This is a genomic window from Eubacterium sp. 1001713B170207_170306_E7 (assembly GCF_015547515.1).
Lineage (GTDB): Bacteria > Bacillota > Clostridia > Eubacteriales > Eubacteriaceae > Eubacterium.
In genome coordinates this window covers 930-58,600 of the sequence record NZ_JADMVE010000009.1, presented here as the reverse complement: position 1 = coordinate 58,600, position 57,671 = coordinate 930, and the positions used below count along the sequence as shown (strand labels likewise).

Here is a 57,671-nt window from a genome sequence, read left to right as displayed (position 1 = left end):
GCCTGTTCACCATGCAGACCATGATCCCGTCAATTTTATATCATATGGGGCCAGTCAGTCCGGTAACCCATACAGCGGGTAAGGCCATGATTATGGCCCGTGGAGTCCTTGGAAATATGTGGCCGCTGATGCCGGGACTGCTGCCTGTTAAAACTATGTACCTGATGCCCCACTGTAAAGCCATTGAGCTTGCCACAGGCATACGCATGACGACTGGTGAGTTTCTCCAGGCCGGGGAGCGGGGATTTACCATTGAGCGCCTGTTTAATCTGCGGGAAGGCCTGACAGCGGAGGATGACAGTCTGCCGGGACGTTTGACCGACGAACTCCAGGAGCCGGAGGACGCCAGCACCAGAGTGGATCTGGAAACCATGCTGCCGGTGTATTATAAAGTAAGAGGTTGGGATGAACACGGTGTGCCGAAAGCTTCGACACTCAGGCGTCTGGGGCTTGAAAGCCTATGATCACAGTAAAATATTTCGGGGCGCTGAGAGCGTCGACGGGTACAGCGCAGGAAAGTATCGAGGCCAAAAATGTTAAAGCGGTGCTTACAAAAATAAAAGCCGCCCACGGAAAAGAGGCGGCGGCAAAAGCCAGGCGGTGCCTGATCCTGCTGAACGGCGATAATGTGAATCTGCACAGGGGAATGCGCACAGCGCTGGGAGCCGGCGATGTTGTCAGTTTTGTTCCGGTATGTGCAGGTGGGTGAAACGGGGCGGCTTTGCAGAAAAATGTACGTGAGAAAATAACGTCACGTCATTTTTTCAGCATTTCCTCGACGGCTTTTCGTTTCTGTTCCTGCTCAGGGAGGCGGAGCGGAGCACAGCTGCTGAGATTGGCTTCGTTTTTGGACAGCTTGTCGGCAAAGGCCATGCAGTTATCCTCACCGCAGCGCTTGCAGTTGCTGTGGGGCAGATATTCATAAATATCGGTAGCGTAGATGGGTTCCATGTTTATCCTCACTTGTCATCAGAATGGGTTCATTGTACGCCTGCCCGGGCAGCCTGTCAAGACAGGATGAAAAGACTGAGTTTTGCAGAAAGGGGTGAATGACAAAAATGAAAAGATGGACGACTTCAGGCGGAATGGCCATTGAGCGTTTAAATACATTAAGATGCAATTGTTATGTGGTTCAATGCGGCAGCGCTGTCTATCTGGTGGATACCAGTGTGACGATGGAGCGACAGAGCATTGAGCGCCAGCTTAAAAAGCTGGGGATCGGCGGGCTTGACGGCATTATTTTAACCCACGTCCATACCGACCATGTGGGGAATGCCGCCTGTTTGCAGAAGAAATTCAACTGTCTGGTCTACGTACACGCCCATGAACGGACAGCCCTTCGGGACAGCTGCTGCCCGCTGCCGCGTGGAACCCTTCCTCTTACCAGAAAAGTTGTCAGCGCGGCGGGGGCTCTTGGCCTTTGGACCTGCTTTGAGCCCTGCAGAAATGTGATGGCGGTTGAAAATGGGCAGTACATTGCGCCGGGAATGCGTGTGCTGCACACACCGGGCCACACAAAAGGATCCATGAGCCTGATTTTGAATGAGGATATTGCGTTGGTAGGCGACGCGATTATCCATCGGAACGGGCAGGTCTATCCGCCCTTTGCCAACGATGAGGCGCAGCTGAGAAATTCCTTACAGAAGCTGCTTGAAACAAACTGTCAGCAGTTTTTGCCGGGGCATGGCAGTGTGGCGGGCAGAGAGGATATTCTGGGAGCACTGCTTTAAAGGAATTAAAACAGCCCTGCTAATGATAGCAGGGCTGTTTTTTTGCAGTCTTCACATTTATATATTTACTTTTAACTGAATTTATTAAGATTTCAGTGTTACAATGGAAGTATCATATAATGGGAGGATTCGAATGAAAGTATTAGAGCTTTTCGAGCCGGCGGCCATCGACGTGTCGGATGAAGACGCGCGTATGGACGCGGTGATTCAGGCACTTGTTAACGCCGGGGAAACGGTGAAGCGCTATGATATAATTGGAATGAAAAAAGATTTTGCCGAAAACGAAATGGTTGAGAATCTGCTGGATGCGGAAGGACCGGAGGTTTTGCCGATTACCCTGATCGACGGCGTGCTGGTAAAGCAGGGGGGCTATCCATCCAACACTGAGATTGCCAATTGGTTCGGCATAACAGAAGATACAATCGCTGCGTGCTGCAGAGCATCCGGGAAGGGCTGTGGCAGCTGCGGTGGCTGTGGAGGGCGTCATGAAAGTTAAAAACAGGCTGTTTGCGTCTACTCTGGCGGTGCTTGTAACCTCCTTGATCCTTACCGGCTGCGGCAGCAAGGACGGACCAGCGGGAAAGGCTGAGTATCTTGGTTTTCTGGGCGGACAGTTTACTTCCATGACCAGCACGGTACAGAGCATTCAGGATAAGCTTTCTGATTTTACCGAGGCTTCTCTGTCAGACGCATCATGGGTGTCGGACATGGAAAAGCAGCTCGACCAGGTTGACAAGGCCTGTGACGCCATTGTCAGCTACGATAAGGTGCCTCAGGATTATACCGATCTTCACAGCAAGCTGACCAGCGTGGCGAATCAGCTTAAACCAGCAGTAGCAGCCTATAAAACCGGCATCGAGAACAAGGATTATGACGCGCTGTCCTCGGCCAACGAACAGATAAAGAGTACGGCTGCTTCACTTCAGTCATACATACCTGAGCTTAAAAATCTGCTGGGCAGTCAAAATTAGAAAACGAAAAACAGGCAAATTGCCTGTTTTTTTTATTGACAAAATAGAAAGTTCAATTTAAAATAGTTTATACGTAAACTGTTTAAAAAGAAACTGTTTACGGCCAAACGATATGGAGGAAACGATGTTTTTTAAAAATATCTCAATCATTTACCGCCACAGCGCCATTTTATTTCAAAAACGCCTGAGCGGTCTGCGGCTCAATAATACAGAGCAGTCTATTCTTTTGTATTTAAAGCGCAAGGATGGTGTCAACCAGCATGCCATTGTACGTTTTTTTCAGTTTAATAAAGCCACGGTGGCCAAAACCCTGTCTGTACTGGAGGAAATGGGATTTATTAAACGGGAAACCAGCTGTGAAAGCAAGCGCGAAAAGTGTGTTTACCTGACCGAGGCCGGTACCAGAGCAGCGGTGGCGATTAAGGAAAGCCGGCGGCAGCTGGAAGAAGAGGTGATGGCAGAGTTTACAGAGGAGGAAAGAGCCCTGTTTGCTGAGCTGTCAGAGAGAATCGCGGTAAAAGTTTGGAAGCTTAATCAGGAAAGCGAAGGTTGAGGCGGACCGTCCTGAAAATATGAACCTTGGAGGAGAGTGAAAATTTATGGTTAATGATATGACCCAGGGAAAGCCGGCAAAAATTCTAATGATCTTTATGCTGCCCATGCTGCTCGGCAACATTTTTCAGCAGCTTTACAATATTGTGGATACCGTTATCGTTGGGAATTATGTGGGCGCAGATGCGCTGGCGGCGGTCGGCTCGACAGCGGCGATGGTATTTTTGCTGGTCGCGATCGCCATGGGATTGAGCATGGGCTGCTCAGTACTTATTTCCCAGTATTTCGGCGCGGGAGACAAGAAAAACATGCGCCGGGCGGTATTCACCAGCATGGTTTTCATCCTGGCTGTCGGGGCTGTGGTCTGTGTGCTGGGGCTTGCCATCTCGGACTGGCTTCTGCATTTAATCCAGACGCCGGCCAACATTTATGAGGGGGCATCCACCTATATAAATATCTATTATATGGGCTGCATTTTTCTGTTTACCTACAACGGCCTGGCCGCGATATGCCGTGCTGTGGGGGATTCAAAAACGCCCCTGTATTTTTTGATTGTCGCGGCTCTTTTAAATATTGTACTGGATTTATTGTTTGTGATTTATTTTAACATGGGTGTGGCCGGCGTGGCCTGGGCCACGCTGATCGCACAGGGTGTATCGGCAGTTACCTGTCTGATTTATGTTTATTTTAAGGTGCCGGTGCTCAAGCTTCAAAAAGAAGACTGTGTTTTCGATTTTAAAATGCTGAAAGACCTGCTGGCCTATGCGATCCCTTCAACGGTACAGCAGTGTATTGTATCCTTCTCGATGATGGCGATTCAGGGGCTGGTCAACAGCTTTGGATCGGTATTTATCGCGGGGTATACCGCAGCGACCAAGATCGACTCCATCGCGATCCAGCCACTGCTCAGCACGACCATGTCCTTATCGACCTTTACGGCGCAGAACATTGGCGCCGGCCGCACAGAACGGGTTTATGAAGGCTTTAAAGTAACGATTCTGATCGTCGTGATCATGTGCCTCGCGATCTCTGGCCTGATCTTTTTATTCGGGGATGCCTTTATTGGCGCGTTTGTAGATTCTGTGGCAGACGCGGGGGTGATCCAGGTCGGCGTGGAGTATATCCGCATCGTTTCGGTATTTTATGTGGTCATGGGGCTGATGTTCTCGGCTGGCAGCGTGCTGCGCGGCGCGGGAGACGCCACAGCCTTTATGATGGGCTCGCTGTCAAACTTTGTTGTCCGTATCGCGGCAGCCTATATTCTGGCAGGTATGATTGGCTCCAGCGCGATCTGGTGGTCCATCCCCATGGGATGGGGTGTTGGCCTGGTGGTCAATTATATCCGTTACCGCAGTAAAAAGTGGGAAACTAAAGCCGTCATCAGCAAAAAACAGGTAGAAGCTTAAAGGATGCCTCCGGGCATCTTTTTTTAATGCAACCAAAGCAAACATATTTTGTTAATGTCGGTTGGTGGACAATCCGAAGGATTCTGTTAAAATGAGTATCAGGAGGTATGTAAAATATGAAAAATCAGTTAAGTATGAATCTGACAGCACTCCGGAAAATGAACCAGTATACCCAGGAGGAAGTCGCGTCTGGAATCGGCGTCAGCCGTCAGGCCGTGGCAAAATGGGAAAGCGGCGAAAGTACGCCGGATATTATCAACTGTAACGCTCTGGCTGAGCTGTACAATGTGAGTCTGGATGACCTGGTAAATTATAATGAAAAAGAAAAGGATGGCTTGGCGATTCCGCCAAAGGATAAGCATATGTTTGGCTGTGTAAGCGTAGGAGAACGCGGGCAGATTGTTATCCCCAAAAAGGCGCGCGAAATTTTTGATATAAAACCTGGCGACCGGCTCATGGTTCTCGGTGACGAAGACCCCGAAAGGGCAGGCATTGCCATTGTAAAGGAAGATGTCTTTATGGAACTTGCCGCCCAGATCATGGACGCGGTGAAAAGGGGCGAGGAATAGATGAATCTGTTATCTGTAAAAAATCTGAACAAAAAATACCCGGCTTTTGAGCTGAAAAATGTTTCCTTTGACGTAAAGCAGGGAAGTATTATGGGCTTTATTGGAAAAAACGGGGCGGGAAAAAGTACGACGCTCAAATCCATGCTCAATATGGTTCACCCCAACAGCGGAACCATTGAGATGCTGGGAAAAAACTTTTGTCAAAATGAGGCCTGGTGCAAGCAGAATATCGGGGTAGTGCTGGGAGGGATTGATTATTATCCCAAAAAGAAGCTAAGAACCATCACTAAGGTGACCAGCCGGTTTTATGAAAAGTGGGATGATGAAAAGTATCAGCAGGCCTTAACGCTCTTTGAGCTTGACGAAAATAAAACCGTTGATCAGCTGTCCGCGGGCATGCGGGTTAAATACCTCATCGCTCTGGCCCTGTCCCACCATGCCAGACTTTTGATCTTTGATGAGCCGACCAGTGGTCTGGATCCTGTATCGAGGGACGACCTGCTGGTTTTGTTTGAAAAGCTGGTGCAGACAGGTGACCGCAGTATTCTCTTTTCAACCCATATCACCTCAGACCTGGAAAAATCTGCGGATGACATCACTTATATTAAGGACGGCGCCATTATTGCCAGCGAAGATAAAAATGCCTTCATCCGCCATTTCCAATATCTAAAAGATAAAGAAGCGGATCCCGCGCTCTCACTGGAGGAGATTATGGTTCATATGGAAAGGAAAAAATATGATGAAAGCATTACTTTATAAGGAACTGTTTTTAACCAGTCTGCCGCCCACATTTATCTTTATGTTTTTCGGCGCCATGCTGATGATCCCCGGGTATCCCTACTATGTTCCTTTTTTCTTTGGCTGTCTGGGGCTCTTTTTTACCTTCCAGAACGGGCGTGAAAACAAGGACACCTTTTATACCGCGGCGCTGCCCATCTCAAAGGGCGATGTGGTCAGGGCAAGATGCCTGCTGGTGGTGCTGGTAGAGCTTGGAGAGGTGTTCATCTCCATCCCCTTTGCTGTTCTGCGGGCATATGTGCTGCCGCCAAACCCGGTAGGCATTGAGGCGAATCCTGCATTTTACGGCTTTGTATTGGTCATGTTCACCATCTTTAACGTGATTTTCCTGACGCAGTTTTATAAAAATGCCTACAATGTGGGCAAAGCTTTTGTAATAGCACAGATTCCCCTGTGGCTGTACATCATTGTGATGGAAGCACTGGTGCATTTTCCAAGGTTCAGCGCTTATCTGGACACGACCGACCCGTCAATAATGCTGAGACAGCTCCCGATTCTGGCGGCCGGGATCGTGATCTACGTGTTGGGAATGCTGACAGCCTGCCGTGTTTCCATCAAGCGGTTTGAAAAAGTTGATTTATAAAACAGACAGAAAACGAAGGGCGGTCAGTGTCCTTCGTTTTTTTATATTGTGCCGGGGGATTGACAGAAGCCTTTAATTCCGTTATGCTGAATTTAAAGAAGTCGCTGGTTTCATTAATCTTTAAGGAGGGAATACCATGAAAAAAATTATCAGCTGCTGTGGTGTTGTCTGTACAGAATGCGAGTATTACCCCGAAATCTGCGCAGGTTGTCCGTCCATTGAGGGGAAAGCCTTCTGGCTAAAGTATACCGGCGGGATAATTTGTGATATTTATAAATGCTGTGTTCTCGAAAAGAAGCTGCCTCATTGTGGAAATTGTGAAGCGCTGCCCTGCCCCCACTATTTTAACACGCCGGACCCTACCAAGACGCCGGCGGAAAACGAAGCGGACTTTAAAAAACAGATGAATCAGCTCAGGAGGATGAAACCGTCATGAAGATAAGACAAATGCAGCTGTCGGATATGCCGGAGCTTGCCCGGCTTTATTACCAGTTTTGGAGAGAGGCCTCAGATGTTGAAGCGATGGAACGCCAGTTCAGGCGTCTTGAAAAAGCAGACACCCATATTTTCCTGTGTGCGGAAGAAAACAACCAGCTCATCGGCTCAGTCATGGGCATAATCTGCGGGGAGCTTTACGGAGACTGCCGCCCTTTTATGGTGCTGGAAAATATGATTGTGGATAAAGGCAGCCGTGAAAACGGGGTAGGAAAAGCGCTGCTGCAGGAGCTTGAAAAACAGGCAAAAGAGCGGCAGTGCACCCAGATCATTTTGGTAACGGAAAAGAACCGGAAAGCCGCCTGCTGCTTTTACGAAGCGAATGGCTTTCAGATAAATAATACAGGGTATAAGAAGAAATTGTAGGAGACAGCAGATACCGTCTTGGAATAAAGATTAATTTAGGGGATTCCCTGAAAATAGAATTGAGTTACAGTCAAAAAATGCGTATAATAGTAGTGTTATCACCTTTTGGAGGAAAATCCATGATTGATGTGTACACGCTGGATACGCATTTTTTTTCGCTTACAGGAAAAACAGTGCATGTCGAGGTGCTCTTAAATAAAATTTTTGAGAAAAAGAAACTGCCAACACCAGTAAAGATCGAAAAGAACCGTTATGGAAAGCCTTTTTTAAAGCAATATCCCGGTCTGCATTTTAACGGCTCCCACTCAGGCGATTATCTGGTGTGCGCGGTGTCCGAAAAGCCAGTGGGCGTCGATGTGCAGCGGATCGACAAGACTAAACAGATGATGCCCCTTGCGCGGCGCTTTATGGCGCCTGAGGAGATTCGCAGTCTGGAAAGCCTGGAGAATGATGCCCGGACGAGAGCTTTTTACAGGCTGTGGGCGCAGAAGGAAAGCTATATGAAATACCGGGGGCTGGGTTTTGCCCTGCCGCTGAGCGCTTTTGAAATACAGGAAAAATCAGGGGAATATCTGATACTCGATGCGAACTGCCAAGCCGGCGGTGTTTTTTTAAGACGTCTGGAATTGTCTCCGGATTATGAGCTTTGGGTATGCGGCGAGGAGCCTGCGGTACAGAAAATTGAATTTGGAGTTTTATGAGGAGTAGGAATGGAAAAGACAGAAGAGACGATCATCATTAACAACAGCTTCGTAAAGGGATTACAGGATGGGATTCCCATTGGACTGGGCTATTTGTCGGTGGCTTTTACCTTTGGGATGATGGCTGTTACCCAGGGCCTGCCTGCCTGGTCTGCGGTACTCATATCCATGACCAATCTGACCTCTGCCGGGCAGTTTGCCGGATTGGATTTGATTGTGCTCGGTGCGCCTTTTGTGGAGATGGCACTGACCCAGCTGATCATCAATCTGCGCTATGCGCTTATGTCCCTGTCATTGTCCCAGAAGCTGGAGGACTCTGTTAACACACTGGAGCGCTGTCTGATCGCCTTTGGCAACACCGATGAGATCTTTGCCGTGAGCAGCGGACAGCCTGGAAAGCTGGGGAAATGGTATATGTTTGGCCTGATGGTGATGCCGTATATCGGCTGGTCCGGCGGTACTCTGATCGGCGCGGCGGCCAGCACCATTCTGCCGGAATTCATACGCTCTGCTCTGGGAATCGCCATTTACGGGATGTTTATCGCCATTATCATACCGCCGGCCAGAAAGAAAAAATCGGTCAGAACGGTATTGGTCTTTGCGGTGGTATTGAGCTGCATTTTTACTTTTGCCCCTGTTCTGAACCAGGTATCAACAGGCTTTACCATCATCATCTGCACCATTGCGGCGTCGGCCTTTGGCGCCTGGCTCTTTCCCATCAGCGAGGAGGAAGAAATATGACCACCACTACGTTGTTAATCTATATTCTGGTTATGGCGGGCGTCACCTATTTAATCCGTGTGCTGCCGCTGGCCCTGTTTAAAAAGAAAATAGAAAGTAAATTTGTAAAATCCTTTCTTTATTATGTGCCCTACGCGGTGCTTGGAACCATGACTTTTCCGGCGATTTTTTATTCTACCGGAAGCCTGTACTCGGCCACTGCGGGGCTGATCGCCGCCATTTTACTGGCCATGAAGGAAAAAGGCCTGGTCACCGTGGCTGTGTTTGCCTGTGTTGCGGTGCTGGTCGTGGAGGCAGTGCTGGGATATCTGTAAAAAGGAATTGACTTTCCTTTGCGGGGAAGGCCGCAGGATAAATATGAGGTGAGAATTATGTACAGAATCAGTGAATTTTCTAAAATAACCAATTTAACGGTTAAGGCGCTGCGCTATTATGACGAGCAGGGAATCCTGGTGCCGTCCAATCGGGACAGCCAGAATGGATACCGTTATTACAGCGAGGAGGATTTCAAACGGGCACAGCTGGTTGCGCTGCTCCGTTCCTTTGACTTTTCTATCTCGGAGCTTCGGGACGTTATGGAAAATTTTGATGAGGATACCGATCTGGCCTATTTTCTGGAAGAAAAAAAGGCCATGATCGAGAATAAAATTGAAAAGGAAAAAGCGCTGCTGAAAAAAATATCCCTCTATATCGAGCCGGCCGGTCAGGAGGAAAGCCATATGCAGCACAAAATTAAAATAAAACGTCTGGAGCCTGTAATGGTCGCATCCATCCGTTATCAAGGGCTTTACAGCGAGGTCGGAAAATATATTGCCAGAATTTACAAGGCGGCAAAGGGCAGCGCTGATGGTATTCCCTTTAACCTGTATTACAACGAGGCTTATCAGGAAAAAGCGGATATAGAAATCTGCGTGCCGGTTAAACGCTATGTCGAAGCTGCGGGGATTGAGTGTAAAACCCTTCCGGCGCTAGAGCGGGCTGTTTCAACCATACACCAGGGAAGCTACAGCCAGTTTAATCACGCCTACAAGGCGCTGCTGGATTATTCCAAGGCGCAGGATTTAAAGCTGTTGACGCCATCCCGGGAAATATACATAAAAGGGCCGGGCGCTATTTTTAAGGGAAATGAAAACAAATACGTGACGGAGATCATCATCCCTTTTGAGTAAGCTGCTTATTTTATATTGACATTCTAAAAGCCTTTTGCTAAAATAAAGGCGTTCATCGGAGGGGGTACAATCTGTGAGATTGAGACGCTGGATAAGATGGTTGATACCATTTTATCCGGCTTTTTTTCGTTTCCGGGAATATTAGAGATTAGAGGAGCAGTATAATGGATTTACTAAAAGGGAATCTGAAAAAGATATACTTTAAATACCTGTTCGCGTCCTTTGGCAGCGCGCTGATTGTATCGGTCTACTCGCTGGTGGACTGCGTAATGGTAGGGCAGTATGAGGGGCCAAACGGCGTGGCTGCACTGGCGACGGTTGCACCTGTCTGGAATATTATTTACAGCCTGGGCCTGCTGTTTGGTATCGGCGGCTCTGTTTTGATGAGCGCGGCCAAGGGGGCGGGAGACGAGCGCCGGGGAAACAGCTTTTATACAATGGCTTTTATCGGTGTCACCGCCGCCGCCATTCTTTCCTGGCTGGGCATCATTTTCTTTCAGGATGCACTGCTGCGCCTGTTCGGCGCGGATGATCTGCTTCTGGGACTGGCGGGGCAGTATCTTTTCTGGATAAAATTTGTGGCGCCGCTGTTTGTGCTCGGACAGTTTTTTGCTGCCTTCATACGAAACGATAATGCGCCGGCAACCGCCACGATGGCTGTTATGGCCGGAGGCATTTTTAACATTATCGGCGATTATGTTTTTGTGTTTGTTTGTGATATGGGCATCAGCGGTGCGGGACTGGCGACGGCTCTGGGACAGGTGCTGTCAATTTTTATTTTGTGCAGTCACTTTTTCAGTAAGAACTGCCGGCTCAGGTTTGAGCGGCCCGAAGGCTTCAGTCAAATGACGCAGCAGATTGTGGTCACAGGGTTTTCCACCTTTTTCATTGACATTGCCATGGGGATTTTGTCCATGATGTTCAACAACCAGATTATGAAATACAGCGGCAGCCCGGCGCTGGCGGTTTATGGGGTTATTATCAATGTCAACACCCTGGTGCAGGCCTGTGCCTACGGCGTGGGACAGGCAGCCCAGCCCATTGTCTCCATGAACTACGGCGCAGGGCAGGGCGAACGTATCCGGAAGACGCTGCGGCTGAGCCTGGCCACGGTCACAGTGTTGAGTATTCTCTGGACAACCCTGACCATGGCCCTGCCAGAGCCGCTCATCCGTCTTTTTATGAGCCCGACGCCGGAGGTGCTGGCCATTGCGCCGGATATCATGCGGAAGTATTTTATTTCCTTCCTGCTGCTGACCTATAATATTTATTCGACCTATTATTTCCAGGCCATCATGAAGCCGAAGGCGTCCTTTGCTGTGTCGGTCCTGCGCGGAATGGTGGTGAGCGGGCTGCTGATTTACACACTGCCGGCTCTGTTTGGCGCGGAAGCGCTGTGGCTTGCGATGCCCATTACAGAGATGATCATCGCGGTTATGGTCGCAGTTTTGATGCGGCGTTATAACAAAAGCCTTTGAGCCACCTGGCCCAAGCAAAAAATTAAAAAGAACCTGAAACTAAAAATTCAGGTTCTTTTTAGCAGGATTTATTTATGACGTTTCGTCAATTCTACAAATAAATCGTCAAAGGTTACGCCCTGATTGTTTAATAAAACCGTCAGGTGGTAAAGCAAGTCTGAGGCTTCATAGGTGAGCTCTTCCTTTGAATTGTTTTTGGCGGCGATGATGGTCTCAGCAGATTCTTCACCGATCTTTTTACAGATTTTGTCAACGCCTTCCCGGAAGAGGTAGTTGGTGTAGGAGCCTTCCACCGGGTTTTCCCGGCGGTCCTGCACCTGGTCGGCCAGTTTATGGATAATATCCATGTTTCCTGTGACTTTTTCTTCGTTGGTGTATAAGTTACGGTAGAAGCAGGAAGTCTCGCCTGTGTGGCAGGCAGGACCCTTTGGAAGTACCTGTACGAGCAGTGTGTCGGCATCACAGTCATAGTCGATGGCAACGACCTCCTGATAATTGCCGGAGGTTTCGCCTTTTGTCCACAGTTCCTTGCGGCTGCGGCTCCAGAAGGTGGCTTTTCCGGTTTCCAGAGTTTTGTCCAGGGCTTCCTTGTTCATATAAGCCACCATGAGTACCTGACGGGTGTAATAGTCCTGAAGGACTGCCGGGATCAGGCCATGGTGGTTAAATTTCAGTTCGATATCAGTATTCATTTTTTTCTCCTCGATTTTATTTTCTTACCGCAATGCCTTCGCCGGCCAGGTAGGCCTTGAGCTCAGGGATGGGTATCTCTTTATAATGGAAAACAGAAGCGGCTAAGGCAGCGTCGGCACCAGCCTTCAAGACTTCTGAAAAATGGGCCTTTTCACCTGCGCCGCCGGAGGCGATGACGGGAATGGTCAGAATTTCAGACAGTCTGCGGTTGAGCTCAAGGTCATACCCGTGCTTTACGCCGTCGGTGTCAATGGAGTTAATGCAGATTTCGCCCGCGCCCAGCTCCTGGCCGCGTTTTGCCCATTCGATGGCGTCAATACCGGTGTTTTCACGGCCGCCCTTCACATAAACATCCCAGGAGCCCTTTTCGTTGCGTTTTGCGTCGATGGAGAGCACTACGCACTGGTTGCCGAATTTAAGCGCCGCGTCGCGGATCAGCTGCGGATTTTTAACGGCGCTGGAATTGACAGAGACCTTATCTGCTCCGGCCATGAGCACCTTGCGGAAGTCTTCTACCCGGCTGATGCCCCCGCCGATGGTAAAGGGAATGCGGACCGCTTCGGCCACCTTCTCCACAGTATGGATAAAAATATCCCGCTCCTCGTAGGAAGCGGTAATATCGTAGAATACCAGCTCGTCCGCTCCCTGTTCGGAGTAATAGCGGCCCAGCTCTACGGGATCGGCCACGTCCTGTATATCCTTGAATTTTTTCCCCTTGACCACCCGTCCGTGATCCACGTCCAGGCAGGGGATAATACGTTTAGTCAGCATTTCAGCATTCTCCTTTTAGATAGGCGGCCAGGTCGATGGTGCCCTCATACAGGGCTTTGCCGGTAATAGCGCCGTAAAGGTTCATTTCCTCCAGTTTTTTGAGATGCTCGGCAGTCGCGATGCCGCCGGAGGCGATGATGTCCATGTTCAGATGTAGATTGAGGACATTCAGCATGTCGAAGTTGGGGCCGCTCATCATACCGTCCTTGGAAATATCGGTGTACACGAGAGTGGACAGGCCAAGGCGTTCCAGCTTTGCGGCCAGCTCCAGGGCTTCGATGTTGCTGCTTTCCACCCAGCCCTCAGTGCAGACAATACCGTCCTTGGCGTCGATGGAAACACAGACCTTTTCGTCGTACAGGGCCAGAAGCTTTTCGATAAAGCCAAGATCCTTGACGGCCTGTGTCCCGATGATAATGCGGCTGACGCCAATGTCCATGTACATTTTCGCGATTTCTTCGTCGCGGATACCGCCGCCGAGTTCAACCGGGATGTTAAGGGCTTTGACGATATCCTTGACGACCTCCAGATTCTGGGGCTTGCCGTCAAAAGCACCGTCAAGGTCTACCAGGTGCAGGTATTCTGCGCCTTCGGCCTCCCAGCGCCTGGCGACCTCCACAGGATTGTCGAAATAAATGGTTTCGTCGTCCTTAACGCCCTGTTTCAGGCGGACGCATTTTCCGTTTTTAATATCAATGGCGGGGAAGATGATCATTTGAGATTCTCCTTAAAATTCATGAGTAGTTGCGTTCCGACCTTTGAGCTCTTTTCAGGGTGAAACTGCATGCCGATGACGTTCTCTTTTCGTACAATGCCAGGCACCTTAACAGAATAGCTGGCATAGGCGACCACGTCGTCAAAGTTTTTGGGCTGTGCGTAGTAAGAATGGACAAAGTAGACGTAATCCTCGCCGCCGATGCCCCGGACCAGCGGATCGTCGCGGTGGATAATGAGATTGTTCCAGCCCATGTGCGGGATTTTGAGCTCCGGCGCGTCAAATTTGACGATCTCTCCAGGAATGTAGCCAAGGCCTGTCCATTCACCGTCCTCGTAGCTTTTGTCAAACAGAATCTGCATGCCCAGGCAGATCCCCATGAGGGTCTTGCCGGACCGCACATTTTTGTCCAGACAGTCGATGAGGTCAAACTGCCTGAGGTGATCCATGGCATCGCTGAAAGCACCAACCCCTGGAAGGATAATGGCCTCGGCGTTGTCCAGGACCTTTGGGTCACGGGTGATTACGCCCTCCAGCTCCACATCCTTTAATGCGGTGTAGACATTTTTTAAATTGCCCACGTCATAATCAATGATTGCGATCATTCCAAAACTCCTTTTGTGCTCGGCACACCCTTAACATTGGGGTCGATGGTTACTGCCTGTTTCAGGGTTCGGCCAAAGCATTTGAAAATCCCTTCCACAATATGGTGGTTGTTGCGGCCATAAAGAGAGGCCACGTGGATGGTCATTTTGCTGTTGTTTGTAAAGGCGATGAAAAATTCTTCCAGCATCTCGGTTTCAAATTCACCGATGTACTCTCTGGTGAGCGGCACGTCGTAAACCAGATAAGGCCGGCCGCTGATGTCAATACAGATACGGCACAGAGCCTCATCCATTGGGGTGAACTGGAAGGCGTAGCGGGTGATGCCGGCTTTGTCTCCAAGGGCCTCGGCAAAGGCTTTGCCAAGCAGAATGCCGATATCCTCCAGCACATGGTGGTTATCTACTGCGTCGCCGGCTGCCTTCAGGGTTAAGTCGAAGCGGCCGTGCTTGGTAAACAGGGTCAGCATATGGTCAAAGAAGCCAACGCCTGTGGAGACGTCACACTGCCCGGTACCATCGAGGTTTAAGGTCAGCTCAATGTCGGTTTCAAAGGTTTTTCTTGTTAATGTGATTATTCTTTCCATCTTATAATACCTGCTTCAATATTTCAAGTACTTTCCGGTTTTCCTCCGGGGTGCCGATCGACAGCCGGATGCTGGCCGGCATATCTGGGCGGCCCTTAAAGAATTTGATGAGGATACCGTTTTTTTTCATGGCTTCATAAATCGCCTCGCCTTTTCCGGTTTCAAAGTAAATGAAGTTGGAGGCGGTGGGGCAAAGCGAATCCAGCGGCATATCCCGCAGTGCCTTATACATTTTATGGCGTTCTGCGTTCAGGGTTTTCAGCCGGTCGAGAAGCTTTTCTCTGTTTTTGAGGGCGATAACGGCCGCCTTCTGGGTGAGCACGTTGAGATTATAAGGCGATTTCACCTTATACATCACATCGATAAGCGCTTTGCTTCCAAGGCAGTAGCCGCAGCGGATGCCCGCCAGGCCAAAGGCCTTGGAAAGTGTCCTTAAGACCAGAAGATTCGGATAATTTTCGACCAGGTCTGCATGGGTGCTGCCCTTAAATTCCATATAGGCTTCATCCAGAATGACTAAGGCGTTGGTCTCCTCAAGAATCTGGACAATGTCGTAGCGCGGGAACAGGTAGCCGGTGGGATTGTTGGGGTTACAGAGGTAGACCAGCTTGGCGTCATTTTCCTTGGCGGCGGAGATTATGCCCTCCACATCAGGGATGTGGCCATCTTTATCCGGCACGCCCACAAACGTTCCGTCAGCGATGGCTGTCCAGATCTGGTACATGGCAAAGGATGGGGTATGGGTGATGACGGTATCTCCGGGATTCACGAAAGACTGGTTGATCATGGCGATGAGCTCGTCTGAGCCCGAGCCGCAGATGATCTGGTCAGCCGGCGCGCCGGTATAGTCTGAAAGCTCAGCCAGAAGTTCTGGAAAGCAGGCCTCCGGATAGCGGTTCAGCGGTGTTTTCATAATCTCGTCACAGAGCTCTTTTTTCAGCGCTTCAGGAAAATCCCAGGGGTTTTCATTGGCGTTGAGAATAATGTCATACTGCGGGGCTTCGACCTTGTAGGCTTCAAGATCCTTAACACATTTACGGGCAAAGTTTTTCATGGCGGACTCCTTTACTTGTTTTCATAGCGGCGCTCAACGGATTTTGCATGGGCGTCAAGCCCTTCGGAGCGGGCAAAGGCAGCGATTTTTGTATAAACCTTTTCCAAGGCTTCCTCGGAATAGGAGAGTATACTGGATTTTTTCATGAAATCATAGACGCCAAGGGGTGATGAGAATTTAGCGGTACCGGAGGTGGGCAGTGTGTGGTTTGGCCCTGCAAAGTAATCTCCAAGCGGCTCAGGGGTATAACTTCCCAGAAAGATGGCGCCTGCGTTGCGGACACGTTCCAGATACTGCATGGGCTCAGGCAGAAGTATTTCCATATGCTCCGGCGCGATGGCGTTGGAGAGCTCAAAGGCCTGGTCCAGATTTTCTGCCACAAAAACAAAGCCGTAGTTGTCCACCGATTTGCGGGCGATTTCCTTACGCCCCAGGTCAGCCTCAATCTGGTGGTAAACCTCGCTGACAACTTTTTCGCCAAAAGCGGCGTCGGTGGTGACCAGAATCGGCATGGCCATTTCATCATGCTCGGCCTGCGAGAGCAGGTCAGCGGCAGCGTAAACGGGATTGGCCGTTCCATCAGCCAGGATCAATACCTCGCTGGGGCCTGCGATCATATCGATGGCGACTTTGCCAAAAACTTCTTTCTTGGCGGTAGCCACATAAATATTTCCAGGGCCTACAATTTTATTCACAGGCGTTATGCTTTCAGTTCCATAGGCCAGCGCGGCGATGGCCTGCGCGCCGCCCACCTTGTAGATTTCATGAACACCGGCAATTCTGGCAGCAGCCAGAATGTTCGGATTGATCTTTCCATCCCTGCCGGGCGGGGTTACCATGACCAGGGAATCGACACCGGCGACAATGGCCGGGATGCTGTCCATCAGCACGGTGGAGGGATAGGCGGCTTTACCGCCGGGCACATAAAGACCGACCCTCTCCAGCGGTGTGATGTGCTGCCCGAGGGTAATGCCCGGACCGGGATTGTACATCCAGGTTTCTTCCTTTTGTTTTTCATGAAAAGCGCGGATATTTCCTGCCGCTTCTTCAATAATAGCGGCCATTTCCGGTCCCACCAGCTCAAAGGCTTCCTGGATTTCAGTGTCGGTAACGCGCAGGGCTTCCAGGCGGCAGCCGTCAAATTTTTCAGTGTAGTCTATGAGCGCCGCGTCGCCCCGGGCTTTGACAGTATCAATGATTTCCAGAACCCGGCTGCGGATTTCCTGGTTTTCGCCCTCGTCACGCTTGAGCAGTGTGTCGAGATTATCAATGCTTTCATTATAGGTGTAAGTTTTCATGGGGATTCTCCTTAATTGATCGAAAGGTTGGCTTCAAACCTTTCAATAATCGGGTCAATCATGGCGCCCTTGGTTTTCAGGCTGACTTTGTTGACAATGAGCCGTGAGCTGATGTCGCAGATTTCCTCCAGCACCACCAGGCCGTTTTCACGCAGGGTGCTGCCGCTTTCCACAATATCGACAATGCAGTCTGACAGGCCTAAAAGCGGGGCCAGCTCCACAGAACCGTTGATTTTGATCAGATCGACAGGCTCGTCCTTGCCGTTAAAATAATTTTTGGCAATGGCCGGGTACTTTGTTCCCACCACCAGCTTTTTGCCAAACTGGGGCTTGGAGTCCTTAAAGCCGGCAACGCACATTTTGCACTGGCCGATGTCCAGATTCAAGAGCTCGTAGACGTTGGCCGGATGCTCCATTAAAACGTCCCGGCCCACAATGCCGATATCCGCCGCGCCTTTTTCCACATAGGTGGGGACGTCAGGGGATTTTACCAGGAAAAACTCGATGGCGCCGGTGGTGTCCTGAAAAATGAGCTTTCGGCTTTTTTCGTCATAGTCCTCAAAAATATATCCGATTTTTTGTAAAAGGTCGATGGCCTTTCTGGCCACTCGGCCCTTGGCTAAAGCTAAACGTATCTGCATCTTAGTTCACCTCTGCTTCAATAATACTGTCAATGGCGTCAAAACTCTGTCCTGTAAAGCGGTAGGCCCTATGGCCGCGGACCAGATAATAGCGTGCATCCTGGTAGAGCACATTCTGGGCGAGGGCAGCGACGCATTCCTCAGGGGTCGTCTTGACCATAAACAGCTCGGTTGGCTGCCCCTTCTGGCGTAGGGTATCTGCGTTTTTGTACCCTTCACATTTGTCCGCCGGATCATAGAGGATGACGGTTTTGCGTTTTTCGGTTTGGGGCAGCAGATGGTACTGCTCCATATATTCCATCATTTTAAGCAAATCAACGCCAAAGCCGCAGGCGGGACGGGAAATGCCGAATTTTTCGGACAAATGGTTGTAACGGCCGCCGTTGATCACTGGCTCACCCCAGTTGTTGATATAACCCTTAAAGATAAGATCCGAATAGTAGTTCATCTGATTAGTAAAACCTAAATCAAAGGAAATGTACCTGGCGTAGCCTGTCACCTCGAGATGATGATAAATGGCCTTTAGTTTATCCACCACACATTTCATAGCGTCATTTATGCAGAGCGCCTCCATTTTTTCAAAAACCTGCTGTGGTTCTCCATAAAGTTTGGGTAATTTTAAAATAATCGCTGCGATTTTATCATCAAGATTTTTTCGGTTTAGAAATTCACCGAGATCGCCAATGTTTTTATTTTCGATGTATTTAAACAACTGGGCTTTTTCCTTAGCGCTGAGAGCCAGCTCATCCATCAGGTGGTTGATAAAGCCAACATGCCCGAGGTCAATATGGACGTCTTCAATACCGTTTGACAGAAGGGATTCAATGGCCAGCGCGATGATTTCGCCGTCGCACTCAGGGCTGTTGTTTCCAAAATATTCAACGCCCATCTGAGTCATTTCTTTTTTGACGCTTTCCGGTGAGGCGAAGCCGCGGTAAATATTGGTCAAATATGAGAACTTGATAATCTCGTCGGGGTCGTGATGATTGATGGCCGCCATACGGGTAACAGCCAGAGTGGCGTCGGGTTTAAGGGCGAGCACCTTTCCCTGGTGGTTGACCAGCTTGAATAAATCGTCGCTGGCAATGGAATCCTCGGCAGCGTACAGGTCATAGGCCTCAAAAGTCGGTGTTGATATAGGATGATAGCCGTACAGCTCAAAAAGCCGTCCCAGGTTATTCTCTATTTTCTGCAGCGCGGGATAGCCCTGATACTGGATGTTCTCAAAGCCATCGATCGTGTAATTTTCTAGCATTGCTTTCCTCCGGTGATTTATTGCGGTAGTGCAATAAAGTAATGTGCTGATATAATAACATTTATTTTATAAAAGGTCAATATTCTTAGGAAAATTTAATCTTTTTTGAGTATGGTATACTCAGGTTATTATTATTTTATCATAAAATCCCTAAGGCAACTCAGTTTTATATTGAAAAATAGTGAATGATGGTGCAAAATAGATAAAGAGAGTTTGGATTGGTGCATGAGTACAGAAAATCGAGGAAGATTTTATGGATACATTTTTAATATTCAACCTGATCGGCAATATCAGCCTCTGGCTGTTGATCATAGCTGTAATTGTAACGGGCTTTTTCTACTATAACTATCGTTTGAAGAAAGAAAACCTTGAGCAGAAGGAACGCTACCGTCTGGATGTGGATCTGATCCGGACCATGCTCAACATGGTGTCGGATTGCGTGATTCTTCTGGACGAAAAGGGCACGATCCTGCGCGTCAATAAAAAGCTTGAGGAATACTACGGACGCTCGGCTGATAAGATTGTCGGCAAAAATTATCAGCGGTTTCATACAGACTTCAATTATGAAGACCATAAAACGAATATGCGGCTTAACTTTGATTTGGGCAGCACCTATACGCTTTCTGTAAAATATTATATGGCGGACCGGTCTGTCACTCCCTTTTCAGTAGAAATTCACCGTTTTGTTTTCAGCGAAAGGGTATACTATGGCATTGTGGCCAGAGATGAAAAGAACCTTCAGGAACGCGAAACCTATATTGAAGAGCAGGCGAGCAAGCTTTTGGAAATCGAGCATATCGCCCGCATGGGCTATTGGGAGTTAAACCACCAGAATAAGGAGATCGTCTGGTCCAGAGAGCTTTACCATATTCTGGGCTATGAAATTAACACGGTTAAGCCAAATCTGGATATTATGTTTAAAATGGTTTATCCGGCTGACCAGGAACGCGTCACCAAGGCTTTTCTGGATGCGTTCCAGAATCAGGAAACAGTGGATATCCATCACCGCATTATAAATACGAAAAATGAAATCATAGACGTGATCATCCGTATCCGGCACACCTTTTCCAGCAAAAATGAGCATCTCTCCACCATTGGCATTGTCCAGAATATTTCGGAAGAAAAGGAACTCAGAGATAATCTGGATTTTCAGAGTCAGTTTTCTAAGGCCATAATGGATAACTCGGACATGCTGGTATTGACAACGGATGAAGACAATAAAATTCTTGAAGTCAATCCCTTTATTGAGGAGCTGACCGGCCAATCGAGAGAAGCTCTTATCGGCCGGCCGGCGGAAGAAATCTTCGGCCGCCTTGGTCAGCGCCGCACCAGCATCGACAAAAATTACCGGAAGCCCCTTGATCTCCGTGATAAGGAAGGCAGAACGCGATGGATTTACTGGAACACGAGGGAGCTGCCCTATTTTGATAACCGGCGGGTCTGTGTCAGTGTGGGGCTGGATGTATCTGAAGGTGTGGAATACCGCAATAAGTTTGAATACCTGGCCTACCATGAACCCATTACCGGTCTGGCAAGCCGTCTGAAGCTGCGTCAGGTACTCAGCCGCTATTTTGCCAAAAATGCCGGAAAGCCTGGAAAGCATATGGCTCTGCTTAACATATCACTGACGAATTATTATGAAATCAATGATCTGTACGGCTATGAGGTTGGAGATCAGGTAGTTAAACAGGTGTGCGACCAGCTGAGTGACCGCGTAGGGCATTATGGTCTGCTGGCCCGTCATAATGATGATTTGCTGGTGCTTTTTCTGCCAAACCGAAACGCCAGAGAAAAGATTGAACCGATTTGTATTGAGATTATCGAATGTCTCAACGAGCCCTGCGTTGTAGAGGGAATGACCTTTATAATAGGCGGCCAGATCGGCGTGGCAAAATATCCGGAAAATGCGCAGAATAAAGAAGATCTGCAGCGCTTTGCCGACGCCGCCATGAACCGCGCCCGGCAGGATACCTCCATCGACTACTACTTTTTTGATGACAAGCTTAAAAAGAAAATGCTTGACGACAAGTCGATGTATCGTGAGACCTATAAAAAATGAGGTAAAGAAGGCCGGATAAACATAAGGAGAACAGGATGGCTTATAAATGTGTGGTTTTTGATTTTGACGGTACTTTGGCCGATACAGAGGAAAAAACCTTTAATATATACAACGATATGGCTGAAAAGTACAAATATCGAAAAATCACAAAAGAAGAGCTGCAGCATATAAAAAATCTGCATATTAAGGAAATTATGGAAATTGTGGATATCCCTTTCTATAAACTGCCCAGAGTGCTCAGCGAGGGACAGAAGCGGATGCGGGCCACCATGGAGGATATCCGGGCCTTTTATCCCGAAATAAAAACCTTTATGGATGATCTCTCCCAGATGACCGAGTACCGGGGTATACTGACCTCCAATATCGAAAAAACCGTTCAGTCCTTTTTAAGGCATTACCGGCTGGAGAATGATATTGACTTTATTATGTGCTCAGCGCTTTTATCAAAGGAAAAGAAAATAAAAAAAGTTCTTAAGAAATATGATCTTAAGAAGGAGGAACTGCTTTACGTAGGCGACGAAACCAGAGATATCGAGTCCTGTCACCGGGCCGGAGTGGATGTGGTGGCAGTAAAATGGGGCTACAACACGCCCAAAGCCCTGGAGCGCTGCAATCCCACCTATATGGTGGATCATACCACTGATATTCTGACCATCGTAAAGAATAAAATGTAATGGAAAAAGCAATTGAAGCCCTGTTTCAAGTTTTCAGGGAACACCATAAACAGCTTTATATTGTAGGGGGAGCCGTCCGGGATATGCTCCTCGGGCAAACTCCGAGTGACTATGATTTTACGACCGATGCCCTGCCGGACGAGGTGGAGAGCTGGTTTGAGCATACGGTTATCGTCGGTAAGCACTTTGGGACCATCGGCGTCATTATCGACGAGAAAATTTATGAGATTACCACTTTTCGCCAAGAGGCCAGCTATGCGGATGGCCGTCATCCCGACGAGGTGCTGTTTACCGATGATGTAAAGGAAGATGTCAGCCGCCGTGACTTCACCATTAATGGATTGCTAATGGATGAGCACGGCTGTATTTTTGATTATGTTGGCGGCCTCGGGGATATCAAAAAAGGTATGGTGCGCTGTATCGGCAATCCCCGACAGCGATTTGAAGAAGACCGCCTGAGGAAGTGGCGCTGTATCCGTCTAGCAGCTGAGAAGCGTATGGAGCTGGATGAGCAGACCCGCAGTGCGATTCGCGATGATCCGGATACTACCGGTGTGAGCATTGAGAGAATACGTGAGGAGCTCAGCCGGATCATGCTGTGTGAGAAGGTGGCCTGGGGAGGATATCTGCTCATAAAAACCGAACTTTTGGGCGACTTGCTGAACCGTATGGTTCCGGATTACTGGAATCGGTGTGAGGACTACCTTATCGACGGATTTGAAATTATGGGCTACCTGCCCAAAAAGCTGCCCCTCAGACTGGCGGCGCTTCTCCTGAATATGTTGCCGGAGGAGCGGAAAGTTTTTCTCAGAGAAATGCGTTATTCCAATAAAGAAAAGCAGCTGGCCTACCGCTATTGCCATCATGTGCTGGCCGATAGCCAGGATATTGCCGCCTTTAAGGAGGCACTGGCCGATATCGGTATGGAAAACGCCGGAGATTTTCTGGATTTTCAGGATGGACTGGCTTATTGGGATGGCGACGCTTCAATTAAAAAGACAGCGGAACAGAATCAGCGTGTATACCGGCGTATCGTCGCAAACCACGAGCCCATGTCTTTAAGGGAGCTGGCCGTTAACGGAAAAGATCTGACCGAGATCGGCTATCAGGGCGGGGCCATTAAAGCGGGTCTTGAGCAGCTCTTAAAAAGAGTTTATAAATACCCCGAAGAAAATAAGAAAGACAGGCTTCTGGCCTGGCTGGAAAGAGAAACACATGGAGAAACTGACCTCCCCAAGGGTAATTGAGGGGATCTTAAATAAATATGACCTGCATTTCAACAAACGCTATGGACAAAACTTTCTGATTGATGAGAATATTGTTCGGAAAATTGTCGAAGCCGGCAATGTACACAAAACCGATACCGTATTGGAAGTAGGGCCGGGGATCGGCACCATGACTCAGGTATTGGCCGAAGCGGCCGATAAGGTCTATTCTGTCGAAATAGATAAAAAATTAATACCGGTTCTGGCTGAAACCCTGGAAGACTGCGACAATGTGGAGATTATCCAGGGCGATATTTTAAAAACGGATATCGCTGGACTGCTTCAGACCAATTTGCAGGAAAAACCTTTAAAAATCGTCGCAAACCTGCCATATTACGTGACCACCCCCATTATTATGGGATTTCTGGAATCCGATCTGCCCATTGAGCAGATGACCTTTATGATCCAGAAGGAAGTGGGGGAGCGGCTTTGTGCAGAGCCAGGAACAAAGGCCTACGGTTCGTTGACCATTGCGGCACAGTTTTACGCCGAAACAGAGGTCAGCTTTTATGTGCCGGCAGCAGTGTTTATGCCAAGACCAAAGGTAGATTCCATTGTCGTGACACTTAAAAAGAGGACAGCGCCGGTGATTCAAGTGACGGATAAAAAGCTTTTTTTCCAGATCGTAAAGGCTTCGTTTTTAAACAGAAGAAAGACATTGATCAACGGCCTGCAAATGAATACCGACTACCCAAAGAAACAATTGCTGGCAGCATTGGAAAAATGCGGCATAGCCCCGGGTGTGCGTGGAGAAACCCTGACAGGAGAAGATTTTGCCCGTCTGGCAAATACTCTATCAGGCGAGTAGATAAATACCCTCTGTGAATAAAAGCAATCATTTTGGATATATACATTAATGATTGAAAGGGGGGCATTTTAATGGAAACAAAACCCGTAAAGAAAACACGTCCGTTTTATGCAACACTGGCTTTGGTGGCCATTATCATGTTTAGTCTTTTTGGTTTCCTGTTCTTCAGAGAGATGGGAAGGCTCAGCAGCCTGACCAGTGTCAGTACGCTGCCTGAACAGACACTGACAATATCCAAATTTGACAAGCAGGAACTAAGAGAAAAACAACTTGAAAACCAGTATACACAAACACTGGTCATCACCACAGATGCAGTAGCGTCCTATATTATGGATAATAAGGCCATAAACTGATTTTATAAAAGTCCCGGAGTCTCCGGGGCTTTTTTGATGCAGCGGACCTTTACAAAAATTTGAAAATGGCGTATACTCATATTAACAAGCATAAGACTTAATCCAATAATGGGGGAATCGAATGAAAAGTATTAAAAGAGTGTGTGCCTGTAAAGGAGGTACCCTGACCCGTTTTATACAGCCTGTGATCCTGACCGTTTTGTCAGAACAAGACGATCATGGCTACAGCATTTTATCAAAACTTTCCGGAACTTATCTGTGGAAGGATAAGAAGCCAGATGCTTCGGGTCTTTACAGAACCCTTAAAAATATGGAACAGCAGGGGCTCATCGTTTCACATATCGACATTGCCGATAATGAAAATATGGGAAAACGCGTTTTTTCCATTACGCCTGCAGGCGTAGAGTGTATGATGCACTGGAAGGAAACACTGGAGGATTACCAAAAAGGAATCGATGAAATCATTGCCGGGATCTCGGAAGCGGCTGAAAAGAGAAAACCGAACTAAAATAAAAAGACAAAGCTAAGCGTGCTTCGTCTTTTTTTAGATGAAGCTAAATCATCACGTTATCCCCAAACATGGTGTTCATCATATAGGTATCGACAAATTTTGGATCGGTGGCCAGCTCGATATGGGTGGTAATGGTGGGAATAGCATTGCAGATATCCGCTTCTTCCTCCGAGAGTAAGTATAGCTGTGCGCCGGTACCTGCGCCGTTGCCGATAGAGCGCACCGGAACACCCTCGATTTTAGGCAGTAATCCGATAAACTGAGCATTGTGGACATCAATATAATTTCCGAAGGCGCCGGCAATGACGATCTCTTCAAGGTCACTGCCCTTAATGCCGTAATTTTCCGAGAGCAGGCAGCAGCCAGTGTAGATAGCGGCCTTTGCGAGCTGGACCGCACGGACGTCTTTTTGTGTAATAATAATGTCTTTGCCCTCTGGATTCTCACTGGCAGTGACAATTTTAAAATGCCGCTGGTTATTTTCATCCACGCCAAAACGGTTTTTCATGGGATGGGCGTCTAAAGCATCACCTTTGATGAAATTACCCCGTTTGGCAATGAGCCCTTCGCGGAACAGCATGGCGATGGCATCGACAATACCGGAGCCGCAGAAGCCCTGAGGGGCAGTTTTACCGATGACAGAATAAGTGATTCTGCCGTTTTCACAGCCGACCTTTTCGATAGCGCCGGTGGTGCCGCGCATTCCCATGGTCAGACCTGCTCCTTCCAGAGCCGGGCCGCAGGCGGTGGAGGCGACATAATATTTGTCACAGTTTCCGACAGCAATCTCGCCATTTGTACCGAGGTCAATCATAAGCCGCATTTTTTTATCGCGTGGCAGGCCTAAAAGAACCGCTGTGGTATCTGCTCCCACAAAACCGCCGAGTAAAGGCATAAAGGTAACCGTGCCCTTGGGGTTGACCGGAAGCGGTGTGTCCATACCCTTGAGAGACACAGCGTCTTTACAAAAACCAAGGAAAGGTGCCAGACCGAGATGCTTTGGATTGAGTTCCAGGAATAGATGGGCCATGGTACTGTTTCCACAGTAAACGGTCTGGTAAACATCGTTTGTATCGACGGATGCTTTTTTGCATACCTGAGTGACGATTTCAGCCAGAGTGTCCATGATGGCTTCATGAATTTTGTGCAGGCTTTCCGGCCCTTCGCCGGCATAGTCAATACGGCTGATAACATCGCCACCAAACGCGATCTGCTTGTTGAGCATGGAGTGCTGGTTCAGCAGGCAGCCGCTGGTGATATCATAGAGATAGCCGACGACAGAGGTGGTGCCAATGTCAAAGGCAATGCCATAAATTGGCTTTTCTGCTTCATTGGAAGGAATGAAATCAATTATTTTGTTACCCGAGACGATTACGTGAAGTTTTTCATAACCCTTTAAAAAATAGACTTCTGAAAAATGTTTTAAAACAGAATAGTCTGGTGTATCAAGAGTCTGAGGTATGAGCTTACGCAGAACGTCCAGATCATAAGTACACATGGGTGTAACAAGTTCAGAATAGTTTAGTGAATAGCATTTTACAATGGGATTAAAGGGCAGATCGCTGTTGGATGAGGTCTCAAGGATCTGACTGGCCGCCTGTTCGCGGGATGCATAGATTTCCATTCCGTCAGAGACAGAGTACTGACAGGCCAGCACCTCTTTCATTTCACCCTTTTCCTTCACATTAACCAGGCATTTTTTACAGCGTCCCTTTCCGCCGCAGACAAGGTTTAAGGGCAGTCCGATGGAAGCACAAACATCAGAAACCAAACTGTCCTGGTTCACTTCTATTTCTTCCTCAAGTAATGGGAACAATACGCGCATGATAAATCTCCTTTGTTTTATATTGAAAATTATGTATATACAGGTAAACATCGTCTTTAATCGTTTTAATTATACGCTTTCATAGCTGATTTTACAATACAGATTCCTTAAATTTGCAATAAGAAAAATCAGGGGTTCAGGAAGAAAGGGTAAAATTTTAAACAATTTGTGAAAAAATATTGACAACGGTTTCTGAACGTGGTACTCTATGTATATGATATATCTGTATATACAGGTAAGACTTGTATGTACATTTATTTGAGTAGCGGCGAAGTAAACGCTGTCAGAGGAGGATTATGATGATTATTATTGGAGAAAAACTGAACGGTGCGATTCCAGTGGTTAAAAAAGCCATTGAAGAAAAAGACGAAGCATTCATTAGAGACAGAGCGATTGCTCAGGCAGAAGCTGGTGCTACCTACATCGACGTATGTGCTGGTACAGCTCCAGAAATTGAACTGGAATCTTTAAAATGGATGATGGACATTGTGCAGGAAGCCGTTGAAACACCACTGTGTATCGACAGCCCGGACCCTGAAATTTTAAAAGCTGTTTTTCCATTATGTAAAAAACCAGGTCTGGTAAACTCTGTTTCCGGCGAAGGCAACAAAATGGACGTTCTTTTACCATTATTTGACGATGCAGACCCAACATGGGAACTGGTTGCGATGACCTGTGACAATGCAGGTATTCCAAACACCGTTGAAAAGAAAGTTGAATTGACAAAAATGATGGTTGAAGAAGCTAAAAAGCATAATCTGACACCAAACAGAATTCATATTGACCCATGCGTAATGGCTTTATCAACAGAAAACCATTCTTTCTTAAACTTCAAAGCAGAAATCGAAGGAATCAGAGAGATTTATCCGGACATTCATATTACCTCAGGCTTAAGTAATATTTCTTTCGGCTTACCAGCCAGAAAATTAATGAACCAGAATTTCATGACCTTATCTATGTTTGTTGGTATGGATTCAGCAGTTATGGATCCAACGAGCCGCGATATGATGGGCGCTATCTATTCAACTGAAGCTTTATTAGGCAACGACAGACTTTGCAGAAAATACAGCAAGGCTTTCAGACAGGGTAAGATTGGTCCAGTTCAGGCTAAATAATCTTTCAACCCAACCTACTTTTTAATTGTGCTGATACTTGATGAATTTTAAGTATATAACATTTCTTAGTTAAGAGAGACAACATTGGCGGGCTGTGATTTGTCGATTTGTCTCTTTTAATTTTTTTCTGCAAGAATCGTTTTCATGAAAAATTTACGATAAGTTTGTTTGATATTTATCTATCAATCTAATGGCAATTTATTTTAAAATATTGACATAAAAGCATTGACAAGCCTTTTTTTACATGGTATCATTTAACCATAAACAGGAAGTGGCATATTATTATAATAATACCCAGACATAATCGGCGGGCAGATTGTAAACGTCAAGTCTTAATACTAGGGGAAATGGTAGAGGCGCTGACGGGAATGTGAATATGGAAATGAGATTAAGCGTATTTAAAAATATGGTTGGTCGAAGAATTCTTTTTTTAGCCAAATCTGTATATACAACTATTTACATATAAATACATGAATATACAATTAAAAATTTTATGTAAATAATTGTAAAATCATATATTTCATTGTGAATTTGTATATATATGAATATACAGGTAATACAGGAATATACAAGTGTAAACGCTAAACAGCCTTAAAAAAAACAAAATTTATCTTACTTTATGTTTGATTTTTTTCGTAAAATGCTTTAGAATATGAAGTAAGAAATGTTAAAAATTTATCAAAGTATTGGAGGATTTAAAAATGGGTTTCAAATCAGACATCGAAATTGCACAGGAAGCTAAACCACAAGACATTCGTGAGATTGCTGCCAAGTTGGGTTTAACAGAGGATGACTTAGAATTATATGGTAAATATAAAGCTAAAGTCGATTATAATTTGTTAAAACGGGAAACCGGAAAGAAAGCAAGATTAATCTTAACAACTGCAATCAATCCGACTCCTGCTGGTGAAGGGAAAACGACAACAACGATCGGTGTTGCAGATGCTCTTTCTAAATTGGGCAAAAACACACTCGTTGCTTTAAGAGAACCTTCCTTAGGACCAGTTTTTGGTGTTAAGGGCGGCGCTGCCGGCGGCGGTTACGCTCAGGTTGTTCCAATGGAAGATATTAACCTCCATTTCACAGGTGACTTCCATGCAATCGGTGCAGCAAACAACCTTTTAGCTGCAATGCTTGATAATCACATTCAACAGGGAAATGAATTAAACATTGATCCTAAGAGAATTACCTGGAGACGCTGTGTTGACATGAACGACCGTCAGTTGCGTAACATCGTCGATGGTCTAGGTAAAAAAGGTGATGGTGCAGTCCGTCAGGATGGTTTTGACATTACAGTTGCTTCTGAAATTATGGCAGCCTTCTGTCTGGCAAGCGACATCGTTGACTTGAAAGATAGAATGGGCCGTATCATTGTCGGCTATACTTACGATGATGAACCAGTAACCGCTGGCCAGTTAAAAGCCAACGGAGCTATGGCTGCTCTATTAAAGGATGCTTTGAAACCAAATCTGGTACAGACACTGGAAGGAACTCCTTCTTTTGTACACGGCGGACCATTTGCAAACATCGCTCATGGCTGCAACTCTGTAATCGCTACAAAGATGGCAATGCATTTCGCTTCAGACTATGTTGTAACTGAAGCTGGCTTCGGCGCAGACTTAGGCGCAGAAAAATTCCTGGATATTAAATGCCGTATGGCTGGTTTGAAACCAGACGCTGTTATTATCGTAGCAACGGTAAGAGCACTGAAATATAACGGTGGTGTTCCAAAGGATGAATTGAATAACGAAAATCTGGAAGCTCTGGAAGCTGGTCTTCCAAACCTGTTAAAACATGTTGAAAACATTACTCAGGTATACAAATTACCTGCAGTTGTTGCGATCAACCGCTTCCCGTTAGATACTGAAGCAGAATTACAATTAGTAGAAGATAAATGTAGAGCGCTTGGCGTTAACGTTGCACTGTCCGAAGTATGGGCAAAAGGCGGCGAAGGCGGTGTGGCGGTTGCCAACGAAGTTATCCGTCTCTGTGAAGAAGGCGAAAACAGCTTCCAGTTCTCTTATGAAGATGACATGAGCATCAAGGATAAGATCAATGCCATCGCTACTAAGATTTACGGCGCTGACGGTGTAGACTACACTCCGGAAGCGGACGCTGAAATTGCAAAATTAACCAAACTGGGCTTTGATAAAGTACCAGTATGTATGGCTAAGACACAGTACTCCTTAACGGATGACCAGACAAAACTGGGCCGCCCGACTGGCTTCAGAATCACTGTTCGTCAGGCGAGTATCTCCGCTGGGGCAGGCTTTATCGTATGCTTAACCGGTGAAATCATGAAGATGCCTGGTTTGCCAAAAGAACCAGCGGCTGAACGTATCGACGTTGATGAAAACGGCGTAATTTCTGGCTTATTCTAAGAAAACGGAAAGAAATAATTAAATAGTTGATTTGACTGCTTTTGCATCATGGCAGTCTGGGGGAGGGGTTCGACTCCTCCCCATTCGCATTTTCAGGTAAAATATTCTTGGAAAATGCGAGCCTTAATGAAGATCAAAAATTTTGAGAGGAAACACTATGGGAATCGCAGACAAAAAATGTACAGAATTTGTCGAAGTACTTTACAGTAAAAGCGCTGTTCCTGGCGGCGGCGGTGCAGCGGCACTGGTTGGCGCCATTGGCACGGCACTCGCAGGAATGGTCGGCAATCTGACCACCGGTAAGAAAAAATATGCTGAATATGAAGAAGATATCCAGAGAATTCTTGGCGAAGCACAGGCGCTGCAGGATCAGCTGATGGCGATGATTGATCAGGATGCCGAAAATTTCGCGCCTCTGGCCAAGGCCTACAGCCTTCCAACAGAAACGGAAGAACAGAAGGCACATAAGGCAGAAGTAATGGAAGAATGTACAAAGGTAGCCTGCGGCGTACCCATTGAGATTGTTCGTGTATGCTATAAGAGCATTAAGCTTCACGAAGAACTTGTTCACAAGGGGTCTGCTTTGGCTATTTCTGACGTTGGTGTTGGCGTACAATGCCTGCGCGCAGCGATGATCAGCGGCTGGCTGAATGTTTTAATCAATATTAAAACCATGCAGGACAGAGACTATGTGGCTTCCGTTGAAAATGAGCTGAAGCCAATGCTTGAAGATGGTATTGCGATTTGCGACACTGTTTATGCTGAAGTGGAAAAACAGTTGTCCTAAAACTTAAATTAAAAAAATAAATTCAGGAGAAAATTATGGCAGCAAAATTATTAAGTGGTAAAGAAGTAAGTGAGTCCATGTTAGCTAAGGTTCTGGAGGATGCAAAATCCCTGATTGCCGGAGGCGTTCAGCCGAAGCTGGCAATTATGCGTGTTGGAGCAGATCCGGGTTCCATTTCTTATGAAAAGAGCATCATCACCAGAATGGGAAAATCGAGCATTGAAGTCGAATCTGTGGAATTTCCTGAAGATGTAACACAGGCTGATTTTGTATCAAAATTAAAAACGCTTAATGATGATAAAAACATTCATGCAGTTTTAATCTTCAAACCGCTTCCGGAACAGCTGGACGAAGAAGAAATCAAATATATCTTAAGCCCGGAAAAAGATCCGGATGCCTTAAATCCGACAAACCTTGGTAAATTAATGATCGCAGATGAAAGAGGCTTCTTCCCATGTACAGCAGAAGGCGTTATGGAACTCCTGAAGCACTACGAAATTGATGTTAAGGGCAAAGATGTCGTCATCATCAATAACTCAAATGTTCTTGGAAAACCGCTGGCCATTATGCTGACCAATGAGTTCGCAACGGTTACCATGTGTCACGTGTTTACAAAAGACACACCGTCTTACACAAAGAAAGCCGATATTGTTGTTACCGCTGCCGGCATCTATGGCCTGGTTAAGCCGGATATGCTAAGCGAAAACTGTATCCTGGTTGACGTTGCAATGTCTCAGATGAAAGACGAAAACGGCGAATTTGTATTGAATGAAGAAGGCAAAAAAATCCGTACAGGTGATGCCCACGTCGACTGCCTGGATAAGGTTGCGATGATCACCTCTGCCACACCTGGCTGTGGCGGCGGAACTGGCCCAATCACCACGGCTCTGCTGGCACAGCATGTCATCAAAGCCTGCAAGCAGCAGAATAATTTATAGGAATGTAAAATAAGCCCGGGAGAAACATCTCTCCGGGCGGATTAAATATAGACGGAGGAAGTAAAAATGATTATTTCTCAAAAGAAATCTTTTGAAGATGTATTAGAATATTTAAAGGACGCAAAGAAAGTGGTCATCACCGGTTGCTCTGAATGTGCAACAGTTTGTAAAACCGGTGGAGAAGAAGAAGTTGAAGCCATGAAAGCTGCATTGGAAGCCGAAGGCAAAGAAGTTCTGGCAACCAAGGTTTTAACAACTTCCTGTAATGTGCTTTTAAACAAAAAAGAATTAAAGGAAATCAAAGGCGAACTGGGCGATGCCGACGCTGTTCTGTGTATGGCATGTGGCGATGGTGTCCAGACGGTTGCCAAGGGCGTTAAAAAGGAAACCTACCCGGCCAATGACACCATGTTTGTCGGCGAAACCGTCCGCAATGGTATCTTTGAAGAAATGTGTAAGACCTGCGGGGACTGTGTACTTGGCAGAACCGCGGCAATCTGCCCGATTACCCGCTGTGGCAAGTCTTTATTAAACGGCGCCTGTGGTGGCTCCAGAGACGGTAAATGCGAAGTTATTCCTGAAAATGACTGCGCATGGATTGAAATCTATAAAAAATTAAAAGAACAGGGTAAAGAAGAATTACTCGAAGAAATTCAGCCATTACGCGGCTATAAAAAGGTTGCATACCCAAGAACCATTAATTTAAGAGATCAGGAAAAGGATGGTGAATAAGATGAGCAGTTTATTACAACAGACATTAGAAGCCGGTAAATTTGCGATTACTGCAGAAATGGCACCACCAAAAGGGACTGATTTCAGCCATATTTTAGAGATTGCTGACCTGTTAAAGGGCCGTGTACAGGGCGTTAACGTAACAGACTTCCAGTCTGCGGCTGTTAAGGCTTCTTCACTGGCCATGTGTGTTGAACTGGAAAGAAAGGGTCTTGAACCCATCTTACAGATGACCGGCCGTGACCGTAACCGTATCGCCATCCAGGGTGAAATGTTATCCGCAGGCCATTTCGGCATTAAAAACATGCTGGCCTTAACCGGTGACCACACCACTACTGGTGATAACCCTGAAGCTAAGCCGGTATTTGAAATGGACTCTGTATCCATTCTTCAGACGGCTGAAGTGCTGATGAGCGGCCAGGATTTGGCAGGCAACGAATTACAGGGCTCTCCGGATTTTTATCTGGGCGCCTGTGTGACCCCTGTCTTTGATCCGGTTGAAGTACAGCTGATTAAAATGCGCAATAAAATCAAAGCCGGCGCTAAGTTCTTCCAGACACAGGGCGTATTCGATATCGAAGTAATGCGTGAATTTAAAGAACTGACCAAGGACATGGACTGCTATGTTCTGGCAGGGATCATTCCGCTTAAATCTGCCGGTATGGCAAAATTCATGAACCGCAGCGTACCGGGTATCTCTGTACCGGATGCTTTAATCGAACGTTTGACCGAAGCTGAAGACAAAGCGGCTGAAGGCATCAAGATTGCCGGCGAATTTGTGGCTCAGCTGAAGGAAGAAGGCGTATGCGACGGCGCGCATATTATGGCCATCGGCGCAGAAGAAAACGTACCGAAAATTCTGGATGTAGCTGGTTTATAGGAGTAGTAGACAAATGAGAATTACTGTAATAGGTGCAGGCCCTGGCGGTTATGAAGCTGCCATCATGGCTGCAAAACTGGGTGCGGAAGTCACCTGTATTGAAAAAGACGAAGTCGGCGGTACCTGTTTAAACCGCGGCTGTATTCCAACAAAGGCTTTTCTGGCCGCTTCCGATGTTCTGGAAACTGTTGAAAGCGCCAAGGATTTTGGTATTAACATTGATGGTACGGTCACGGTTGATTACAAAGCCGTTGTAGACCGTAAAAATAAAGTAAAAGACGGCCTGATCAAGGGCATTCATTTCCTGTTTGAAGAAAATAAGGTCAACCTGATCAAGGGGACGGGTAAAATCGTCGATAAAAATACCGTTGAGGTTACCAAGGAAGACGGATCCACCGAAACCGTCAAAACCGACAAAATTATTCTGGCCACCGGTTCTGTTCCGGTGAGCCCGGGAATGTTCAAATATGACGGCAAAAAAGTCATTACTTCCGACGAAGTGCTGGATCTGGAAAAAGCGCCGGAATCCATGATCATCGTCGGCGGCGGGGTTATCGGCTGCGAAATCGGCCAGTTCCTGAGCCGTATGGGGACAAAGGTAACCATTGTAGAAGCGCTGGAACAGATTCTTCCAAACGAAGATAAGGATGTTTCCAAGCAGCTCCTGCGCCAGTTTAAAAAAGACAAGATCAAGGTACACACCGGTGTCGGTGTGGCTGAGGTTGAAGTTTCTGACAATGGCGTAAAGGCTTCCTTAGCCAACGGCAAGTCCGTTGAAGCTGAGATTATGCTGGTGGCCATTGGACGCCGAAGCTTTGTGGACAATTTAGGCGCACAGGATGCCGGTGTTGAAGTGGACGAACGCGGCCGCATTGCGGTTAACGATAAGATGGAAACCTCTGCCCCTGGCGTCTATGCCATCGGCGATATCGTAGCCACTGCCCAGCTGGCCCACGTTGCCTCCAAGGAAGGCATCGTCGCTGTTGAAAACGCCATGGGCGCAGACAAGCATGTCGCCTATGCCGCGGTACCGCGCTGTGTATACACCGAACCAGAGGTTGCCGGCGTTGGTTTAACGGAAAAAGACTGTGAAAAGAAGGGCATTGAGTACAAGCTTGGAACCTTTGATTTCAGAGCTTTAGGCAAGGCGCAGGCCATCGGCAAGATCCAGGGCTTTGTAAAAGTTATTGTGGATAACAACGACGTGATTGTCGGTGCGTCCATTGTCGGACCGCACGCAACCGACCTGCTGGCTGAGCTGAGCCTGGCTGTGCATTTAGGCTTGACCGCTGAACAGGTTGGCGATGTTATTCATCCGCATCCATCACTGTCTGAAGCATTGATGGAAGCACTGCACGACGTGCACGGAAAATCCGTTCATAAATAATTGAATGAGGCTCTCTCAAAAAGAGAGCCTTTTTTAAAAGAGAGTTCTTTTTTAACTTGAACTCACGGCGTTATCGTGATATATTAAAACCAAAATATACATTATTTAAGGAGAAAAAACCATGAACGTACCACAGGAATTAAAATACGACAAAGAACAACACCTTTGGATTGCAATCGATGATAACGTAGCAACCATCGGTATTACCGATTTTGCACAGGACAAAATGGGCGATATTTTATTCGTAGAGCTGGCTGATGAAGATGACGAATTTGAACGCGGGGATGAATTCTCAGTTGTAGAATCCGGCAAGAAGGCTTCTCCGCTGGAAGCGCCGTTTGCTTTTAAGGTTCTGGAATCCAATGAAGATTTAGACGATGAACCAGAAGCCATTAACGAAGACGCTTATGCAAACTGGATCGTTAAAGTTCAGATCACAGACGACGAAGGCGTTGAAGATTTAGTGGACGCAGCTGCGTACGAAGCAGCGATTGCTGAGTAAGGTTTTTCTTTAAATGGTCATTGATTGTCATATCCATTGCGCTTTAAGCGGTTTTGGCAAGCTTAAAAAAGAATTGATGGCTGAGGATACGCCGGAGCGAGAAGGCTGGTTTCTGTCATTGGCGACGCGGTACTGTAAGTACAATGTCAAAGCGCTGCGCGACGGGGGCGACGCCTACGGCGCGGGAAGCGCTTTTAAGCCGATCGCTGAGGATGCCGGTATTATCTTCAGGACGCCGCTGGTAGCCCTGTACAAGTCGGGCCATTACGGTGATTTTCTGGGTGAGGCCATTACCGATCTAAATTCCTGCCGCGAAAAAATGGATCAGCTGCTCAAGCGCAGACCTGATTTCATTAAAATTATCCAGTCGGGAATTATGAGCTTTGATCATTTTGGGGAGGCCGGCAGTCTGGAATTTACAGACGAGGAGCTTCGCTACCTGATTAACCGGGCCCATGACGCCGGACTGCGGACCATGGTGCATGTCAATACGCCGAAAGGCATTATGATGGCCATTGAAGCCGGAGCGGATACCATTGAGCATGGATATTGCATAGATGCGGACTGCATTGCAGCCATGAGGGAAAAAGACATTGTCTGGATACCGACCCTGGCGCCCTTTGCCAACATCGCAGGCTGTGATGAAAGCCACCCGCTTTCCCGCTACCGGGAGGTTTCGCAGCGCTATTTTACCGAGCATAAGCTGCAGGTAAGAAAGGCCCATGAGGCCGGCGTGACCATCGCTCTGGGCAGCGACGCCGGCGCCTCACTTGTGATACACGGCCAGGCATCCAGAGAAGAGCTGAGCTATCTGACGGCATGCGGCCTGACAAAGGCCGAGGTGTTCGCCAATGGCTGCAGGGTTCTGGAGCTGGATGAAGCGCAATATAAAAAATGATCACAAATTCAGGAGTCCACCAGGGCTCCTTTTTAATGCATGGGATAAAAAAGAGAAATAGAATCACCAGAGACAAGAGAGGAACCCCCTTTTCAAAAAGCCGGATATCGGGTACAATTAAACGATGTGGGATGTGTGGTCAAAGCACGAAATTTCTGAAAAATAAGGAATTGATTATGTATGAACTCGTAACAATACGTCCGGACAATTTTGTGGATATCGCGGAGTATATACCAACCATTGAAACAGACGTAAAGTATTATTCTGGGGATAATTTTGTAGGCGAACGCATCGAAGGCTACAACGCCCCGATTATTCTGGTAACCAGGGAGACAGCGCAGGCCCTGAAAACGGCTCAGAGCAAGCTGATGACCAAGGGATATTGCCTGCGGATATATGACGGATACCGCCCTCAAAGGGCTGTGGAGCATTTTTTGAGGTGGAAGGACAGACCGGAAACCGGTGAGACCAAGGCCCGCCATTACCCGGATTTAACCAGAGCAGAGGTCTTTGACGAAGGCTTTATCGCCGCCCGATCGACCCATACACGGGGCAGCACCGTGGATTTGACCGTGGTGGATATGCGGGATGGGCAGGCGCTGGACATGGGCGGCTTTTTCGACTATTTTGAGGAAAGCTCCTACAGCAGCTATACAGACCTTTCGGCTGTTCAGAGCCGTAACCGGATGATGCTGAAATATCTGATGCTGTCCTGCGGTTTTGAGCCGTTTTTTCAGGAGTGGTGGCACTTTACTCTGAGTAACGAGCCCTATCCCAATACGTATTTTGACTTTGAAATTCAATAGTAAGAGGTAAAAAATTAAATTATGGACAATGAAAGAAGTACAGAGCTTGGAACCATGCCGGTCGGCCGGCTGATGTTTAAGCTGGCCCTGCCGGCCATTGTGGCCCAGGTGATCAATGCCCTTTACAACATTGTGGACCGTATGTACATCGGCCATATAGAAGGGGTTGGTCCCATGGCCCTGACTGGGGTGGGCATTACCTTTCCCATTATTATGCTGATCACCGCCTTTGCGGCGATGGTGGGTATGGGGGGCGCGCCGCTGGCCGCCATCCATCTTGGAGAAAAGAACCGGGACAGCGCAGAAGGGATTCTGGGAAACGCGGCGACACTGCTGCTGATTCTGTCTGTGGCGCTCACCGCCTTTTTTCTGATCTTTCAGCGGCCGCTGCTCATGGCCTTTGGCGCCAGTGAGAACACCATCGGGCACGCGCTGCAGTACATGACGATTTACCTGTGCGGGACAATTTTTGTAATGGTCACCCTGGGGTTAAATTCCTTTATCAATACACAGGGCTTTGCGAAAACCGGTATGCTGACCGTGCTGATCGGCGCGGTGCTGAACATTATTCTGGATCCGGTTTTTATTTTTGTGTTTGGAATGGGCGTGCGGGGCGCGGCGCTGGCCACCATTCTTTCCCAGGCCGTGTCGGCCATCTGGGTTTTCCACTTTTTAACCGGGAAGAAAACAATCATTAAAATAAAGCCGTCAAGGATGCGCCTGAAAAAAGAATATGTCGTAGGCATTATCTCATTGGGAATTTCCCCCTTTATCATGCAGTCCACCGAGAGCCTGCTCAACATTACCTTGAACGCATCGCTTCAGTTTTATGGCGGAGACCTGGCAGTGGGCGCCATGACCATCATCGGCAGTATCTCCCAGCTGGGGCTCATGCCGCTCATGGGCCTGACCCAGGGCGGGCAGCCCATTATTTCCTACAATTACGGGGCCAAAAACTATGACCGGGTGCGCAAGGCCTATCACCTGATGATCGCAGCCAGCTTTACCCTGTCCATGCTGATCTGGGCGATCGTGGAATTTTTTCCGGAGTTGGTCATCGCTATATTTACAACAGATCCGCAGCTTTCCAGCCTGACCGCCTGGGCGATCCGGATCTTTATGATGTGCATTGGCATTATGGGGCTGCAGACCGGGTGCCAGCAGACCTTTCTCTCATTGGGACAGGCCAAGGTCTCGGTCTTTCTGGCCATGCTGCGCAAGCTGATCCTGCTGATTCCGCTGATTCTGATCATCCCCCGGGTGACCGGCCTGGGAATGACCGGGGTCTTTCTGGCACAGCCCATCGCGGATTTTATCGCAGTGGTGACCACCGTGGCCGTGTTTGCCGTGAAGATCCGGAAGATTATCCCGAGGCCGGCCAAAACAGCTTAAATCCATTAAGCCTAGCATAAAGATTTCGTTAAGATGGCCGTGGATGAACGCAATCTGTGGTATAATATCCTACAACTTCTATATTTAAAGGAAAAGGAAAATGAAAAAAGGAAAAAAAGCCTTCTGGACAGTCGTGGTGGCCGTGGTGGCCATTCTCGCGATACTTTTGTCCCTCAACCATTTTTACGTAGACTATCTCTGGTTTAGTGAAATGGGTTATCTCAACGTCTTTTTTAAGGAGCTGATCACCAAGGCGCAGATCGGCGTGCCCGTGTTTGTGGTGCTGCTGGTGCTGCTCTTCTTCTACCTGAGGTTCTTAAAAAAGATTTCGGAACGTTATCTGGGTATTACCCACGCCGTGCGAACAAAGCGGGAGAAAACCATCGGTGCGGTGGTCTCCGTGGTCGCGGCGGCTGTGATCACCGGCTTTATTGCCAACAGCCTGTGGTCTGAGATACTCCAGTTTACCAACGCCACAGATTTTGGGTCAACAGACCCGCTGTTTGGAAAGGACCTGTCCTTTTACTTCTTTGCGCTGCCGTTATTAAAGGGCGCTTACGGAGTGGTGATGACCTGCTTCTTCGGCATGGTTATTCTGACGCTTTTATACACGGTTTTTGTCATGTACCGGGAAAAGGATTTCCGGATTCAGACAGCCCAGAACATGGACGATTTTAAAAGCGGGGCCAAGGATATTTTTACCACCTTCCTGACCCTGGCGTCCAAGCAGATCGGGGTATTTTTGGGAATCTTCTTCCTGCTTCTGGCTTTCAGCAGCTTTATCAGCCGCTATGAAATGCTCTATGGCGGGACCGGGATGGTCTACGGCGCAGGCGCCTCGGATATTACCATTGGCATGAAGGTGCTCTATGTGAAGATCGCCCTGTGCCTGGTACTGGCAGTGACCTCTGTGATAGCAGGCTTCCGCAAGAATTACAAGTTGATGGTGGCCGGCCCGGTACTGCTGATCGTAGTGGCTCTGCTGGGCGGCGTGGGACAGGCGGCTTACGAGTACCTGTCCGTGGTGCCGAACCAGTATACCAAGGAAGCGCCCTACATTGAAAAGAATATCGCCAGCACGCAGAAAGCCTATGGGCTGGATAAGGTGACCATCAAGGATTTTTCACCGACCCAGGACATTACAGCCCAGGATATTCAGGAAAATGAGGCGACCATCAGCAATATCCCCATCAATGACCAGAAGCCGACCAAGGATATGTACAACTCCCTCCAGGGGATCCGAAACTATTACAAGTTCTATGACGTGGATGTGGACCGTTACTTTGTGGACGGAAAATACACCCAGGTGTTTCTGGGAACCCGCGAAATGGAAAACTCAGCCCTGCCGGAGGACGCAAAAACCTGGGTCAACCAGCATCTGAAATATACCCACGGCTTCGGCGTTGCCATGTCGCCGGTGAATAAAACCAATTCAGTGGGGCAGCCGGAGCTCATTGTCAAGGATATTCCGCCAGTAACCGATACCCAGAGTCTTGAGATTGAACAGCCGAGGGTTTACTTTGGCGAGGGCGACTACAAATATGTGGTGACCAACGCGGCCAATCCGGAATTTGACTATCCGGAAGGGGACGATAACAAGGAAACCTACTACGAAGGCACCGGCGGCATTAAGCTGTCACTGCTCAACCGGATCTCCTTTGCCCTGTACTACGGATCGCCTGAAATGCTGCTGACCAGTGAGATCACCTCAGACAGCAAGATTCTGATCAACCGGAATGTGATGGACCGCGTGTCCAAGATCGCGCCGTTTTTAGAGTATGACAACAAGCCGTATATGGTGCTGGCCGACGGCAAGCAGTACTGGATTGTGGACGGGTTTACCACGAGCAGCAAGTACCCCTACTCCCAGCCCTATGACCAGACCACTGGAAAGAACTACATCAAAAATCCGGTGAAGGTGGTTGTGGATGCCTACAACGGTGATGTGAGTTTCTACAAGGTAGATGACGAGCCAGTGCTGGAAACCTACAGCAAGATTTTCCCGGGGCTGGTCAAGGATGTCTCCGAAATGCCAACAGGGCTGAAGGAGCATATCCGCTATTCCAAGACCCTGTTTGACATTCAGTCCGACATTTATAAAACCTACCATATGAGCAATCCGCAGGTGTTCTACAACCGTGAGGACCAGTGGGAAACCGCCAAGCAGTTCTTTGGCGCGTCCAAGGAAGAAGTGCCCATTGACTCGTCCTATACGATCATGAAGCTGCCGGACCGCCAGACCGAGTTTATGCTGACCACCACCTTTACCCCCAGAAATAAGGACAACATGATTGCCTGGCTGGCCGGGGTATCGGACGGAGAGGACTACGGACAGCTTCTGCTGTACCAGTTCCCCAAACAGCAGCTGGTTTACGGCCCCATGCAGATCGAGCAGCGGATCGATCAGAATACCACCATATCACCGCAGCTGACACTGCTGAGCCAGCAGGGCTCCACCGTGCTGCGCGGCAACCTGATGACCATCCCCATTGAGGATGCCATCATCTACGTGGAACCGATCTATATCCAGGCCAGCGCAGGCGAGAATAACCTGCCAGAGGTCAAAAAGGTGATTGTGAGCTACCAGAATGAGATTGTCATGGCAGACTCGCTGAACCAGGCCCTCGGCCAGATTTTCAACTACGACGCGGGTGAGGCGCCGGCTTCGGCCAATACCGCCGTCTCCACCGCTACGCCGAACAACAACGCAGCGACCAGCGCGGCGGATCTGTCGATCCGGGCGAACCAGCTGTTCCAGGACGCACAGAACGCGCAGAAATCCGGCGACTGGGCAGGCTACGGCAGCAAGCTGAACGAGCTTCAGGATGTGCTGAACCAGCTTCAGCAGGTGACCGGAGCGTCACAGACACAATAAAAGCGCAGGGCCCCTTCCGAATGGAGGGGGTCTTTTGTTTGTCTTAAAATTAACATTAAGTTAGCTAAATTTAACTGTATTTTTGCCTAAAAGTATGTTATAATGATTCTAAAGTATAATTATTTTAGAAGGGAGTTGAATTTTTATGCCATCTTTTGGAGATCCATTTGCAGCAAATGTGGAACGAAAAATGACTAAGAAGGAACTGGCTCAGGCGATTCGCCTCGATTTAGCAGGTGAGCTTGAAGCAATTTATTTATATGATGCCCATGCGCAGGCGACAGATGATCCTGTCGCCAAAAAGGTGCTCGAGGACATCCGCGACGAGGAAAAGGCGCATATGGGTGAGCTGACAACGCTGCTGCGTTATCTGGACCCGGTAGAAGCAGAGCTCTTTGAAGAAGGGGCTGAGGAAGTCCACGAAATGCTCGAGGAGCTGGGAATTGAATCCGGCAGCAGTGAAGCCCAGACCGCAGAAGGCCCGACCGTCGGCAGCCTGATTGAGGACTAGGAGGAACATTATGGACTATTTATCAAGAGAAGCCGCGCCTTTTGGCGACGCGCTTTGGGAACAGATTGACAATACCATTGTTGAAACCCTGAAAAAGTATCTGGTAGGCCGCCGTTTCCTGCCGCTGTACGGACCGCTGGGCCCGGGCGCACAGTCCGTGGTGGTCGACAGCAGCGACAAGGATGAAAGTTTTGAGGACGGCGTGGTACAGACCACAGGCCGCAAGTTCGCAGAGCTGGCGCAGCTGTATGAAGACTTCCCGCTGTTCTGGCGTGATCTGGAAGCCAGTGACCGCACCGGCGTGCCAGTAGATCTTTCCGCTGCCGCCCGTGCCGCCCAGGCCAGTGCCAGGGCAGAGGACGAGCTGATTTTCTTTGGCAATAAAACCCTGGGCGTGGATGGCCTGCTGACCGTGCCGGGCAGCACCACCATCAAAATGGACGACTGGGCAGAGGGGCAGAACGCCTTTGCCAACATCGCCGCTGGCGCTTCGCTGCTGGTGGAAAAGGATATGATCGGCCGCATGGCGCTGGTCATGGGCCCAGACCTTTACTTTAAGCTTCAGCGGATCCAGCCGGGTACCGGTATGATGGAAATCGACCGGATCAAGAGCCTACTGGACGGACACATCTACCGCTCCAACGCGCTGGCCGGAAAGGCCGTGCTGGTGTGTGCGGAGGCACAGTATATGGATCTGGCCGTCGGTCAGGACCTGGCCGCCGCCTACCTGGAGCTGGTAAACCTGAATCACTATTTCAGAATTTTGGAAACCGTGGCTCTGCGTATTAAAAACAGCCAGGCCATCGTTGTATTTGAATAAATAAACAGCTTAAAAGCGCTTTTTCCATCGATAATATGGGAGGAGCGCTTTATTTTTTTAAAGTGTTGCCTTTTAGAAGAAAGCATAATATAATTAAAGTATCACTTAATTAATGGAGAATGGATATGTCAAGGTTCAAACTTAACAAAAAGCTGTCGCAAGACGTTAAAGGGATGATTAACACCGTGCTGGCGCTTCAGGAGGAGCGCTGCCCGGTCGTTAAAAAGCAGCTGGAGCTCGCCCTTATGGATCCCCGGTTTGCCGCGGTGGTCAGCCGCTGCCGGGATACCGCCGCCTCCTTTTCAGAGCGGGATAGGGCTTGGGAGGAGCTGATGGAAATGCTGCCATCCAGGCGTCTGGATTTCGCCAGCATGCGCCAGGACGCTGTATCCTACTACGGAGATGAATCCGAAGCTGTGGACTCTGGCCTGGTCAGCGAGGTGGTGCGGGAAACCTATGACCTCATGACCCAGTACCTGTACAGCGGTCGGGATTTCAGCACAGCATCCTATAACATCACCGGACTCAGCGAACGCTCACTTTGCCGGTCCGACGGGCTGCACCACTTTTTCTGTGACGTGGTCTTTGGCGATATGGAGGCGGATTTTTCCTGGGGCACCCAGTTTGAGCCCCTGAGTGTGGACAAGCACATCTATTTTCGCCTGTATGACCAGTTTGAACGGTTTGAGTTTGGCTGGTGGAAGATTGTTGAGTGCGATAAAAGCCTGTACTTTGGCCCATATGAGGAGGGGAGCGAGATCTCCGGCATGCGGATGCGCAAATCCGCTGTGCGGCAGAAGATCATCACAAAGCCCCAGCCCTTTCTGGGAGAGCATGTGCGCCGCTGCGCCCAGCTGATGCTGGACAACCCCGGCCTGAAACAGACCGCCTTCAAGGAAAAGGCAGTGGCGGAGGACAGCTTTGGCCTGGGCGATAAAAAGCAGACCGCCGATACCGCGGTGCTGCTCTATAAACGCCTCTCCACACTCCATGAACCCATTCTCGCCATGATCCCGGAGATGAACAGCACCGATGTGAGCCTGATCAATACCGTGGCCCGCATGCGCGCCGACTATATGTTTTATCTCTTTATGAGCATTCCCTTTACCCAGTCCGCGGGTATGACACTCATGGATGAGGCCAACCGCTTCATACAGTCCCAGCTGCCCGGCGGGGGGAGCAAAGAGCCTGTGCCCACAGCCTTTGAGGCCATGGCCGGAAGCTTTCTCAGCAGCGAGGAGGGCAGGCTGAGCCTGGAGGACATGCAGATTCTGGACGATATGATGGATTTTGTCGAGGACGCCGGGCTTATCGGCGGCAACGCATACGGCCAGCTTGTCACCACACCCAAGGAGATGACCCCGAGACTGCTAAAAACGCTTCTGGACCACGGCTACGGCGCTTATGTGCGGGCGCTGCTGGGGCAGTACAAGTATGAGCGCATGGGGACAGGCGCGGTCTTTCTGGAGGGGCTCATGAGCCTGCTCGATGAGGAGGATCTGCTGCACTACTAATTTAGAAGCGAACACCTTCCATAACATTTCTGGAAGGTGTTTTTTATATAGAAAAAAACATAAAAACACACTTTAGCCGAAAAAATCCGCCATAAGTTGTTTAAAACAAGAAAAAACGGGTAAAAATATAAAGTGAAAATAAACGTGAAAAGGGGTACAAAATGCTTAAAACAGAAGTGAAGCCATGTGTGTGCGGCGAACCCACAGGGTGTCATCCAGAAACGGACCAGCAGGGCTTTTGGATGGCGTGCAACGACTGCGGCGGTATGGTGGGTGACACCTACGAATATTTTGACAGCTATGAGAAAGTGACACAATGCAATAATGTGGTTGAATAAGGTATAAAAAGGTAAAAAGCCAGACTCTGGAAAACCAGAGCCTGGCTTTTTAATTGGCTGAGCTCAGGCGGGATCAGCGGTTTTGTCTTTTTCTGGAACTCCAGACCACAATGCCCGCCGCGCTGAGCAGCAGCAGCGCCGCCATGCCGGCCATGGGCAGACCACCCGCGATGCCTGTGCCCGCGTTGCCGTTCTGGCCGCTTGTGTTATCCGGGTTTGCCGGAGTGTCCGGATTTACTGGTTCGTCTGGATTTACCGGGTCGTTGGTCTCAACGGCCGTGGATTTGAAAATAAAATTGCTGTCCGTGGTGTAGGTGCGGGCCAGCACATAAAACTGCCCTTTATAGGCCGCAGCCGACGGATTGGCCAGAGGCCCGTTATCCACCCGTTTTTCATAAGGCATAAGCCCGCCCGAAAGACCAAGGGTGTAGGCGTCGGTGGCGCCGTCTGAGGTCTCAGGACCTACCAGCATGAAGCCGTCTTTAACAGCAGCGCTGGCAAAGCCGGACAGGTTGCCGGTGTTAATGCCTGTCATATCCAGCTCGGCAGGCGTATAGACCCCGTTATCCAGCGTCAGACGTTCCACGCCCGGCAGAGTACCATTCTGGTTGCCGGCTTCCAGACCGCCGCTTACAATAAGCTGCCCGTGTCCGGCGCTGACTAGAGGCCCGCTGGCCGTCCGGAGCGTATTGCCCATTGGGGTGAGCGTGTGGCGCTCTAAATTGACAGCATCGACGGCATTGCTTGACGCGCCGCCCACTGCCAGCAGCTGTCCGTCATTGTTGACCAGCGTAGCGGAGGACGGCAGATCCTTGCCGCTAAATCCGGGAGTCTGAGTCCAGGTGCTGCCGTCATAGGTCAGGATCATGCCTACTGTTCCAATATCGTGGCTGTAAATCAGCAGCTTGTCCTGCCAGACAACCGCCGTTGCGTTAATCATGGGGGTGTCCTCTGGCAGCGCCACCTGATCCCAGGTTTGGGTATTGACATTAAAACGCCAGAGCATGGTTACAATTTCAGGGAAGTTATAAAAATGAGGGATACAGTAGAGGTAATCGCCAAAGCCCACCATCTGGTAAGCCTCCGTATCGAAAAAGGCGCTGTCCTCCGGCAGGGGCAGTGTATTTTCAAAATACGCCACATCCTTGATCTCGCCAAAGTCGTAGGATTGGTGCCCCTCGCCCTTTTCATAAGACGTGACCGATACCCGGGCCATGCCGCTCACAACCGCAGGCCGTGCGACCACCAGCCGCTGGCCGCCGTCGCCGGCAGTTTCCTTCGACTGGATTTGGGCCGCCTTGCCGCCAATGGTGACAGCTGGGCTTTCGCCAAAGAAGTAGCCGTCAATGGTTACCGTGTCGTCCGTGATATCCGCGGCGTTGACCACCGGATAAGGGTTAGCTGTCACCGATTGGCTCAGGTCGATGAAGCCGTCAGACACGCACAGGTCCTTAAATTCATTGTATTTGGTGACACTGCCGATGGTGCGGGCAGCGCGTTTTGCCGCCGAATCATCCTGATAGCGTTCAGCCAGCACCGCCACCGCGCCGGTGACCATGGGCGTTGCCATGGAGGTACCGTCTGAGTAATTATAGGGAAGCGTAGTGCTGCCAACACCCAGGTTATCGATATAGACCGCGTTGTCCTGGTAGACATATTCGCCGTGGCCGTTAGGGAATGTCATATCAATTCCCCTTAAGGTCAGGCAGAGCTGGAAGTTCATGTAGTCAGTATTTTCAGGCAGAATCTGAGACGCTCCGGAGCCGAGGCCGTTAAAGCCGCCGTCCCGTCCGCGGGCAAAAGAATTATCGACGTTACCGTTGAGCGGCGCAAAAGTGCCGTCTGTCAGCCGGACTTTTATCTCAGCCTGACCGTTGCCGTGGCCGTCCTCACCCGCAATGTTCAGTGAAAAACGATAAACGCCAGAAGCGTCGAAACCAGAAGCCTGCATCAGGTCAACCGGCTGCGAGTAAACCGTATTACCTTCCTTGGTGCCCTGGAGCTTTAAGCTGTTTTGACCATTATACACTTTTTCTCCGGTGATTTCTCCGCACGCCTTACCCTTGGCAGGATCAGCGTCGGTATAAAACTGAAGCGAACCGGCGTTTTCAAAGCCCTCGTAAAAGAGATTGCTGTCAGAAAATTCCGGATAATAAAAGGCTTGATCCGTTGGCCAGGTAGACAAAATCCGGGAGCCGGGCGCCACGATATCCGTGGTACGCTGGCCATAGCAGCTGTAAGCGGCCAGCAGGCCATAGGCGTTGGCCGCGTCCACTACAATGGCGTAAGGGTTATCGATAAAAGTGGAGGAAAGGATCCCGGTTTTATCGTTATCCGTTGCCGAGTTGGCAGACCCGTAAACTGAGATCATGCCCATTTTACCCAGCTTTTCCACAGCCATATCCAGGGATTTGGGTGAGCCAGAGCTGGTAAAGGAGCAGTTGACCGCCTTCAGGTTTACCTGAAGGTCGATGGCAGACGCCATGTAGTCATAACATGCCAGCACCGTGGAGACAAAGTTTCCGTAGCGCAGCGCCATGATTTTGGCGTTCTGCGAGGTGCCGGAGACACCACCGTTTCCCCATTCTGCCCCGATGATGCCCGCGCAGTGTGTGCCGTGGCCGTTGGGATCAGAGGTATCCGCCATCTGCTCAGGCGTATAGCCGCCATAGTTGATACCGTGCTCACCGCCGGGCAGGCCCAGATCGCCTTTGCTCCACATTTTATTTTTGAGATCCGGGTTGTTATGGTCTACCCCAGTGTCCAGCACCGCGATGACAAGCTCCTGATCGCCAGTGGTACCAGAAGGCTGGTTCCAGCCGTCATAATGCATGTCAAAGCCTTTCAGCGAGCTGAAATAATCGCCAGTGTTGTCATAAGCCCACTGGTAATTGGTCATGGTATCCGCTTTGTTGACCGCGCCGGGCGCCGTGGCCACAGTCTTGGTTTCTCCTGGAATAGACGTTTCCTGCCCGGCGGTTCCTTCTGTATCCGCCGCCGATGGTTCCGGCGTCACCGCCTCCGCCGCGCTGGCTTCGTCCGTGATGGGCGCGATGGCATAGTTCGGCTCAGCGAAGCTTACCTGAGGATAGGTGTTAAGCTCAGCGATGAGCGCCTCTGTGCTGCGGCTCTCGTCCCGCACCAGGGCCAGCACCTGGCCGTTATTATCCACAGACGCGCTGCGGGCTCTGGCGTCCGGTGTCTCAGATAAATCCATGAGAACCTCAGCGCCTGAGAGCAGGTCCGGTACCGCGCTGCGTGAGAGCGGCGAAGCCTTTTCCATACATACAATGGCCTCGCCCTCTGCGCAGTTGTCATAAGAAACAGAGGGTTCATCCTCCTGGGCTAATGCGCCCGCCGGCACCACGGATAAAACCATGAGCAGGCTGAGTAAGATACATAAGATGCGTTTTTTCACAATATTCTTTCTCCTTATATTTTTCCAATCATTTTATGATGATTTTTGACTTTTACGATAGGCAGCCAGACCGCAAAGCGCCGCGCCCAAAAGACCAAGACAGCAGTACAGAGAGGCCTGCGGCCCTAAAAGACCCGTGGACACACTGCCAGACCCGTCCACGCCGGCGTCAGAGCTGCCGCCGGGCGTACCCGGTGTGACTGGTGTGACTAGTGTGTCCGGCGTATCCGGCGTGGCGGAAAAGACCGTCTCCGTCTGGTAATAGCGCATGTCGCCGGTACTCAGGTCAAGGCCAGTGATGAGATAGCGGTCCCCAGTCCACAGGCCCGGGAAAGCGTTCTGGCCGCTGATGGCCCTTACCGTCTGGCCATCGCTGCTGATGAACAAATAATCCCGGCATTCGGTGTCATTGTTGTTTTCCAGATAGGGAAGCGCCGGGGCGGTAAAAAGGCTTTCCACCGCAATGCCCGAGGGGCCGTTCTTTACAGAAAAGACACTGGTGAGCGCAGTTTCACCAGTGCGCACACGCCCAAGCACCTTGGATTTATCCATCAGGTTACCGTCCGCGTCAAAGAAAGAACCCAGAATACTTCTGTAGGAGCTGCTGAAGCTGGCTGCACTGCCTTCGCCTAGATAGCCTGTCTCGATGAGCACCACGCCGTCCTTTTGGGCCGCCGCGCCGATCACCGTGTTGGTGCTGGTGCACTCTGTCCGCCATTTTTGCGTGTCACTGTCCATGCTGTAGAGCGCCAGATAGTCCTTGTGCTCCCAGAGACCAGTGGACGCCCGCTCCCATACCGCGTATTGGCCAGCGTCGAGGGGGAGCAGCTTAAGCTCACTGTTAGGCTGTTCGCCATAAACAGAGCAGCTGGTTACCGGATTTTTAAAGTCGATGGTCTCGATCTGGATACCCGGCAGTACTTCGCCGCTGCCGTAGAAGGGCTGCCAGGCCTTCACCTTATCGCCAGCCGGAAAGAGAGTGGGGCTGCCGCTTACCGTGTAAGGCCCGGCCAGCACCCGGCCGTTTAAATCCACCAAGAAAAGATCCGTGGCGTCCGCCGTCTTATTATAAAGCCCCAGCGCCAGCGTATCTCCGGTAAGGGCAAAGCCCTGAATATCCGAGTAAGCTTCAATGTTGGGGATGGATTCCACATTCAGCAGAGTTGTCTGGAAATCCGAGTCCACAATCAGGAGCTGCACCCGATCAAAATAGTTAAAATGGGTTTCGCCAGAAGGCTTATACGTCCCCATCAAACGGAAGATCCGTCCGTCCGAAAGCGCCGCGAGATCGGTTTCCCTGCATCCGAAGGAAGAAGGCTGATCCAGCAGGACACCATTGCTCTGGATAACGGGGCCATCCCCAGTGGACACCGTAAAGCGGATCTTCTCAGAGGTCACGCCCTGTCCCAGATCAAAATATTTCTCGGGAAATACCAGGGTGTACGTCATGTTGGCTTTCAGGTCTGCAATGTTGGCGCTGTCCGCGGGCCCCAGCGCCAGAGATTTTTCATTGATGGCGCAGTGCATGGGGTAAGAAACGCCGTCCGGCCCCTCCAGCGTAATGGGCTGCCGCGCGTCGTCAGAGGGATTATCATTTACCGGTATATTGGCCGTAAAGGTAAAGGAGGGCAGATTGGTCAGGTTATCCAGAGGGCTGTCCGGCGTCAGCGTCAGCGACGGCACCACAGGCGGCGTGCTTTCAAATCTTACGCTCAGGCTGGCGTTCTGGGTATTCAGGTTTTCAAAAACCGCCCCCGTATAGGCCTGATACATACCGCCGAAAAAGCTGCTGTCCGGTGTGGTGTCCGGCGCCAGACGCATGCCGTCTGTGTAAAACAACGGCGAAAAAGGCATGCTCTGGTTCTCCGGCCCCACCGCCTCAATGAGCTTGGGCGCAGTCGGCGTTGTGTTCATATACAGAAAGTTCGAGCCTTCCGCGTTCAGCGTCGCGTTGATGTGAAAAATACGAAAGCCGCTGTCCGGCATATTTGGGTAATTAAGCCCCTCGTTGTTAAGCCCCGGCACATCGTACTGCACCAGGAAATATTCCGAGAACATGCCCGAATCCGTGGGGGAAACCACCGCGATTTTAGAGCCGCCGCTGTCCGAAATGGCCTTTAAGGCCAGCTCCATATTACCGTCCGCCGCCGAAACCCGGGTAATATCCTCAGGATCAAGCCAGCCCAGCAGCCATTTGGAAAAGCCGTTGTGGTCGCCCGAGTTGTCACACATCATGTCAAAGGTGCGGATGCCGTTCTCATAGGTCTGCGCCGTGTAGGAGTAATAATCCGCCAGGCCCAGCATGTGGCCCGTCTCATGGATCAGCGTCTGGGCACCGTAGGCTGAGTTTTCATGCAGGAGGACATAGTCCGAGAGTGCCACGCCATCCAGTACAAAGGGCTCGCTGCCATAGTGTTCCTTTTGGCTCCACCAGGGGCTACTCCAGCCCGTGTCTGGCCCGGCAAAGTGGATGTAAACACCGTCGATGAGCCCGTCACCGTTGCCGTCAAACTGGCTGAAATCCATGCCCTGGGCATCCAGCGCAGTCATGGCCTCCTTAAAAAGGCTGACCATGTTCAGGCTGTAGGTATCCCGGTTGTTTGCTGCCGTGTAGCTGGCCACCTGGCCTGTTATATTCAGCTTTCCGTAGGAGGAACGCCCGTAATAGGCCGCCAGGCTCTCGTAGGGGTAGCCGGGCTGGTCGCTGCCCGACGGACCAAAGGCGATCTTTTCGAGGGCCGCCTTGGTATCCGCGTCATCGAAGGAATAGTCGGGAAAATCCACCCGGATCAGCAGAATCTTCGCCTGTCCGGTGGTAGCCATGCCCGTTTTCCAGTCCGAGGGCACCGACCGCAGGTTCGCCGCCCCGGCCTCGCGGGCCTGGGCCTGGGCGATAAGCCCCGGATCCGTCTGGTTGAGGGACAGGCGCTCGTAGTAAGCCTGCCGCTCGGCCAGAGAGCCGTCGGCCCGGTAACTCTCGAGCATTTCCGCATTTGGTATACAGGGGCTGGACGCCGTCTCCTGGGCGCTGGCCCCGGGGGTCAGCAGCCACAGCAGGAGCAAAAGCAGCAGCGCTGCAAAGCCGTAATGTTTTACACGTGTGTTCATGAGCGTCTCCTTTGAGTATCGTTGCTATCATTATAACATTTTTTGACTGGGCATGTCCTACCGTTTACATCAGAAAATGACCGTCTGTCACATTTTATTCACAAAAGGAGATTTGTTAAAGCGTGTTTTTCAAACCAGCAGCTTCATCGGGGAAATACTGATTTGAAAATGTTTTTTGCCTGATGTTCACTTAACTTTTTTATTATAAAATATATTAGATCAGTAATTTTACAGTCTTTCGGGTAATAGCCTGTAAATAGCATTAAAAAGGAGACAAAGTAATGAAAAAAGATATATCATTTGAAGCATGGCTGCAAAAACGCAGCCCAAAGGTAAAGGGAAGTACCCTTAAAACCTATAAAAGCTATGAGAGGGCGCATCTACTGCCCTTTTTCGCAACCTTGATGTTGGGGGAAATTACCGTCAAAAAGCAGAAGCAGTTTAAAAAATGGCTGCGAAAAAAGCTCTCAGCTAAAACCGCACGCGACATTCTATCCTATCTGCGTACTATTCTCAAAGAAGCGGCACGGAAAGGGTACCCGGCGACGTTCAAAAAACAGAAAATTAAGGTCGTCCAAAAAGAAAAGGAAATTTTAACCCATCAACAGCATCAGACGCTCAGCCATCAACTGCGGCAGAGTATAGCCCCGCAGGACATGGGTATTTTGCTGTCCATGTCCACTGGCCTGCGCCTGGGCGAGGTGCTAGGGCTCAGACAGAAAGATGTTGATGTGGAGGCCGGCGTATTGCGGGTACGCCTTAACCGCCAACGCGTCTACAACCCCAAAACCGGTTCATACCCTGTGGTGTGCCAAAGCCCAAAAACCATAAAAAGCCAGCGGGATATCCCGCTGCATCCGGCTTTGCAGAAAGCACTTGCCAGCTACCTCAAAAGACAAAGTGTACAGGATCAAAACCAGCCACTCATTGCCGCTGCGCCGGGCAGAGCCTGCGACGCCAGCAGTCTCCAACGACGATTTAGTCAGATAAAGTCCCGGATGGGACTGAGTTCCGGGCTCACCTTTCACAGCCTGCGCCACAGCTTTGTGGCTAGAGCTCTGGAGCTAGGTGCCGATATGCACACTGTATCAGAAATCTTGGGGCACAGCAACGTGGCTTTTACGCTGAGCGTTTATGGCCATTGCGTCAGTGAACAAAAACGCCTGCAAATGGAAAAAATGGCTAAATGCTTTTAAGAATCATAAAAAAAGACGTTAAGTTAGGAACTTAACGCGAAATGTATAAGCATACATACTATTAGGGTATCATAAAGGTGAAAAATTAGCAAGACATTAAAGAAAAAAGTTAATGAAAAGTAAAGCACGTTAACTTAATAACAAACTTCGGGAATAAACATAAGCATTTTTAATATTTTCGCGTTAAGTTCCTAACTTAACACATAACCTAAATAAAATGTGTATTGAAAATAAAAAAATGAAGCAAAAGGAGACCACCATGAACCCAACCGTAAAAACCACGCTTACCAAAACTTTGATCCTTGTTTTCCTCGCCCTGGCGGCGTTTTTTGTGCTGCCCGGCGGAGTGTCGGCTGAAACGGCTGGGGACTTTACGGTGGAGGGCAATTCCTCCGGTTACACGTATGACGCAAACACCCTGACCGTTAACAGCGGTGCGAATCTGACCATCAAAAACACAAATTTGGCCGTAGCCACCTCGGACAAAATCGTGGTGCAAGGTAACGCAACCGTGACACTGGCTGGGGTGAACATTGACGTGAGCGGCAATGCGGATAGCTGCGCTTTTGCTGTAAAAAGCGGCGCTGCTCTTGATCTGATTCTGGCCGCGAATAGCGACAACAATCTGAAAAGCGGCGATTACTGCGCTGGACTGAACGTGCCGGAGAATGCAAAGCTGACCATCGGAAGCGATGCCAGCAGTCCCGGCACATTGGAGGCTACTGCCTACCATTATGGAGCGGGTATTGGTGGAAATATTGGAGCGCAGAGCATCAGCGGAGTCATCACTATTAACGGTGGTGTTATAAGAGCCCAAGGTAGTGATGGCGCGGGCATTGGCGGTGCATCTACCAATGATCATAACAAAGTAGCCAAAAGCAGCAGCGGAGACGTCACTATCAACGGGGGCAGTGTAACGGCCATAAGCAATTATGGTGCGGGCATTGGCGGCGCCCATGCGTACTCGTATGGTTCTGATGCCACCAGCAGCTGTGGGAATGTTACCATCAATGGCGGCACGGTGACGGCTATTGGCGGTGCGTATAGCGCAGGTATCGGTGGCGGCCATGCTGAAACAGGGGATGGTAGTAGTGGTTATAGGGCTACCAGTCAGGGAGGTGAGGTGGTCATTACCGGCGGCAGTGTCAAAGCAACGAAAGGGTCCAATGCCCGAGATAATATCGGTGGTGGAAAAACGACACAGGGCACTTGGGGTGATGGCACTGAGACCTCCGGCACCCTCAAAAACGCCGTGGATGGCCCAGACGTTTCCCTTGTCACTCTCACCGTCAACGACGCGAATAACAATCCCATGGCTGCCAAAGCCATCAACACCCTGACCGTGGGCAGCTACACTGGCGACGCCACGGCAGATGCCACGGCTAAAAAATACGGCATCAAGGACGTATCCACCGACGCCGACGGCAAGCTCTATCTCTACCTGCCCGCTGACGACCCAGCACAGGGCAGCCCGGCCTATGCCACCCTGAGCGGCGATACCACCAATACCCTGTACGCAGGCAGTGTCACCGGAACAGACGACAGCCGCAGTGCAACCCTTGCGCCCTCTGACGGCAATATCGACGTGAGCACCATCGGCGGCAATCTGTACATCTGGGACGACGGCTTTATGTACGGCACAGCGGCGGACGAAACTGCCAAACTGCCCTACGGCGGCAATTATACCTTAACAAGCAATGGTACTACCACAAATAACACCGTCACCGTCATGCCCGGCTACAACGGGAAAACAGACGGGGAGAATGGCTACAAAACCATCACCCTTGACGGGCTGAATATTGACGTGAACGGCAATCAGGATACCTGTGCCTTTGTCCTCAAAGAGCCAGACAACGGCATGTCCGGCGCAATCGTCAACCTCGTGCTGGCCGCGGATAGCGACAACAATCTGAAAAGCGGCAATTACTGTGCTGGACTGAATGTACCTGATGGAGCGAGACTGACCATCGGCAGCGATGGCGGCAGCTCGGTGGGCAGTCTGACGGCTATGAGCGGTAGTTACGGTGCGGGAATTGGTGGCAATGGTAATATAATGGCTTTTGAAGAATATATCAGTAGTGGTGATATCATCATTACCGGCGGCACTGTGACGGCTAGAGGTGAAGATGGTGCGGGAATTGGTGCCGGTTATGGCAGCTATGTCGCCTCCGGCACAAGTGGACCCATCACCATTACTGGCGGCACTGTGACGGCTGAAAGTGCACATGGTAAGGGAATTGGCGTCGCTTTTGGCGGCTCCGGCACAAGTGACCCCATCACCATTACCGGCGGCAGCGTTAATGCTTCCTCCATCACCAACACGCCAACCAATGGTACCGTAGACGTCTCCCTTGTCACCCTCACCGTGAGTGACGGCAGCAATGCCAAAACCAATGCGGCCATTGATACCCTGACCACGGGCGGCTACACAGGCGACAACACGGCAGATGTCGCGGCTAAAAAATACGGCATCAAGGACATGACCACCGACGCCGACGGCAAGCTCTATCTCTACCTGCCCGCCGACGACCCGGCACAGGGCAGCCCGGCCTATGCCACCCTGAGCGGCGATGACACCAATACCCTGTACGCAGGCAGTGTCACCGGAACAGACGACAGCCGCAGCGCAACCCTTGCACCCTTTGACGGCGCCATTGACGTGAGCGCCATCGGCGGAAATCTGTACATTTGGGACGACGGCTTTATGTACGGCACAGCGGCGGACGAAAACGCCAAGCTGCCCTACAGCGGCAATTATACCCTGAGTGGCGGCACAGCAGACACGCCTATCACCAACACCGTCACCATCATGCCCGGCTACAACGAGTCGGCCGTGAGCAAAACCATCACCCTTGACGGGCTGAATATTGACGTGAGTAACGATACAAATAGCTGCGCTTTTGTTGTAAAAAGCGGCGCTGCTCTTGATTTGATTCTGGCCGCGAATAGCGACAACAATCTGAAAAGCGGCGCTAACTGTGCTGGCCTGAACGTGCCCGAGGATGCGGAACTTACCATCGGCAGTGAGGGCGCTAACCCCGGCAGTCTGACAGCCCAATGTGGAGCGAAAGACCATAGTGAACTTACAGGTGGTTCTGGCATCGGTGGTGGAAAAGAGCAGGGTTGTGGAACAATCACTATTAATGGCGGAACAGTCTCGGCATATTGTGGTGAAGAAAAATTGACATATTTTAGTCGTGGAGCCGGAATTGGCGGCGGTGATCAAGGCGCTGGCGGAACGGTTACTATCACCGGCGGAACAGTCTCGGCATATGGAAGCATAACAGGGGGTGAAGCTCGTGGAGCCGGAATTGGCGGCGGTAATCAAGGCGCTGGCGGAACGGTTACCATCACCGGCGGAACAGTCTCGGCATATGGAAACATAACAAGGGGTGAAGCTTATGGAGCCGGAATTGGCGGCGGTGATCAAGGTGCTGGTGGAACAGCCACCATTAGCGGCGGCAACGTCAAGGCGACCTCTACAAACGGCGGTGCTGGTATCGGCGGCGGACAAAAGGGTGATGGCGGAACAGTCATTATCACTGGCGGCAACGTTCAAGCTACCTGCGGTGACGGTGCAGAGCCCATTGGTAAAGGTAAAGGCGGCACCAGCTCCGGCACCCTCAAAAACGGCACCGAAGATAATGCCAAAGACGTCTACTGCGTCACCATCACCGGCGTAGATGCAGCCACCCCCGTCTTTCCCGCAGGCACCCCGGCTCCGGCTGATTATGGCTTAAACGACGTCCAGACCGACAGCGAGGGCAAGCTTTATTTTTACCTGCCCGCCAATGACACCAGCACCCCAGAAACCTATACCACTATCAGTCTGAAAAAAGACAGCGTGGACGGCAGTATAGCCACCGGCGATCTCTGGGTAGCGGAAAACCATGGCAATACTCTGCAGATCGGCGATGACGACACCAGAGCAGCCTTTGATACCAACCCCTTGATCTATAGTAAAACCGCCCAGATACCGGCCTTAAAAAGAGGAAATGATACCCTTGATCCAAGTGTGATCTATTATAAAGATGCCAGCAGTAACTGGAGTGGTGACAACACTAACGTTGACGCCGCCGCCGGTTACGGCGTCATTGCCCAGACCTCAGCAGACAGCAGCACCGCCTATGGCCAGAAAATCATCAAGACCGACTACGAAATTAAGCAGGCCGCTCCAGTGGTCACCTGGCCCACCGCCACACTGACCTACGGGCAGACCCTGTCCGAAGCCAGCCTGGCAGGCGGCAGTGCCAAAGATGTGAACGACGCGGATCTGCCCGGCAGCTTTGTCTGGGCGGCACCCGATACAAAGCCGACAGTGGCCGACAGCAAGACCCCCTATACCTTAAAGTTTAACCCAATAGACAGCACGAACTATACATCTGTCCAAAAAGACGATATGACGGTTAGCGTGAGTAAAGCCAACCCGGCGTATGACGCACCAGACAATCTCACCGCCACCTACGGCCAGACCCTGGGCGATATGATAACCCTGCCCGAAGGTTTTAGCTGGGAAGACAATCTCACCACATCCGTTGGCAACGCAGGCAGCAATCGCTTCATGGTAACCTACACACCAGCCGATACCGCCAACTACAACGTGGTCACTGGCATCGAAGTTACGATTACCGTGAGCAAAGCAGAAAGCCAGCTGCAATTCACAGCCAGTTCGGCTACCATTACTTACGGCGACAGCTTTACCCTGAGTGTGACCCCGGCCGTCAAGGCGGCGAACACCCTGAGAAGCACGGCGCCTGACACCGTGACCTTTTACGTGGGCGCGGCGTCAGAAGGCAAAAAGCTGGCCGAGATAACCGTGACCGAGGGGCAGCCAGCCCAGGCTGCCATTGACAAAAACAACGCAAACTACCCAAATGCAGGCACGGCTACCCTCACGGCGGTCTATAACGGCAGCAGCAGTCTGAACGGCACACAGGAAAGCACTACGTTGACCGTGAGTAAAGCCGACCCAGCTTACAGCAAACCGGCCAATCTCACCGCCACCTACGGCCAGACCCTGGGCGATATAACCCTGCCCGAAGGCTTTAGCTGGGAAGACAATCTCAGCACATCCGTTGGCAACGCAGGCAGCAATAGCTTCAAGGTAACCTACACACCAGTCGATACCGCCAACTACAACGTGGTCACTGGCATCGAGGTCACGGTTACCGTGAGCAAGGCCGAAAGTCAGCTGAATTTCACAGCCACCCCGTCGGACATTCCCTACGGCGACAGCTTTACCCTGAGTGTGACCCCGGCCGTCAAGGCGGCGAACACCCGGAGAAGCACGGCGCCCGACACCGTGACCTTTTACGTGGGCGCGGTGTCAGAAGGCAAAAAGCTGGCCGAGATAACCGTGACCGAGGGGCAGCCAGCCCAGGCTGCCATTGACAAAAACAACGT

53 protein-coding genes and 1 pseudogene (1 of these 54 only partly in view) are annotated in these 57,671 nt (G+C 49.7%); 41 read left to right on the top strand and 13 right to left on the bottom strand.

Going from position 1 to position 57,671, the window contains the following annotated elements; translation table 11 throughout:
- Window positions 1-464, top strand: the end of a protein-coding gene (locus I2B62_RS18130; protein WP_195270445.1) for an aldehyde ferredoxin oxidoreductase family protein. The gene continues 1,429 nt to the left of window position 1, outside the view; only the last 464 of its 1,893 coding nucleotides appear in the window; the start codon falls outside the window, past its left edge; its stop codon occupies window positions 462-464.
- On the top strand, window positions 461-709 hold the full coding sequence (locus tag I2B62_RS18125; protein ID WP_195270444.1) for a MoaD family protein: 249 nt from the start codon (window positions 461-463) through the stop codon (window positions 707-709). The genes I2B62_RS18130 and I2B62_RS18125 overlap by 4 nt, the downstream gene beginning before the upstream one ends.
- A 47-nt stretch (window positions 710-756) precedes the next feature.
- On the opposite strand, the gene I2B62_RS18120 is transcribed toward I2B62_RS18125, so the two are convergent.
- Window positions 757-951, bottom strand: a complete 195-nt coding sequence (locus tag I2B62_RS18120; RefSeq protein WP_195270443.1) for a (Fe-S)-binding protein — start codon at window positions 949-951, stop codon at window positions 757-759.
- Between the two features lie 98 nt (window positions 952-1,049).
- Here I2B62_RS18120 and I2B62_RS18115 point away from each other — a divergent pair, with 98 nt between their 5' ends.
- The 15 genes from I2B62_RS18115 (at window position 1,050) to I2B62_RS18045 (ending at window position 11,559) form a co-directional block, all read left to right on the top strand.
- Entirely contained in the window at window positions 1,050-1,730 is a 681-nt protein-coding gene (locus tag I2B62_RS18115; RefSeq protein ID WP_195270442.1) for an MBL fold metallo-hydrolase, read from the top strand.
- A 133-nt stretch (window positions 1,731-1,863) separates the two neighbouring features.
- A complete protein-coding gene (locus I2B62_RS18110) occupies window positions 1,864-2,226 on the top strand; it encodes an arsenic metallochaperone ArsD family protein (protein ID WP_195270441.1) in 363 nt (120 codons plus the stop codon).
- Window positions 2,216-2,701: a DUF6376 family protein gene (locus I2B62_RS18105; protein WP_195270440.1), complete on the top strand. Its 486-nt coding sequence runs from the start codon at window positions 2,216-2,218 to the stop codon at window positions 2,699-2,701. Before I2B62_RS18110 ends, I2B62_RS18105 begins: the two co-directional genes overlap by 11 nt.
- A 124-nt stretch (window positions 2,702-2,825) precedes the next feature.
- Window positions 2,826-3,254, top strand: a complete 429-nt coding sequence (locus I2B62_RS18100; protein ID WP_195270439.1) for a MarR family transcriptional regulator — start codon at window positions 2,826-2,828, stop codon at window positions 3,252-3,254.
- Between the two features lie 46 nt (window positions 3,255-3,300).
- Entirely contained in the window at window positions 3,301-4,659 is a 1,359-nt protein-coding gene (locus I2B62_RS18095) for an MATE family efflux transporter (RefSeq protein ID WP_195270438.1), read from the top strand.
- Between the two features lie 116 nt (window positions 4,660-4,775).
- Window positions 4,776-5,228, top strand: coding sequence for a helix-turn-helix domain-containing protein (locus tag I2B62_RS18090; protein WP_195270437.1), 453 nt, complete (start codon window positions 4,776-4,778; stop codon window positions 5,226-5,228).
- Window positions 5,229-5,987 (top strand): ABC transporter ATP-binding protein, encoded by a 759-nt coding sequence (locus I2B62_RS18085; RefSeq protein WP_195270436.1) that lies wholly within the window; start codon window positions 5,229-5,231, stop codon window positions 5,985-5,987.
- On the top strand, window positions 5,965-6,609 hold the full coding sequence (locus I2B62_RS18080) for an ABC-2 transporter permease (RefSeq protein ID WP_195270435.1): 645 nt from the start codon (window positions 5,965-5,967) through the stop codon (window positions 6,607-6,609). The genes I2B62_RS18085 and I2B62_RS18080 overlap by 23 nt, the downstream gene beginning before the upstream one ends.
- A 136-nt stretch (window positions 6,610-6,745) precedes the next feature.
- Window positions 6,746-7,045, top strand: a complete 300-nt coding sequence (locus I2B62_RS18075; RefSeq protein ID WP_195270434.1) for a DUF3795 domain-containing protein — start codon at window positions 6,746-6,748, stop codon at window positions 7,043-7,045.
- A complete protein-coding gene (locus tag I2B62_RS18070; protein ID WP_195270433.1) occupies window positions 7,042-7,470 on the top strand; it encodes a GNAT family N-acetyltransferase in 429 nt (142 codons plus the stop codon). The genes I2B62_RS18075 and I2B62_RS18070 overlap by 4 nt, the downstream gene beginning before the upstream one ends.
- 119 nt (window positions 7,471-7,589) lie before the next feature.
- Entirely contained in the window at window positions 7,590-8,171 is a 582-nt protein-coding gene (locus tag I2B62_RS18065) for a 4'-phosphopantetheinyl transferase superfamily protein (protein WP_195270432.1), read from the top strand.
- A 9-nt stretch (window positions 8,172-8,180) separates the two neighbouring features.
- Window positions 8,181-8,912: an AzlC family ABC transporter permease gene (locus I2B62_RS18060; protein WP_195270431.1), complete on the top strand. Its 732-nt coding sequence runs from the start codon at window positions 8,181-8,183 to the stop codon at window positions 8,910-8,912.
- Window positions 8,909-9,226, top strand: a complete 318-nt coding sequence (locus I2B62_RS18055) for an AzlD domain-containing protein (RefSeq protein WP_195270430.1) — start codon at window positions 8,909-8,911, stop codon at window positions 9,224-9,226. Before I2B62_RS18060 ends, I2B62_RS18055 begins: the two co-directional genes overlap by 4 nt.
- Window positions 9,227-9,283: 57 nt before the next feature.
- A complete protein-coding gene (locus I2B62_RS18050; protein WP_195270429.1) occupies window positions 9,284-10,081 on the top strand; it encodes a MerR family transcriptional regulator in 798 nt (265 codons plus the stop codon).
- Window positions 10,082-10,245: 164 nt separating this feature from the next.
- Complete coding sequence (locus tag I2B62_RS18045; RefSeq protein ID WP_195270428.1) at window positions 10,246-11,559, top strand: MATE family efflux transporter; 1,314 nt, start codon at window positions 10,246-10,248, stop codon at window positions 11,557-11,559.
- A 68-nt stretch (window positions 11,560-11,627) separates the two neighbouring features.
- Here I2B62_RS18045 and hisIE read toward each other — a convergent pair whose 3' ends face one another.
- The 9 genes from hisIE to I2B62_RS18000 are packed head-to-tail and all read right to left on the bottom strand — an operon-like array spanning window position 11,628 to window position 19,175.
- The gene (gene hisIE / locus I2B62_RS18040; RefSeq protein ID WP_195270427.1) at window positions 11,628-12,251 is read right to left on the bottom strand and encodes a bifunctional phosphoribosyl-AMP cyclohydrolase/phosphoribosyl-ATP diphosphatase HisIE; all 624 of its coding nucleotides are present in this window, start codon (window positions 12,249-12,251) and stop codon (window positions 11,628-11,630) included.
- A 16-nt stretch (window positions 12,252-12,267) separates the two neighbouring features.
- Window positions 12,268-13,023 carry an imidazole glycerol phosphate synthase subunit HisF gene (hisF, locus tag I2B62_RS18035; protein WP_195270426.1) on the bottom strand — a complete coding sequence of 252 codons (756 nt, stop codon included), beginning with the start codon at window positions 13,021-13,023 and terminating at the stop codon, window positions 12,268-12,270.
- 1 nt (window position 13,024) lies between these two features.
- Window positions 13,025-13,738, bottom strand: coding sequence for a 1-(5-phosphoribosyl)-5-[(5-phosphoribosylamino)methylideneamino]imidazole-4-carboxamide isomerase (gene hisA / locus I2B62_RS18030; RefSeq protein ID WP_195270425.1), 714 nt, complete (start codon window positions 13,736-13,738; stop codon window positions 13,025-13,027).
- Window positions 13,735-14,343, bottom strand: coding sequence for an imidazole glycerol phosphate synthase subunit HisH (hisH, locus tag I2B62_RS18025; protein WP_195270424.1), 609 nt, complete (start codon window positions 14,341-14,343; stop codon window positions 13,735-13,737). The genes hisA and hisH overlap by 4 nt, the downstream gene beginning before the upstream one ends.
- Window positions 14,340-14,927, bottom strand: a complete 588-nt coding sequence (gene hisB, locus I2B62_RS18020) for an imidazoleglycerol-phosphate dehydratase HisB (protein ID WP_195270423.1) — start codon at window positions 14,925-14,927, stop codon at window positions 14,340-14,342. Before hisB ends, hisH begins: the two co-directional genes overlap by 4 nt.
- A 1-nt stretch (window position 14,928) precedes the next feature.
- Window positions 14,929-15,981 carry a histidinol-phosphate transaminase gene (gene hisC, locus I2B62_RS18015; protein WP_195270422.1) on the bottom strand — a complete coding sequence of 351 codons (1,053 nt, stop codon included), beginning with the start codon at window positions 15,979-15,981 and terminating at the stop codon, window positions 14,929-14,931.
- Between the two features lie 11 nt (window positions 15,982-15,992).
- Window positions 15,993-17,279, bottom strand: coding sequence for a histidinol dehydrogenase (gene hisD / locus I2B62_RS18010; protein WP_195270421.1), 1,287 nt, complete (start codon window positions 17,277-17,279; stop codon window positions 15,993-15,995).
- A gap of 11 nt (window positions 17,280-17,290) precedes the next feature.
- Complete coding sequence (hisG, locus tag I2B62_RS18005) at window positions 17,291-17,920, bottom strand: ATP phosphoribosyltransferase (protein ID WP_195270420.1); 630 nt, start codon at window positions 17,918-17,920, stop codon at window positions 17,291-17,293.
- Between the two features lies 1 nt (window position 17,921).
- A complete protein-coding gene (locus I2B62_RS18000) occupies window positions 17,922-19,175 on the bottom strand; it encodes an ATP phosphoribosyltransferase regulatory subunit (protein ID WP_195270419.1) in 1,254 nt (417 codons plus the stop codon).
- A gap of 253 nt (window positions 19,176-19,428) precedes the next feature.
- Here I2B62_RS18000 and I2B62_RS17995 point away from each other — a divergent pair, with 253 nt between their 5' ends.
- From I2B62_RS17995 to I2B62_RS17970, 6 genes are all read left to right on the top strand, one after another.
- Window positions 19,429-21,234: a PAS domain S-box protein gene (locus I2B62_RS17995; RefSeq protein WP_195270418.1), complete on the top strand. Its 1,806-nt coding sequence runs from the start codon at window positions 19,429-19,431 to the stop codon at window positions 21,232-21,234.
- A 35-nt stretch (window positions 21,235-21,269) separates the two neighbouring features.
- Entirely contained in the window at window positions 21,270-21,908 is a 639-nt protein-coding gene (locus I2B62_RS17990) for an HAD-IA family hydrolase (protein WP_195270417.1), read from the top strand.
- The gene (locus tag I2B62_RS17985; RefSeq protein ID WP_195270416.1) at window positions 21,908-23,155 is read left to right on the top strand and encodes a hypothetical protein; all 1,248 of its coding nucleotides are present in this window, start codon (window positions 21,908-21,910) and stop codon (window positions 23,153-23,155) included. The genes I2B62_RS17990 and I2B62_RS17985 overlap by 1 nt, the downstream gene beginning before the upstream one ends.
- Entirely contained in the window at window positions 23,124-23,981 is an 858-nt protein-coding gene (gene rsmA, locus I2B62_RS17980) for a 16S rRNA (adenine(1518)-N(6)/adenine(1519)-N(6))-dimethyltransferase RsmA (RefSeq protein WP_195270415.1), read from the top strand. The genes I2B62_RS17985 and rsmA overlap by 32 nt, the downstream gene beginning before the upstream one ends.
- Window positions 23,982-24,052: 71 nt before the next feature.
- Window positions 24,053-24,334 (top strand): hypothetical protein, encoded by a 282-nt coding sequence (locus tag I2B62_RS17975; protein WP_195270414.1) that lies wholly within the window; start codon window positions 24,053-24,055, stop codon window positions 24,332-24,334.
- 121 nt (window positions 24,335-24,455) lie between these two features.
- Window positions 24,456-24,842, top strand: a complete 387-nt coding sequence (locus I2B62_RS17970) for a PadR family transcriptional regulator (RefSeq protein WP_195270413.1) — start codon at window positions 24,456-24,458, stop codon at window positions 24,840-24,842.
- Between the two features lie 46 nt (window positions 24,843-24,888).
- Here the strand turns inward: I2B62_RS17970 and I2B62_RS17965 are convergent, their stop codons facing one another.
- Window positions 24,889-26,670 carry an ASKHA domain-containing protein gene (locus I2B62_RS17965; RefSeq protein WP_195270412.1) on the bottom strand — a complete coding sequence of 594 codons (1,782 nt, stop codon included), beginning with the start codon at window positions 26,668-26,670 and terminating at the stop codon, window positions 24,889-24,891.
- Between the two features lie 299 nt (window positions 26,671-26,969).
- Between I2B62_RS17965 and I2B62_RS17960 the strand changes: the two genes are divergently transcribed.
- From I2B62_RS17960 to I2B62_RS17885, 16 genes are all read left to right on the top strand, one after another.
- Window positions 26,970-27,785 (top strand): methyltetrahydrofolate cobalamin methyltransferase, encoded by an 816-nt coding sequence (locus tag I2B62_RS17960; RefSeq protein ID WP_195270504.1) that lies wholly within the window; start codon window positions 26,970-26,972, stop codon window positions 27,783-27,785.
- Window positions 27,786-28,486: 701 nt separating this feature from the next.
- Window positions 28,487-30,166, top strand: coding sequence for a formate--tetrahydrofolate ligase (locus tag I2B62_RS17955; protein ID WP_195270411.1), 1,680 nt, complete (start codon window positions 28,487-28,489; stop codon window positions 30,164-30,166).
- A gap of 157 nt (window positions 30,167-30,323) precedes the next feature.
- Window positions 30,324-30,953: a cyclodeaminase/cyclohydrolase family protein gene (locus I2B62_RS17950; RefSeq protein ID WP_195270410.1), complete on the top strand. Its 630-nt coding sequence runs from the start codon at window positions 30,324-30,326 to the stop codon at window positions 30,951-30,953.
- 35 nt (window positions 30,954-30,988) lie between these two features.
- Complete coding sequence (locus I2B62_RS17945) at window positions 30,989-31,891, top strand: bifunctional 5,10-methylenetetrahydrofolate dehydrogenase/5,10-methenyltetrahydrofolate cyclohydrolase (RefSeq protein ID WP_195270409.1); 903 nt, start codon at window positions 30,989-30,991, stop codon at window positions 31,889-31,891.
- A gap of 66 nt (window positions 31,892-31,957) precedes the next feature.
- On the top strand, window positions 31,958-32,623 hold the full coding sequence (locus tag I2B62_RS17940) for a methylenetetrahydrofolate reductase C-terminal domain-containing protein (RefSeq protein ID WP_013378714.1): 666 nt from the start codon (window positions 31,958-31,960) through the stop codon (window positions 32,621-32,623).
- A 1-nt stretch (window position 32,624) separates the two neighbouring features.
- Entirely contained in the window at window positions 32,625-33,503 is an 879-nt protein-coding gene (locus I2B62_RS17935) for a methylenetetrahydrofolate reductase (RefSeq protein ID WP_243259597.1), read from the top strand.
- A 13-nt stretch (window positions 33,504-33,516) separates the two neighbouring features.
- Window positions 33,517-34,890, top strand: coding sequence for a dihydrolipoyl dehydrogenase (lpdA, locus tag I2B62_RS17930; protein WP_195270407.1), 1,374 nt, complete (start codon window positions 33,517-33,519; stop codon window positions 34,888-34,890).
- A gap of 121 nt (window positions 34,891-35,011) precedes the next feature.
- On the top strand, window positions 35,012-35,392 hold the full coding sequence (gene gcvH / locus I2B62_RS17925) for a glycine cleavage system protein GcvH (protein ID WP_195270406.1): 381 nt from the start codon (window positions 35,012-35,014) through the stop codon (window positions 35,390-35,392).
- Window positions 35,393-35,405: 13 nt separating this feature from the next.
- A complete protein-coding gene (locus I2B62_RS17920) occupies window positions 35,406-36,290 on the top strand; it encodes an amidohydrolase family protein (protein ID WP_195270405.1) in 885 nt (294 codons plus the stop codon).
- 176 nt (window positions 36,291-36,466) lie between these two features.
- Window positions 36,467-37,096, top strand: a complete 630-nt coding sequence (locus I2B62_RS17915) for a M15 family metallopeptidase (protein ID WP_195270404.1) — start codon at window positions 36,467-36,469, stop codon at window positions 37,094-37,096.
- A 21-nt stretch (window positions 37,097-37,117) separates the two neighbouring features.
- Window positions 37,118-38,488 carry an MATE family efflux transporter gene (locus I2B62_RS17910; RefSeq protein WP_195270403.1) on the top strand — a complete coding sequence of 457 codons (1,371 nt, stop codon included), beginning with the start codon at window positions 37,118-37,120 and terminating at the stop codon, window positions 38,486-38,488.
- 100 nt (window positions 38,489-38,588) lie between these two features.
- A complete protein-coding gene (locus I2B62_RS17905) occupies window positions 38,589-41,363 on the top strand; it encodes a UPF0182 family protein (protein WP_195270402.1) in 2,775 nt (924 codons plus the stop codon).
- Between the two features lie 145 nt (window positions 41,364-41,508).
- Window positions 41,509-41,874 carry a demethoxyubiquinone hydroxylase family protein gene (locus tag I2B62_RS17900; RefSeq protein ID WP_038351859.1) on the top strand — a complete coding sequence of 122 codons (366 nt, stop codon included), beginning with the start codon at window positions 41,509-41,511 and terminating at the stop codon, window positions 41,872-41,874.
- 10 nt (window positions 41,875-41,884) lie between these two features.
- A complete protein-coding gene (locus I2B62_RS17895) occupies window positions 41,885-42,694 on the top strand; it encodes a family 1 encapsulin nanocompartment shell protein (RefSeq protein WP_195270401.1) in 810 nt (269 codons plus the stop codon).
- Between the two features lie 125 nt (window positions 42,695-42,819).
- Window positions 42,820-44,208, top strand: a complete 1,389-nt coding sequence (locus tag I2B62_RS17890) for a BrxA family protein (protein ID WP_195270400.1) — start codon at window positions 42,820-42,822, stop codon at window positions 44,206-44,208.
- Between the two features lie 161 nt (window positions 44,209-44,369).
- Window positions 44,370-44,546, top strand: coding sequence for a hypothetical protein (locus tag I2B62_RS17885; RefSeq protein WP_195270399.1), 177 nt, complete (start codon window positions 44,370-44,372; stop codon window positions 44,544-44,546).
- Between the two features lie 73 nt (window positions 44,547-44,619).
- Here I2B62_RS17885 and I2B62_RS17880 read toward each other — a convergent pair whose 3' ends face one another.
- Entirely contained in the window at window positions 44,620-47,964 is a 3,345-nt protein-coding gene (locus tag I2B62_RS17880) for a S8 family serine peptidase (protein WP_195270398.1), read from the bottom strand.
- Window positions 47,965-47,997: 33 nt separating this feature from the next.
- Entirely contained in the window at window positions 47,998-51,072 is a 3,075-nt protein-coding gene (locus I2B62_RS17875) for a M6 family metalloprotease domain-containing protein (RefSeq protein ID WP_195270397.1), read from the bottom strand.
- Window positions 51,073-51,353: 281 nt separating this feature from the next.
- On the opposite strand from I2B62_RS17875, the gene I2B62_RS17870 reads away from it, so the two are divergent.
- Both I2B62_RS17870 and I2B62_RS17865 read left to right on the top strand, forming a co-directional pair.
- The gene (locus I2B62_RS17870) at window positions 51,354-52,268 is read left to right on the top strand and encodes a site-specific integrase (protein ID WP_195270396.1); all 915 of its coding nucleotides are present in this window, start codon (window positions 51,354-51,356) and stop codon (window positions 52,266-52,268) included.
- 259 nt (window positions 52,269-52,527) lie between these two features.
- Window positions 52,528-57,671: pseudogene (locus tag I2B62_RS17865) on the top strand (hypothetical protein); the annotation flags it as partial.

Bases quoted from the DNA above. Each gene is read 5' to 3' on its own strand.
- I2B62_RS18125 (WP_195270444.1), top strand. From the start codon at position 461: ATGATCACAGTAAAATATTTCGGGGCGCTGAGAGCGTCGACGGGTACA.
- I2B62_RS18120 (WP_195270443.1), bottom strand. From the start codon at position 951: ATGGAACCCATCTACGCTACCGATATTTATGAATATCTGCCCCACAGC.
- I2B62_RS18115 (WP_195270442.1), top strand. From the start codon at position 1,050: ATGACAAAAATGAAAAGATGGACGACTTCAGGCGGAATGGCCATTGAG.
- I2B62_RS18110 (WP_195270441.1), top strand. From the start codon at position 1,864: ATGAAAGTATTAGAGCTTTTCGAGCCGGCGGCCATCGACGTGTCGGAT.
- I2B62_RS18105 (WP_195270440.1), top strand. From the start codon at position 2,216: ATGAAAGTTAAAAACAGGCTGTTTGCGTCTACTCTGGCGGTGCTTGTA.
- I2B62_RS18100 (WP_195270439.1), top strand. From the start codon at position 2,826: ATGTTTTTTAAAAATATCTCAATCATTTACCGCCACAGCGCCATTTTA.
- I2B62_RS18095 (WP_195270438.1), top strand. From the start codon at position 3,301: ATGGTTAATGATATGACCCAGGGAAAGCCGGCAAAAATTCTAATGATC.
- I2B62_RS18090 (WP_195270437.1), top strand. From the start codon at position 4,776: ATGAAAAATCAGTTAAGTATGAATCTGACAGCACTCCGGAAAATGAAC.
- I2B62_RS18085 (WP_195270436.1), top strand. From the start codon at position 5,229: ATGAATCTGTTATCTGTAAAAAATCTGAACAAAAAATACCCGGCTTTT.
- I2B62_RS18080 (WP_195270435.1), top strand. From the start codon at position 5,965: ATGATGAAAGCATTACTTTATAAGGAACTGTTTTTAACCAGTCTGCCG.
- I2B62_RS18075 (WP_195270434.1), top strand. From the start codon at position 6,746: ATGAAAAAAATTATCAGCTGCTGTGGTGTTGTCTGTACAGAATGCGAG.
- I2B62_RS18070 (WP_195270433.1), top strand. From the start codon at position 7,042: ATGAAGATAAGACAAATGCAGCTGTCGGATATGCCGGAGCTTGCCCGG.
- I2B62_RS18065 (WP_195270432.1), top strand. From the start codon at position 7,590: ATGATTGATGTGTACACGCTGGATACGCATTTTTTTTCGCTTACAGGA.
- I2B62_RS18060 (WP_195270431.1), top strand. From the start codon at position 8,181: ATGGAAAAGACAGAAGAGACGATCATCATTAACAACAGCTTCGTAAAG.
- I2B62_RS18055 (WP_195270430.1), top strand. From the start codon at position 8,909: ATGACCACCACTACGTTGTTAATCTATATTCTGGTTATGGCGGGCGTC.
- I2B62_RS18050 (WP_195270429.1), top strand. From the start codon at position 9,284: ATGTACAGAATCAGTGAATTTTCTAAAATAACCAATTTAACGGTTAAG.
- I2B62_RS18045 (WP_195270428.1), top strand. From the start codon at position 10,246: ATGGATTTACTAAAAGGGAATCTGAAAAAGATATACTTTAAATACCTG.
- hisIE (WP_195270427.1), bottom strand. From the start codon at position 12,251: ATGAATACTGATATCGAACTGAAATTTAACCACCATGGCCTGATCCCG.
- hisF (WP_195270426.1), bottom strand. From the start codon at position 13,023: ATGCTGACTAAACGTATTATCCCCTGCCTGGACGTGGATCACGGACGG.
- hisA (WP_195270425.1), bottom strand. From the start codon at position 13,738: ATGATCATCTTCCCCGCCATTGATATTAAAAACGGAAAATGCGTCCGC.
- hisH (WP_195270424.1), bottom strand. From the start codon at position 14,343: ATGATCGCAATCATTGATTATGACGTGGGCAATTTAAAAAATGTCTAC.
- hisB (WP_195270423.1), bottom strand. From the start codon at position 14,927: ATGGAAAGAATAATCACATTAACAAGAAAAACCTTTGAAACCGACATT.
- hisC (WP_195270422.1), bottom strand. From the start codon at position 15,981: ATGAAAAACTTTGCCCGTAAATGTGTTAAGGATCTTGAAGCCTACAAG.
- hisD (WP_195270421.1), bottom strand. From the start codon at position 17,279: ATGAAAACTTACACCTATAATGAAAGCATTGATAATCTCGACACACTG.
- hisG (WP_195270420.1), bottom strand. From the start codon at position 17,920: ATGCAGATACGTTTAGCTTTAGCCAAGGGCCGAGTGGCCAGAAAGGCC.
- I2B62_RS18000 (WP_195270419.1), bottom strand. From the start codon at position 19,175: ATGCTAGAAAATTACACGATCGATGGCTTTGAGAACATCCAGTATCAG.
- I2B62_RS17995 (WP_195270418.1), top strand. From the start codon at position 19,429: ATGGATACATTTTTAATATTCAACCTGATCGGCAATATCAGCCTCTGG.
- I2B62_RS17990 (WP_195270417.1), top strand. From the start codon at position 21,270: ATGGCTTATAAATGTGTGGTTTTTGATTTTGACGGTACTTTGGCCGAT.
- I2B62_RS17985 (WP_195270416.1), top strand. From the start codon at position 21,908: ATGGAAAAAGCAATTGAAGCCCTGTTTCAAGTTTTCAGGGAACACCAT.
- rsmA (WP_195270415.1), top strand. From the start codon at position 23,124: ATGGAGAAACTGACCTCCCCAAGGGTAATTGAGGGGATCTTAAATAAA.
- I2B62_RS17975 (WP_195270414.1), top strand. From the start codon at position 24,053: ATGGAAACAAAACCCGTAAAGAAAACACGTCCGTTTTATGCAACACTG.
- I2B62_RS17970 (WP_195270413.1), top strand. From the start codon at position 24,456: ATGAAAAGTATTAAAAGAGTGTGTGCCTGTAAAGGAGGTACCCTGACC.
- I2B62_RS17965 (WP_195270412.1), bottom strand. From the start codon at position 26,670: ATGCGCGTATTGTTCCCATTACTTGAGGAAGAAATAGAAGTGAACCAG.
- I2B62_RS17960 (WP_195270504.1), top strand. From the start codon at position 26,970: ATGATTATTATTGGAGAAAAACTGAACGGTGCGATTCCAGTGGTTAAA.
- I2B62_RS17955 (WP_195270411.1), top strand. From the start codon at position 28,487: ATGGGTTTCAAATCAGACATCGAAATTGCACAGGAAGCTAAACCACAA.
- I2B62_RS17950 (WP_195270410.1), top strand. From the start codon at position 30,324: ATGGGAATCGCAGACAAAAAATGTACAGAATTTGTCGAAGTACTTTAC.
- I2B62_RS17945 (WP_195270409.1), top strand. From the start codon at position 30,989: ATGGCAGCAAAATTATTAAGTGGTAAAGAAGTAAGTGAGTCCATGTTA.
- I2B62_RS17940 (WP_013378714.1), top strand. From the start codon at position 31,958: ATGATTATTTCTCAAAAGAAATCTTTTGAAGATGTATTAGAATATTTA.
- I2B62_RS17935 (WP_243259597.1), top strand. From the start codon at position 32,625: ATGAGCAGTTTATTACAACAGACATTAGAAGCCGGTAAATTTGCGATT.
- lpdA (WP_195270407.1), top strand. From the start codon at position 33,517: ATGAGAATTACTGTAATAGGTGCAGGCCCTGGCGGTTATGAAGCTGCC.
- gcvH (WP_195270406.1), top strand. From the start codon at position 35,012: ATGAACGTACCACAGGAATTAAAATACGACAAAGAACAACACCTTTGG.
- I2B62_RS17920 (WP_195270405.1), top strand. From the start codon at position 35,406: ATGGTCATTGATTGTCATATCCATTGCGCTTTAAGCGGTTTTGGCAAG.
- I2B62_RS17915 (WP_195270404.1), top strand. From the start codon at position 36,467: ATGTATGAACTCGTAACAATACGTCCGGACAATTTTGTGGATATCGCG.
- I2B62_RS17910 (WP_195270403.1), top strand. From the start codon at position 37,118: ATGGACAATGAAAGAAGTACAGAGCTTGGAACCATGCCGGTCGGCCGG.
- I2B62_RS17905 (WP_195270402.1), top strand. From the start codon at position 38,589: ATGAAAAAAGGAAAAAAAGCCTTCTGGACAGTCGTGGTGGCCGTGGTG.
- I2B62_RS17900 (WP_038351859.1), top strand. From the start codon at position 41,509: ATGCCATCTTTTGGAGATCCATTTGCAGCAAATGTGGAACGAAAAATG.
- I2B62_RS17895 (WP_195270401.1), top strand. From the start codon at position 41,885: ATGGACTATTTATCAAGAGAAGCCGCGCCTTTTGGCGACGCGCTTTGG.
- I2B62_RS17890 (WP_195270400.1), top strand. From the start codon at position 42,820: ATGTCAAGGTTCAAACTTAACAAAAAGCTGTCGCAAGACGTTAAAGGG.
- I2B62_RS17885 (WP_195270399.1), top strand. From the start codon at position 44,370: ATGCTTAAAACAGAAGTGAAGCCATGTGTGTGCGGCGAACCCACAGGG.
- I2B62_RS17875 (WP_195270397.1), bottom strand. From the start codon at position 51,072: ATGAACACACGTGTAAAACATTACGGCTTTGCAGCGCTGCTGCTTTTG.
- I2B62_RS17870 (WP_195270396.1), top strand. From the start codon at position 51,354: ATGAAAAAAGATATATCATTTGAAGCATGGCTGCAAAAACGCAGCCCA.